This is a genomic window from Bordetella tumbae (assembly GCF_054780995.1).
The window spans coordinates 1-57,671 of sequence record NZ_BAAGVG010000019.1 but is presented as its reverse complement, the minus strand read 5'-3'; the positions used below and the strand labels follow the sequence as shown (position 1 = coordinate 57,671).

The following is a 57,671-nucleotide window of genomic DNA, read 5'->3' as shown; positions in this document are numbered from 1 at the left end:
ACCCCGGACAAGCCATACGCGAAGCAAGACGCGTATTGAAGCCCGGCGGTATCGCAGCCTTTGCAGATGTGGTTTCGCCCGGCGAAGCATTACTCGATACGTGGCTGCAAACGTTCGAAATGCTGCGTGATACTTCGCATGTGCGTAATTATTCGATCGCGGAATGGTCTGCGTTGCTGACGCAGGCGGGTTTTACGCTGCAAAGCACGACATTGCGGCGTTTGCCGCTGGAGTTCTCGTCCTGGGTGGCACGGATGCGTACACCCGAGACGCTCGTGGCCGCATTGCGGGCCCTGCATGCGATTGCGCCGGATGTGGTGCGTGAGCATTTTGAGATTCAGGGTGATGGGTCGTTTACTAGCGATACGGCGACGTTGGTGGTGCGTAAGGGGTGAATGGGCTGCTGGTGTGGTGTTTTGCGTGAGGTTGGAGTTCTTTTGGTCGTCGAGCCGAGGCAATCGGCCCGGCCGGGCTTCACAAAGTCGGTCCGGCGCGCGGGCGCCGGACACCGCGTCGCTCACCTCGTCCGCGCCTGCGCGCTCCCTTCGGTGGCTGCTCGCTCGACCTTGAGGCGCCCGGCCGGGCCGATTGCCTCGGCTCGACTAGCGACAATTAGCATTCTCTGCATCGCTGACACGACTGTCTTGCTTGGCGTTTTTTTGCAGCCGCGTTGGCAAAGAAGAAGATCTTACGGCGCTGCTTTCGGCGCGCGCCCTGCGCGCCCACCTCAAGCGATCGGTCTGGGCATGCGGGAGGGGTGGCGTGGTGCTTGTTTGGAAGATCTGCTTGGCTGCGTTTGAGGCCTGCGACGATGATGCGTAGTGCATTTCTTTGACGGTGCATCTACCGAATGCCTACGCATTCCGTGGCATGAGGCCAATGTAGCTCGAGAGATCTTTTGTCATGCAACAGTGCCACAGCCTATGCATGCAAATCCCGAATGAGGTCAGCGCCCGCTTGAACACCCTCGACAGATCCTGAATCGCATCGATTCCTGTCGAACCGGCTCAGTCCATTAGCTGGGGCTGGAGTGCGGATGTTCCCGTGGTTGATTCCGCCCCCATAACTGCCACGCGGCGGCGACGGCCAGCACGTTTGCCGCATCTTGCTCGCCATCCTGAATCAACTTATCCATGGCCGCGAAGGGATTGGCCCCATAACCGATCAATCTTTGCGCCGTTCCTCTATCACCGTGTCTACCCAGTTTCATGAGCAAGTCGATCGTTGACGCTCCGGCATTAATCAAAGATCTCACGTCCGCGTCCGAATCACCCCTGAAGACGGCTCTTTCAATCACTCCAGTAGCCGTTAGCATCGCGCCTCCCCGTATCAGTACGCGTAACGCCGCTACCTTTTCTGCCTCGGCCAGATTCTTCATTTCAAGCAAGGCCCGTACCGCCCGACATTGAAATCCCTTGACAGCACTGAGCAGGGTTTTCACTTTCTCCAGCTCACCGTGTCGGGCGCAAGTCACCCAAAGGTCAAGTACGTCTACAGCCGCCGCTGGAATTAACACTTTTGCAGCTCTCGTATTAGCCGATTGCAAGGCATTTCCCAGAGCGGTCACCACTTCGCTTTTGCTGGCCCATTGGTGAACTAACAGTAATTGCAATGGCCCTACATCATGCCGGTTAACAAGCTGTTCCAGGGCGAACGACGTGCTTGCCCCGGCGTAAAAATACAACTCTGCCGCCAATATGTTGCATCGAATGAGGGCAATGACAAACGCTTTCGATAGCTCGCCTTCAGCTTCGATCAGTATCTGTGGTGCGGCAATATCAGGATGCAGCATCGGCATGCCGAAAGATTCCCAGAGTACCTTCGCGCTGATATTCGTTTCTCCTCCCTTTTTGACCAAGGCTTGCATCAGATCTACTTTCGCCATTGCCGAAGCACGCATTAATGGCGTATACCCCTCTCGATCTAACGCATTGAGGATCAGGGGGGCATCGCCACATTTTTCCAGTAACAACTTCGCGATCCCATCTCGGCCTATCGAAATTGCCAGATGAAGAGCCGTTTCTCCGTCATCGTCGATGGCCGTCAGATCGACCTGACACTGATCAAGCAGATAAGAAAGGCCATCAACATCGCCTCTCCTTACGGCATGAAAAACCTCGTCCTTTGGAATTTTCGTTCCGGGCGGAAATCGCGGCTCGTTCGAATAGATGGCAGACGCAATCCGCGACGAGACACTATGCATAAGCTCCATGAATCGCCCCTCCTGAAGCCGACATCGAAAAGCGCATCAATACACGGTAAAAAGACTGGCAGACAAGCAGCCCGGCGTATGGCGAAGAACGGCACCCGCCATCGCTCTGAAAGGGAGAGTATTTATGACGTTTTCAGGCAGTCACGATCGCAGCAGACTTGATCAACTAAGTAAATACTATCCCAGCGAGGCTCTCATGCCGTCGCAAAAGTTCTTGTTGCCTCAATTTCGGACGCTTTCCCAGTACAGCACGTACCAACGAACTACCCAACGGAGCGCATACTCCGCTTGGCGATCCCGTTCGTAGAAATTAAGCACAGATGGAGGTCAGCGGACCTCCTGAAAGGCGTTGCGACGGGCTATAGGCTCAAAGCCTTAGCGTGCCGACAGTGTGAGCCAGCGTTCGCCGTGTAAAAGCGGCGCCGGCCCGTTGAGGCGCGATTCAGCCTCGCGTAGCGAGGCCGAGGCCCCTGCTCATGGGCCGAGTCGCGTCCGATAGGGCCGGCGCCGCTTTTACACGGCGAACGCTGGCGTCAGAAGAAAGAACGATTATGCAGGCGCCGACATCCGACCATCCGCGCCATTCGGGACAAGCAAAAACTCATCACCCCAAGCTACTAACCAGCGTCCGCCGAACATCCTCCTCAGCCCGCCCACTACGCGCGATGTAATCAGCCAGTTGATCCTCACCAATCGTCCCCACGTTGAAATACTGCGACTGCGGATGACTGAAATAGAACCCGGACACGCTGGACGCCGGATACATCGCATAGCTATCGGTCAAGGTCATCCCGATATCCGCCCCATCCAGCACACGGAACATATCGGTCTTGACCACATGCTCCGGACAAGCTGGATATCCCGGTGCCGGGCGGATGCCCACATATTTCTCGGCGATCATGTCGTCATTGGACAAGCCCTCGTCAGGCGCATAGCCCCACAGATCCTGACGCACTCGCGCATGCAGACACTCGGCAAATCCCTCGGCCAAACGATCTGCCATGGCCTTGAGCATGATGCTCGAATAGTCATCCAACGCCGCCTGGAATTCGGCCTCTTTCTTTTCGATTCCCAAGCCCGCGGTCACCGCAAACATACCGATGTAATCCGCCACGCCGCTGGACTTCGGCGCAATGAAATCCGCCAGGCATTTATTGCTGACGCCCTCACGCTTGACGCCTTGCTGACGCAGATTGCGATAAGTAAACAGCACTTCGCTGCGCGACTCATCGGTATAGATTTCGATGTCGTCGTCATTGACTGTATTGGCAGGATAAAACGCCACGACGCCATTAGCCGTCAGCCAACGGCCATCGATGATGCGCTTGAGCATGGCCTGCCCATCGGCATAAACCTTTTTCGCCTGCTCGCCGACGACCTTGTCCTCGAGAATGGCCGGAAATTGCCCAAACAGACTCCAGGTCTGAAAAAACGGCGTCCAATCCAGATATTTGGCGATCTCGCTGAGGTCGTAGCTCTTGAAGGAACGGCGGCCGATGAATTTCGGGCGCGGCGGTGTGTAGTTGGCCCAGTCGATCTGCGGACGCGCGGCACGTGCGTCGGCCAACGAGATCAGCGGCGTGGCCTTGCGATTCGCATGACGGCGACGGACCTCCTCGTATTCCTGCGCGATCTCATCGATATACGTTTGCGCCTGGTCGGAAACCAGATTGGCGGCCACCCCCACGGCACGGCTGGCATCGGGGGTATAGATCACGGGACCATCGTAATTGGGCGCAATTTTCACGGCCGTGTGGACGCGGCTGGTCGTCGCACCGCCAATCATCAACGGAATTTTGCGATCGCGGAAATACGGGTCACGCTGCATTTCCGAAGCCACATAAGCCATTTCCTCGAGGCTGGGCGTAATCAAGCCGGACAGGCCCACAATGTCGGCCTGCTCTTCTTTGGCTTTCTCGAGAATCTGCGCGCAGGGCACCATCACGCCCATGTTGACGACTTCAAAGTTATTACATTGCAGCACGACGGAAACGATGTTCTTGCCGATGTCATGCACGTCGCCTTTGACAGTGGCGATCACCATTTTCCCCTTGGCTCGGACATCACCGCCGGCCGCCGCAATCTGGCGCTTTTCTTCCTCAATAAAGGGAATCAGATGCGCCACGGCCTGCTTCATCACGCGTGCGGACTTCACCACTTGCGGCAAGAACATTTTGCCGGCACCAAACAGGTCGCCGACGATATTCATTCCATCCATCAACGGCCCTTCGATCACCTCGATGGGACGGCCGCCGCGGGCCTCGATCTGTTGCCGGACTTCTTCGGTGTCTTCGACGATAAACGTCGTGATGCCGTGCACCAACGCATGCGACAAGCGATTTTGCACAGGAGCGTCGCGCCAGGCGAGATCCTCTTCTTTCTTGGCGCCCGAGCCTTTGACGGTGTCGGCGAACTGTACCAACCGCTCAGTAGGCGTGCGTTCATCGTCGGGATCAGTTTTGCCCACGGGAGGCTCACGATCCAGGATGACGTCTTCGACCAAGTCTCGCAGGATGCCGTCCAGATCGGCGTACACGCCCAACTGACCCGCGTTGACGATACCCATCGTCAGGCCTTCGCGGATGGCGTAGTACAGGAACACCGTGTGAATGGCTTCGCGCATCGGCTCGTTGCCACGGAACGAGAAGCTCACGTTCGAGATGCCGCCCGAGATACGCGCGTGAGGCAGATTTTTCCGAATCCAGCCCGCACCCTCGATGAAATCCATCGCGTAGTGATTGTGTTCGTCGATCCCCGTCGCGACGGCAAAGACGTTCGGATCAAAGATAATGTCCTCGGGCGGAAACTGCTCTTCTTCGACCAGAATCTTGTAGGCGCGCCCGCATATCTCTTTGCGACGCTCCAGCGTATCGGCCTGCCCCTGTTCATCGAATGCCATCACCACGACAGCCGCGCCGTAGCGCCGGCACAGACGGGCATGCGCACGAAAGATATCGATGCCCTCTTTCATGGAGATCGAATTCACGACCGGCTTGCCCTGCACGCACTTCAGCCCCGTTTCGATGACTTCCCATTTGGAACTGTCGATCATGATGGGTACGCGAGAGATATCAGGTTCGGACGCGATCAGATTCAAGAAGCGATGCATACACGCTGCCGAATCCAACATGGCCTCGTCCATGTTGATATCGATGATCTGAGCGCCGTTCTCTACCTGTTGACGCGCGACGGCCAAGGCTTCGTCGTATTTTTCCTCGCGAATCAGGCGCGCAAACATCTTGCTGCCCGTGACGTTGGTGCGCTCACCCACGTTGACGAACAGGGATTCCTCGTCGATGTTCAGCGGCTCCAGGCCCGACAGGCGAGTCTTGACGGGAATATCGGGCACAACGCGCGGGGTCAGCGAGGTGACTTTATCGGCGATGGCGCGAATATGGTCAGGGGTCGTACCGCAGCAGCCGCCCGACATGTTGACCAAGCCGGCGCGCGCGAACTCCTCGAGCAATGCCGAGGTATCGGCCGGCGTTTCGTCAAAGCCCGTTTCCGCCATGGGGTTGGGCAGACCAGCGTTGGGGTACACACAGACGTAGGTATCGCAGATCTTGGACAGCTCGGCGACATAGGGGCGCATCAGCGCCGCACCCAACGCACAGTTCAATCCGATCGTGACCGGTCTCGCATGGCGCACGGAATTCCAGAATGCCTCGACGGTCTGGCCCGACAGAATGCGGCCCGACGCGTCTGTGACGGTGCCCGAGACCATGACAGGCAAGCGTACGCCGCGCTCCTCGAACACGGACTCGACGGCAAAAATGGCAGCCTTGGCATTGAGCGTGTCGAAAATGGTCTCGATCAACACAATGTCGATGCCGCCATCCAACAAGCCATTCAATTGCTCGATATAGGCGACGCGCAGCTCGTCAAACGTCACGTTGCGCGCACCGGGGTCATTCACATCCGGCGAGATCGACGCGGTCTTCGGCTGAGGTCCCAACGCACCTGCCACAAAACGCGGACGCTCGGGGGTGCTGTAGGCATCACAGGCCGCACGAGCGAGTTTTGCAGACTCGAGATTCAGCTCATACGCCAGCTCGGGCAAGTCATAGTCGCCCTGCGCAATCGACGTCGCGCCAAAGGTATTGGTCTCGATGACATCGGCGCCTGCCTCGAGATACTGGCGGTGGATCTCGTCAATGACGTCCGGCCGCACCAGCGACAGCAATTCGTTATCGCCCTTTAGATCTTTGTGGTGATCCGCGAAACGCTGACCACGGAAATCGGCTTCGCCGAGCTTGTAGCGCTGGATCATGGTGCCCATCGCACCGTCCAGGATCAGAATGCGCTCGCCGAGCAGGCGGGCAAAATCACCACCTCGGGTATAGGAGGAAGGCGGATAAGGCAGGCGGGGATACGACACGGAAATATCTCGGAAATGTGGCGAAAAGGCAAAAAATGCCCGAAAACCGACACTTGATGGTAACAAAATGGGTCGCTTTTTGCCTTGGAATGCTACAGTGCGGCCCGAACTGGTGCTTCTGGCGCGCGATGCGTGCCGAAGGTAAACGGGAAACAGGAAGGCGCGCCGCGCCCAGCCTGTGCTGCCCCCGCAACGGTCCCCATGCGTGCATCGCGCCGCATGGCAGCCCGACACCGGCCAGTTCACCCACCGGGACGCCCTGTGCGGCCCATTACCGTGAACGACGTGCGGGGTCGCGCGTCAAACCGAGGCTTGTCTGATGAAATCCCGCCCTTTCCGGCATGCAGCCGGCGTCTTGATTTGCGCTGTGCCCGCTCTGGCCGCCGCCCAACAACAAGACCAAATATCCACCGCGGCCGCAGCCCCAGAGCTCAGCACCGTCACCGTCACGGCCTCGCGGGTGCCCACCGAGGCCCGCGATCAACCCGTACAGGTTTCCGTGCTGACCCAGGAACAAATCCGTACCAGCAGCGCCATGACGGTACAAGAGCTGCTGTCCACCCAAGCCGGCGTGCACGTGATCAACAGCACAGGCGCGGCGGCACAAGCACAGGTGGACCTGCGCGGCTTTGGCATTGCCGGATTCAGCAACACCCTGATCCTGATCGACGGCGTACCGCAAAACAACAATGATCTGTCGGCACCCTCGCTGGGCACGGTGCCGCTGGACCGCATTGAGCGCATCGAGATCGTCCGCGGCAGCGGTTCAGTCCAATATGGCGGCGGCACGACCGGTGGTGTCATCAACATCCTGACCAAGCGCGGCAATCCCGACGGCCAACCCGTCTCGGCCAGCGTCACCGGCACGCTAGGCAATTATGGCCTGCACCAATTGGATGCGGCCATCAGCCTGCAAAACGAACATGTGACCGTCGACGTCTACGGGCAAACGCTGCGCACCGACAACTACCGCGACAACAACCGCGAAAGCCGCGACGGTGGCGGTATCGGCCTGGCTTTTCATCACGACGATGGCGAGATCCGTCTCTATGCCCGAACGACCACGCAGAAACTCGGCCTGCCCGGCCCGCGCCGCGTTGACCCTGCCACAGGCCTGAACGAGTACGAGGACGACCCGCGCGGCACGTCCACGCCCGACGATTACGTCAATACCCAAACAGATGCGTTCGGCCTGCAAATCGAACAGCGCCTGGGCACGGGCACCCTGTATGCCGACCTGAATCAACGCGACAAGTCACTGACCGGCTTCACGGGATCCAGCTACGGCGACACGACCCGCGAGCAAGATCTGGGCGAAACCACCGGCAGCATTCGCTATCAGTTGCCGATTGCCGGCAAACACGCGCTGATCGTGGGCGCCGACATGCTCGACAGCAGCCTGGACGCCTCCAATCTGTACTCGTACTCACCCATGCCGGACCAGTGGCGCGCCAAACAACGTCAACACGGGTTCTTTGCCGAAGCTCAAATCCAGGCCACTGACACGACCCGTATCACCCTGGGCGGCCGTCGCCAATATGCCAACGATCAGTTGGAAACCCTGTCAGGCTACAGCGGCAACTCCGACGAGACACGCCATCTGGGAGCCTGGCAACTAGCCCTGCGCCAGGAGCTCGGCGCGGGCTTTAGCGCCTACGGCAAAGTCGGCCGCAGCTTCCGTTTCGCCAATTCCGACGAACTGCTGTATGTCGCAACCCCGCTCAAGCCGCAGACCTCCGTAGACAAGGAACTGGGCATTTTGTGGAAATCGGACACGTCCAGCGCTCGCCTGACCTGGTATCGCTACGACCTGACCAACGAGATCCAATACAACCCGATCAGTTTCTCCAACGTCAATCTGGATCCGACGCGCCGCCAAGGGATCGAACTGGAAGGCCATCACGATCTGACCAAGACCTTGAGCCTGGACGCGAACGTCACCTGGATGCAGGCTAAATTCCGTTCTGGCACCGCCGCTGGCGTGGACCTGGCCGGCAACACTGTGCCGTTGGTGCCAAAATGGATGGCCAACCTGGGCGCCACCTGGCGCCCCATGGACAAGCTGTTCATCAGCCTGTCCGGCCAATACGTGGGTAAAGCACGCATGGATAACGACCAGGCCAACGAGTTCGACAAGCAGCTGGATGACTATTTCCTGGTCAACGGCAAGGTCGGCTATGCCTTTACCAAGAACATCTCGGGCACGTTGGCCGTGAACAATCTGTTTGACAAGGAATACGCGACCTATGGCATCCGCTCGGGCAGCACCGGCGCCACGGGCGCGTATAACCTCTATCCGGCTGCGGGCCGCAACGTCCAGGCGTCGTTGACGATCCGCTACTGATGCAACACGCCCTGCCCGTTCCTGATGCCGCCAAGACCCTCGGCCTGGACGGGCGGGCATTGGCCACAACGCTGCTCTGTCTCGCCGCAGTGTCCGCTGGGGCATCGGAACCATCACAGACGGCGACGGCCCCCACACACGTTGCGACGACGGCGCATCACGCAGCGATCACACTGCGTGATGATCACGGCCACACGATCACACTCACCGCACCCGCGCGGCGTGCCATCACGGCCGCGCCTCACGCAACAGAATTGGTCTACGCGGCTGGCGCAGGTGCCTATCTCGCAGGCACCGCCCAGGGCAGCAACTACCCCCCTGCAGCCCTCGCGCTGCCTTCTATCGGCACCACACTGCGACCGAACCTGGAAATCGCAGCAGCGCTGCAACCCGACCTGCTGATCGCCTGGCAGCCGGCGGTTCCTGATCCATTGGGAGATCTCATGCAACGCCAGAAAGTGCCGGTGTTCTACAGCGACCCGCGCACCTTGGCCGAGATTCCCGAGGCGGTAGAAACCATGGGGAGCCTGTTCGGCACCGAGGCGCAGGCCGTTCCTGCGGCCAAGGCTTTGCGTGCCCGGCTGGCCGCGCTATCCGCCCGTTACACACATCTCGCCCCTGTGCGCGTTTTCATTCAAGCCGGTCTGCAGCCGATTTACACCCTGAACGGTCGCAGTATCGTCAGCGATGCCCTACGCCTATGCGGCGGCATCAATGTTTTTGCAGAAACAAATACACTGGCACCGCAGATTTCGCTCGAAAGCGTGCTGGCTGCGCGGCCGGACGCGGTAGTCGCTGGGTTGGCCGGCCCCAACGACGCTCGCAGCAATCTGCAAGCCTGGCAGCGGCATGGGTTGCCGGCTGCACAGCTGGGCTATGTATTCAGTGTGGATGCCGATGCGTTATATCGGCCTGGACCGCGTTTGATCGATGTAACCGAGAAGCTATGCGAAGACCTGGATCGGGTTCGCACTCAACGGCCTCTGATCGGCTCTTCAAATACCAGCGACTCCCACTGAAGCGTCCAAAACAGGCGGGTAGCCATTCCTGACCAAGCTGGGGTGACCACACTGCAAGCGGCCGCTACCCTTTGGTCCAACCGAGCCCGGCAGACAAACGCTGTGCGGCCGCCACTACCAAATGAATGATGTGCTGCAACTCGGGCTCTCCGATTCTGAACGCGGGCGCCACCACGTGGATGGAAGCCACGATAGAGTTGTCTATAGCGAACACAGGAGCCGCACACGACACTTGATGATCGCTGACTTCGCCCCTGCTGACGCAATAACCCTGTTTACGGATTTTGGCTAACTCATCCAGGATCAAAGATCTCGACTTGGGTGTGAGATCCGTGAGCGGCGTCGGATACTGTGGTATGCATCGGTCAATAAACTCCCGAGACTTAAACGCCAGCAAGCATTTTGGCGAGCCTGCATACAAGGGACGTCTACGCCCCACATTGGCATGCACACGCAAGTCTCTCGATGGCTCGGCTTTAGCAATGCACAAAGCATCAAAGCCATCTGCCGTACGCAACTGAACCGTTTCGTTCACACGTTGGCATAGCTCTTCCAAGATGGGTGTGGCAAGCCGGATCAAATCAATCTGAGAACTGGCCGTTATACCCAGTACCAGCATAGCGTCGCCCAGCACATAACCATTGTTTTCGTCTCTCTTGACGATTTTCCGTTGTTCCATTGTATGCAACAAACGATAGGCTCTCGATTTGACCAGGTTCGTTTTCTGCGCAAGTTTTGTCACGCCAGATCGCGGCATACGTGCGACCGTCATCAATAAATCAAAGGCTTTTTCAACTGATTCAACCGTATATTTATCGTCAGCCATACGATCTTCATCTCCTATTTGGCGGCCATATTAGCTGTTTTACTAGATAAAACACATAACAAAATTGCATTGACATATAGCTAATCCTTTGTTTTCATCACCCGCTTTCAACACCCCGCAGCGACAAAAACCCAGACTGACCATTGGCCTGATGCCAGCCTTCCAAGGGAGTAAGAATTGATCAAAGCGATGACCCGCCGACTCGTATCCGGCACAGCATTTGCATTACTCGTTTCTCTGACATCCCCGTCCATGGCGCAAGACGCCACGCTGTCAATCGGTATGGCGGCGCCCGTCACCACCATGGATCCGCATGAGGACTCCAATTCGCCGAACAATGCGGCCAACCGTCACATCTTTGACAGTCTCATCAACCGTGGAAGCCGTGCGGAAAATAAGCCTCAGCTAGCGACATCGTGGGAAGTCATCGACGACACGCACTGGCGATTCAAGCTGCGCAAAGGGGTGACCTTTCATGACGGCTCGACGTTCGATGCAGAAGACGTTGTCGCATCCCTGTTGCGTGCGAGAGATAAGCCCTCGCATGCGTTTGCCGCCTACACCCGGAATATCGCCAACGTCACGCTCGAAGACCCCTATAGCGTTGTTGTAGAAACGTCTACGCCCGACCCTCTGCTCTTGAATTCGCTCAGCCGCATTCACATCATTAGCTCGCAATACGCAAAGGCCAGCGTGGCAGACTTCGAGAGCGGGAAAGCAGCTGTGGGGACCGGCCCGTTCAAATTTGTGTCGTACACACCGGGCGACCGCATCGTTCTGGCACGCAACGACAACTATTTCGAGGGCCCTGCACCATGGAGCAAAGTCACCCTGCGCATGGCGACCGACGATGGCGGCCGTCTGGCTTCGTTGCTCTCTGGTGACCTGGATCTGATCGAAAACCTGCCTGCCGAAGGTATCAGCCGCGTCGAGAGCAACAATAAGCTGCAAATCATCCGTGGCCAGTCTACGCGCTTCGTTTATTTCGGCATGGATGTCTCCAAGGACAAGACCCCGTTTGCCACCGCGAAAGACGGCTCACCATTGGAGAAAAACCCGTTCAAAGACGCACGCGTTCGTGAGGCGTTACTGCTGGCTATCAATCGTCCCGCCATCGTTGATCGCATCATGCAGAAAAACGGTACGGTTGCCGACCAATTCGTCGCCAATGGCTTCTTTGGACACTCGGAAAAAGTACAGACAGTCGGATATGATCCTCGCCGCGCCAAGGAGCTCTTGGCACAAGCCGGCTACCCCGAGGGGTTTGCATTAACCATTCATGGTCCATCGGGCCGTTATGTGAACGATAGCGAGGTTTTGCAGGCAGTAGGACAAATGCTATCGCGCATCGGCATCGCAACCAAAGTTCAAGTTGTGCCTTGGTCGGTGTATGCGGGCAAATACGCCAACGGCGACTACTCCATGTTTCTAGGGTCATGGGGTGTCAATACGGGTGAGGTATCAAACCCCGCGATAGCGCTCGTAGCGGGTCTGGACAAAGAAAAAGGCACGGGCCGCTATAACGGCGGCGGTGTCAATGTTCCGGAAATAAACAAACTGCTTGATCAGGCCACGGCCAGCCTGAAAGACGACGCGCGAGAACCGCTGTTGCAACAGGTATCGGAGCTGACGTTCAACCAACATTGGCTGCTGCCCATGCACTATGAGAACGTGGTGATGGGTGCGAGCAAAGCGATCGCTTTCACGCCTCGAAGCGACAAGTACACCATGGCCTACGAAGTACGCCCCGCAAACGCTACACAAAAATAATTCATAAGAACGAATCAGTGGGAGGCGATCCCGGCCTCCCCTGCGGCGTTGCGCGAACACCGCAATACGTCAGAATTTTCCGTTGGAGTAACTATGCAAGAGCTTGGCACAAGCGAGGCCGCCGCACGCGCGCGCGCCTTTTATGACTATGGCGAGACGGCCATTTTCGCATCGACTGCAGATCCGCGATTTCACATGCTGCTGTATGTCCCCCCTACCGTCGCGGAAGGCCGAAAAGTTGATCTGCTGGTCGCGGTCCATGGTACGGGACGCACCTCGGCGATCGAGTTTCGAGATGGATTCGCAGAGTTCGGGCTGTACAACGACTGCGCCATCTTGTGTCCCATTTTTCCGATCAATGTCCGCGGAGATGGCGCTCGATCTGGCTATAAATATATGGTCGAGGGAGACATCCGATACGATCACATCGTATTGTCCATGGTCGACGAAATGGCCACCAAATACGGGCAGGACTGGTCCACATTTGCCATGTTCGGCTTTTCAGGAGGTGGCCATTTCACGCATCGTTTTGCCCTCTTGCATCCTGAAAAACTCTGGGCCGCAAGCATAGGAGCCCCCGGCTCCGTAACGCTGCTCAATCCTGAAAAGGATTGGTGGATCGGCACCCGCGATTTCACCGAAAAATTTGGCCATCCGCTAAATATAGATGCATTGGCAAAGGTTCCCGTCCAGATGGTGGTCGGCGCCCTGGATCTGGAGACATGGGAAATCACCCACAAACCCGGGTCCATTTACTACATGGATGGCGCCAACGATCCAGGCTCGACGCGTCCTGAACGGTTGCGTTCGCTGCAGAAATCTTTCGAAGCCGCCGGCGTCAAGGTGACCTTTGATGAGGTTCCTGGCGTCTCGCATGATCGACTCAAAGTGCTGGGTCATGTCAAAAAATTTCTCGCCCGAGTACTCAAGGAGCAGCGTGCATGAATCGCAACGCAACGATTGTTGCCCCACAGCCTGAAGCAGTCGAAGCAGGCGCGGCCGTTCTTGAGCGCGGAGGCAATGCGATAGACGCCGCGCTTGCGTGCGCTTTCGTGCAAGGCGTGGTTGACCCGCAGATGACGGGCATCGGAGGCTTTGGCTCAATGCACGTCTATATGCCCAAGCGCGGTGTACATGAAATGCTCGAGTTTTACGCGCTGGCGCCCATTGCAGCGACGCCTGACATGTGGCTCGATAAACTGATTGGGCAAAGCCGCGACGGTTTCGGTTTCATCCTTAAAGACAACATCTCTGAAATCGGCTATTTGGCCTGCTGCACACCCGGTGCGCTCAAGGGTTATGAAACCGCGTTGAGAGATTACGGCACCTGGGATTGGGCCGATCTGATCCAGCCAGCGATTCGATACGCCGAAGAGGGTTTCATGATACGCCCGCACATGCATTGGTACTGGGCTAAAGACCAAAGCAGCGATGGACAAATCAACACTGTAGACAAACTACGCTATTCGGAAACGGGGCGCCGGGTTTATTTTCACGAAGACGGTTCGTTACGCCGCGTAGGGGATCGGCTGCGAAATCCGGATTTGGCGAACACGCTGCGGCGTATCGCGCAAAGCGGTTCATCGGATATTTTCTATCACGGCGAAATCGCCCAGCAGATTGCTGCGGATTTTGCACGCCACGGCGGGCTGATCGGACAAGACGATCTCGCTCAATACAACGTCAGCCGTGCTGAACCCGTATGGGGCAGTTACCGCGGAAAACGTATTGCCTCCAGCCCACCTCCTGGTTCGGGCTTTCCGATGATTGAACTGCTGCATATTCTGGAAAACTTCGACATTGCCAGCATGCGGCACGGATCGACAGAATACGTACGTACACTCTTCGAAGCCATGAAGCGCATGACCATCGACAAAGATGCTCACATGGGCGATCCGGCGTATGTCGATGTGCCCGTCGAAAGACTGCTTTCGAAAGAGCATGCGGCCGCACTCGCCGATGAAATCAAACGTGGGGAACGGGCAAATGTCGAACGGCTGGATCTATCCCAACGCGACACCACGCATATTTCTGTCATCGACAAGGAAGGCAATGCCGTCGCCATGACGCATTCACTGGGCAGCCCGTCGGGTGCCATTACGGATGGGCTGGGCTTCATGTACAACGGCCTAATGGGACGATTTGATCCTCGGCCAGGCAAGCCCGCTTCTATCGCACCTCGAAAACGCCGCGCCAGTTCTGCCGCTCCTACCATTGTGTTCGAAGACGACCGGCCGATCATCGTCATCGGCGCTCCGGGCGGCAGCTATATCGCTCCAACGGTGGCACAGGGCCTCATCAACATGATCGACTATGGCATGGGGATTCACGAAGCCGTATCAGCGCCACGTTTAGTAGGCGTCTCGAATTCGATCGACATATGCAACCGCATTCGCCGCTCCGTCGTCGACGAACTGACCCACGAAGGCTACAACGTTGTGCGTTCGCCGCAGACCTATGCCTTCGCCGCGCTGCACGGAATACGCATCGATAACGGACTCTCCGCAGGTGCCGCCGATCCGCAACGCGACGGCATGGCCATCAGCGTCGATTAACCGAACAGGATTGACAATGGTCACTACGCTCATCCGACGCGCAATCCAGGCGGGCTTCGTCATATTGGCGATGACGTTGATCGTCTTTGTTGGCATCAATGTCATTGGCAATCCCGTCGACATTCTCATCAACCCCGATCTCAACCAGGCAGAACGAGCCCAGGTCATCGCCAATCTTGGCCTGGATAAGCCGCTGTGGCAGCAGTATCTCAGTTTTCTGCATGGCCTGACGCAGGGTGATTTCGGCAATAGTTTCGTCTATCACAAACCTGCGCTCGACGTCATCATCGAACGTTTACCCGCCACGTTGGAACTTGCGCTCTGTGCCATGGTTATTGCCATTGTGGTGGGAATTCCGCTGGGACTATATGCCGGGCTTTACCCCAGAAGAATCTCGTCCAGAATCATTATGACGGGCTCCATATTCGGTTTTTCTCTGCCGACGTTCTGGGTGGGGCTGATGCTGATCCTGGTATTTGCGGTGGAACTGGGTTGGCTGCCGTCAAATGGCCGAGGCGATACCGTGATGTTCCTGGGCGTGAATTGGTCGTTTCTGACGGCCAATGGACTCTCGCACATGCTGCTGCCGGCATTGAATCTCGCATTGTTCAAAACTTCATTGATTCTTCGCTTGACCCGAGCTGGGGTGCAGGAAGTAATCGCGCAGGATTTTGTCAAGTTTGCTCATGCCAAAGGGCTGCACGAGAGCCGGGTCATTTTCGTTCACGTACTGAAGAACTTGATGATCCCAGTCGTCACCATCATCGGCTTGGAATTCGGCTCATTGATTGCTTACTCGGTCGTAACCGAAAGCATTTTCGGCTGGCCCGGAATGGGCAAACTCATTATCGATAGCATCAATCTGCTGGACCGGCCTGTCATCGTGGCCTATTTGATGATGATGGTCATTCTTTTTGTCTCGCTGAACTTCATTATCGATATTTGCTACACCCTGCTCGATCCTCGTGTCCGCCTCGAAGGCAAAGGATGACGCCATGAACACGAAACTTGCCAACACACCGGACAGCACGGATATCCCCGATAGCGTTACGGCACCGCCGCCACCTCGCATTGGCCCCGCTTTGAAGCGTTTTTTCTCATCGCCCACGGCGACGCTGGGGGCCATCGGGCTGATCGCGATTTGTTTACTCGCTATTCTGGCGCCCTGGATCTCTGCACAGAATCCGTATGACCTGACCCAGATGGACATCCTCGACGGCCGCTTGCCGCCCGGCTCGGCCAGCATGGATGGCGTGCCGTATTACTTGGGCACGGATGACCAGGGGCGGGATATTCTGTCGGGCATTCTGTATGGATTACGCACTTCGCTCGTCGTTGGCATTGCCTCGGCGTTGATCGCGGCTCTGCTCGGCACCACCATTGGACTGCTTGCCGCCTATCTGGGCGGGCGCACCGAAAGCTTCATTATGCGGCTGGTCGATCTCCAGCTTTCCTTCCCAACCATTCTGATGGCGTTAATGGTGCTGGCCATTTTGGGTAACGGGGTAGCAAATGTCGTGTTGGCCATTATCGTGGCCGAATGGGCGACCTATGCCCGCACCGCGCGGGGCACCGCACTGGTTGAGCGAGGGAAAGAATTCATCGAGGCAGCGCACTGCCTGCGTATTCCAAGCCATCGCATACTGCTTCGTCACCTGCTGCCCAATTGCATTGCTCCCATCATCGTCATCGCGACGATGCAAGTGGCCCGTGCCATTGGTTTGGAGTCCACCTTGTCATTTCTGGGGTTAGGCGCATCTGTCACACAGCCTTCCTTGGGCATGCTGATCGCCAATGGCTATCGCTATTTGCTGTCCGGCTTGTACTGGATCAGCTTCTACCCAGGCATTGCCTTGCTCATCACCATCGTTTCGATCAACTTGGTCGGTGACCGTTTACGTGACGTGCTCAACCCGAGGAAAGCCCGATGACTCCATTATTAGAAGTCCGTGATCTCGTGACCGAGTTTCCCGGAGAAGACGGCAAACCGCTGCGAGCTGTCAACGAGGTGTCCTTTCAGGTCAACCGCGGCGAGGTATTGGGGCTCGTGGGTGAAAGCGGCTCTGGCAAAAGCGTCACGGGATTTTCTATTTTAGGATTGATCGATGAACCTGGCCGCGTCGCCTCGGGGCAGGTTCTGTTCAATGGGGACGATTTGACCCGTGCCGACGCGAAAACTCGCCGCACCCTGCGCGGGCGTCGCATTGCCATGGTGTTTCAGGATCCGATGATGACGCTGAACCCGGTGCTACGCATCGGTGTCCAGCTCATGGAGACCTTGCACGCCCACGAAAAAATCAGTCGCCATGAAGCCCGTGCACGAGCGCGTGACGCGCTCGGCATGGTCGGCATTCCCAGCCCGGAGGAACGCCTGGATGCCTACCCTCACGAATTCTCTGGCGGCATGCGGCAGCGCGTGGCAATCGCTATTGCACTACTGCATCGCCCTGACCTCATCATCGCCGATGAGCCCACCACTGCCCTTGATGTCACGATCCAGGCTCAGATTATTTCCGAATTCCAGAAGCTGACTGAACTGCAAGGAACAGCGGTGATTTGGATTACTCACGACTTGGCTATTGTTTCCAGCCTGGCCGACCGTATTGCTGTCATGTATGGCGGACGTATTGTAGAAACGGGCGATGTCTTTTCCGTCCTGGAAACGCCGAGCCATCCCTATACCCGCGGTCTGATCCGTTCGGTTCCCTCCGAGAATAACCAAGGAAACCGACTCGCCCAAATCCCCGGCGTCACGCCAAGCCTGGCGAATATGCCCGAAGGATGTGCATTTCGCACCCGTTGCGAGCGTGCATCGGACGCCTGTCGCCAGCAGCCTGAGGCCTCAGGCACCGAACTTCGCTACTACCGTTGCTTCCATCCTTACGAAAAGGTGTACGCATGACCGTCTCGGCCACTCACCCCCATACTGAGCCGCTGCTGGACCTGCGCAGGATTTCGATGCGCTTTGGCGCGAAACCCGATCTGGCAGCCCGCATTGCCATCGCATTGGGTATAGCGAAACGCCCGCCTATCGTTCATGCACTCGATGAAGTCGATCTTTCCATCAAACGTGGCGAGGTTCTCGGATTAGTGGGCGAGAGCGGCTGTGGAAAATCGACGCTGGGCCGTATTGCGGCGGGCATACTGAATCCGTCCTCCGGCGAGGTGTACTGGAAAGGCTCCGACCGTCTGAAACTGAACGGCAAAGCATTGCATGATGCAGATCTGTCAGCCCAGATGATTTTCCAGAACTCCATGGCTGCGCTCAATCCCCGTATGAATATCGAAACCCTTGTTGCCGAGGCCCCCGCCATCCATGGCCTGATCAAAGGTAATCGAGGTGAATATGTGGATGACTATCTGCGCAAGGCCGGTTTCGACCCCACGATGAAGCGCCGGCTGCCGCACCAATTCTCGGGAGGTCAGCGCGCCCGGGTCAATATTGCGCGCGCGTTGGCAGTGCAGCCCGATTTCCTGGTATGTGATGAAAGCGTCGCCGCACTCGACGTATCGATTCAGGCGCAAATCCTGAATCTCTTCATGGATCTGCGCGAACAACTCGATCTGACCTATTTATTTGTCAGCCACGATCTCGGGGTGGTGAAACATATTTCCGACCGTGTAGCCATCATGTATCTCGGCCGTGTCGTCGAAGAAGCGCCCGTCAAAGAAGTGTACTCACGTCCCAATCACCCTTACACACAATCGTTGCTCGCTGAAGTGCCGCGCATCAAACCGGGCAAACGCCGCTTCGAAGCCCTGAAGGGCGAATTGCCCAGCCCGCTCAAACCACCACCCGGCTGCCATTTCCATCCTCGCTGCCCACATGCCCACGAACGTTGCCGTATCGAAGCGCCATTGCGCAAGGAAATTGCGCCCGGGCATTTCTCGGCCTGCCACCTCAATGACCAATCCATGACTTGATTGGTCCACCCAATTTCCCATCGCGCATGCCTTGCGCGGCAGGGCGCAATGCGCGACCGGCAACGCCGGAGTTCTCTGGGGTCGTATAGCGTTATTGAACATGTGGATTATCATGGAGACCTAGACGCCGGGCGCCCCACGCCCGGCCACCGGATTCTTTTTCAGCACGCTGCACAATGACGACTCCAGACACTCTGACCATCGCCGGGCGCGAATACCAGTCGCGCCTGCTGGTAGGCACCGGCAAATACAAAGACTTCGAGCAAACCCGCGCCGCGCTGGATGCCAGCGGCACCCAAATTGTGACCGTGGCCATTCGCCGCACCAATATTGGCCAAAATCCCGGCGAGCCCAGCCTGCTGGACTATGTCCCGCCCTCGCAGTTCACCCTGTTGCCCAACACTGCGGGCTGCTATACCGCCGACGACGCGGTGCGCACCCTGCGGCTGGCGCGCGAGCTGCTCGACGGCCATGACCTGGTCAAACTCGAGGTTCTGGGCGATCCGCATACCTTGTTCCCCAACATGCCTGCCACGCTGGAGGCCGCCAAAACGCTGGTCGACGATGGGTTCAAGGTCATGGTCTATTGCACCGACGACCCCATTCAATGCCGCATGCTCGAGGACATCGGCGTGGTCGCGGTCATGCCGCTGGCCTCGCTGATCGGCTCGGGGATGGGCATTCTGAACCCGTGGAACCTGCGCCTGATCATTGATCAGGCCCGTGTCCCGGTGCTGGTGGACGCAGGGGTGGGCACTGCCTCTGACGCCGCCATCGCCCTGGAACTCGGCTGCGACGGCGTCCTGATGAATACCGCGATCGCAGGCGCCAAAGACCCCGTCCTGATGGCCCGCGCCATGAAAAACGCCGTCCAGGCCGGCCGCGATGCCTTCCTGGCCGGCCGTATGCCACGCAAGCTATACAGCGGCGCGCCCAGCTCGCCCACCGAAGGGCTGATCACCGCCGCCCCGGCCAATACGCAATGAGTACGTCGCAAGCCGGCGGCCGGCCGATTCCCAACGCGCTCAGCATCGCCGGCGTAGACCCGTCCGGCGGCGCGGGCGTACTGGCCGACGTCAAAGCCATGAGCGCGCTGGGGGCCTACGGCTGCGCGGTCATCGCCGCGCTCACCGCGCAGAACACCCAAGGCGTCACTGGCATCGCCCCCGTGCCGCCCGAGTTCGTCGGCCTGCAGATCGACACGCTCTTTACCGATGTCCGCATCGACGCGGTCAAAATCGGCATGCTGGGCCAACGCCCGGTGACGCTCGTGGTAGCGGAAAAGCTCGCCAAATGGTTGCCCGCTCACATCATCCTGGATCCGGTGATGGTCGCCAAAAGCGGCGATCACCTGCTCGAGCGCGATGCCGTCGGCGCCTTGCGCGAGGCCCTGTTGCCGCAGGCCACCATGTTGACCCCCAATCTGCCTGAGGCTGGCGTACTGCTGGATGAACGCCCCGTCGAGACCGTCAAGGAAATGCGCCGTGTCGCCGAGCGGCTGCGCAATATCATGGCGTACTCCGGGCAACGCTGGGTGCTGCTAAAAGGCGGCCACCTCCCGGGCAACGACACCATCGACCTGCTGCACGACGGCGACCGGATGATCGAGCTGCCTGGCCATCGCATCGAAACACGCAACACCCACGGCACAGGCTGCACGCTTTCCGCTGCCCTGGCCGCGCTGCTGCCGCAGATCGACGATGTGCCCGAGGCTGCCCGCCGCGCCAAGGCCTACCTGGCCGAGGCTCTGCGCCATGCTGACCGCCTGCAGGTCGGCTCTGGACATGGCCCGACACACCATTTTCACGCCTGGTGGTAATCATGCTGGCAATGGTGCCTTAGCCCGCCCGTGGCTGCTGGCCTCCCTCGCCGGCCGAGCCAGCGCCATGAGGCCGGCTGGAAACGGTCCCGATGAAGGCTTCCGCCCCACTACGGGGGTCATCACCCATATTCCCACCGAATCAGTACAATGTTCGGTTGGTTCTTCTTGATTTCCTCTTCGCTGTCATGAACGCTTCGACCCTGCCTGATGTAGAACAAGCCCGCTTCAACATGGTGGAGCAGCAAATCCGCCCCTGGGACGTACTCGATCCCAAGGTCCTGGACGCTCTGTTTGTTGTGCGCCGCGAGCAATTCGTGCCGCCGGCATTGCGAGCCCTGGCGTTTTCCGACCTGGAACTTCCGCTGGAGATCAATGCGGCCAACACCCGCCAGAACATGCTGGCCCCAAAGGTTGAGGCCCGCCTGGCCCAGGAGCTGCAACTGACCGCTACCGACTGCGTGCTGGAAATCGGCACGGGCTCGGGCTATCAGGCTGCCCTGCTGGCGCGTCTGGCGCAACAAGTCACATCGGTCGAGATCGACAATCGCCTGGTGGCATTCGCACAGAACAACCTGCAGGCGAACAACGTCACCAACGTCAAGGTCGAGACCGGCGACGGCCGCAATGGCTGGGGTACGACCGAATATGACGCCATCCTGGTCACGGGCTCAGTGCCCGCCGTGCCGGATGCTCTGAAATATCAGTTGCGCGTAGGGGGCCGCCTGGTCATCATCGTGGGTCAGGCCCCGGTCATGACCGCCTGTCGCATCACGCGCACCACGGCAGCCAGCTTCGAAACCGTCAATTTGTTCGAAACCGTCGTCAAGCCGCTGCGCGGGACTACCGTTTCGCATTTCAAGTTCTGATACGGCTCCATGCGCGCCAGATCGCTTGCGGCTACGCTGGGTCTGGCGCTCAGTACCAGTTGGTGCCTCCCGGCTAACGCTGCCCAGGACCTGCTGCAGACGTGGCAGTCCGCACTGGCCAACGATCCCGTATACGGAGCGGCCCGTGCCCAGTATCGTGCGTCGATCGAGCAATTGCCCCAGGCTCGCGCTGGCCTGCTGCCGGCCATCAATGCCGAGATCGGACTGACCTACCAAGACACCCGCACTACGCGCGATCTGTCCCGCCGTGTGCAGGACAACACGCGGGCCCCCTGGGAACTCGTCCTGACACAGCCGCTCTACGACTGGTCAAGCTGGCAGCGCTACGAACAGGCCAAACTCGGCGTCGCCGACGCAGAGCTCGCTCTGCAGCAGGCGTACCAAGACCTGCTGCTGCGCGTATCGGACACCTATTTTGGCATCCTCACCGCCCAGGACGCCCTGACAGCCACCGAGGGCGAAAAGGCCTCGGTAGCCGCCCAACTCGAGTCCGCCAAGCGAAATTTCGAGCTGGGCAACGCCACGATTACCGACACGTATGAGGCTCAGGCGCGCTATGACCTGGTTGTCGCCGAGGAATTACGGCAACAACACGATCTGACGGTATTGCGCGGCCAGCTGACGCAAATCATCGGCCAGCCCCCTGAAGCCTTGGCCGAGTTGCCGCCTACGGTCCCGCTACCGGCTCCCCAGCCGGCCAGACAGGACGATTGGTCTACCCAGGCCGAATCCGCCAGTCTGGAAGTCGCACGCGCGCAATTGCAGACCCAGATTGCCCAACGTGGCATCCAGATTGCGCGCGGCGGACATTACCCGACCCTGAGTCTGCAGGCCAGCAGCGGCAGCGCCAGTACCTCAAATCGCAGCGCCGCCGGTAGCCGGGCCGCAGACAGCACTGTCGGCTTGGTGCTGTCTGTCCCCATCTATGCGGGCGGCGGCATATCCTCTCAGGTCACAGAAAAAGTCCAGCTCGAACAAAAGGCGCGCAACGACTACCAGGCCGCCCGCCGCCAGTCTGCACAATCCGCCCGTCAGTACTACACAGGTGTCATGACCGGCCTGGCCCGTATCCGCGCCCTGGAAGCCGGCGAAAAATCGAGTCGAGCCTCCGTAGAAGCCAACAAAACCGGCTACGAGATCGGCGTGCGCATCAACCTGGACGTCCTGAACGCCCAGCAACAGCTCTACGCAACCCAGCGCGACCTCGCGCAGGCGCGCTATGGCACGCTGTTGGACGGCCTGCGCCTCAAGGCGGCCGGCGGCATCCTGTCCGAAGTAGATCTCGAGACCATCAATAGATTGCTGCGTTTGCCGCCGCCATAGCGGGGCTGACGTACGGGCAGGACGAGTCGCACGGCGGTGCTGATGCCGCGCCTGCAGCGACAATCGGATTACTGCATCGCTATCGCTACATCGGTTAGCTCCGCCGCTGGGCCGCTGGAGTCGCCCAGAGCCACTGCAGTAGCTACGTAGGCGGCATTGACGCTGGCGTCGGCGTCGGCGTCGGCGCCGATTTTTCAGTCTGCGTCCGCGGCCCCGCGGGCTGTGTCGGCGTGATGCGCCAGATCGTGTTTGACAGATCGTCCGCGACAATGAGCGCTCCGCGCGGGTCTACTGTCACCCCTACCGGACGGCCGCGGGTCGTCCCGTCACTGTCCCGGAATCCGGACACAAAGTCTACCGGCGGACCAGATGGACGCCCCGCATTGAAGGGCACAAAGACCACCTTGTAGCCCGAGGGTTCGCTGCGATTCCAGCTGCCGTGCTCGCCGACGAAAACCCCGTCGGCAAACCGATCGCCCATTGCCTGGGCCGAAAAATCCACCCCCAGCGCCGCCACGTGCGCGCCCAGACTGTAATCGGGTTTTATTGCAGCTTTGACCTTTGCCGGATCCTGCGGCCGTACGCGCTCGTCTATGTTCTGCCCCCAATAGCTGTACGGCCAGCCATAGAAGGCATTCTCCTGCACCCCCGTCAGATAGTCGGGAACCAGATCAGAGCCGAGCTCGTCGCGTTCATTCACGACCGCCCATACCTGGCCCGTATCGGGCTGGATGGTCAGCGCCGTGGGATTGCGCAGGCCCGTAGCGTACGTCTTGTACTCGCCGGTGCGGGCATTCACCCTCCAGATACGCGCGCGGTCGGCTTCCGCCGTCATGCCGCGTTCGGTGATATTGCTATTGGACCCGATGCCTACATACAAATATTGCCCGTCCGCACTGGCGGTCAGAGCCTTGGTCCAGTGATGGTTGATTTCCGATGGTAACAGCGTGACCGTCTCAGGCGGGCCGCTGGCCTTGGTCTGTCCTGGCTGGTAGTCGAATCGCACCAACGCGTCCTGGTTAGCAACATAAAGATCGTTACCGACCAAGGCGAGCCCGTAGGGCGCATTCAGATTTTCCGCGAAAGTCGACGCCTCATAGGTGCCGTCTCCTTCGGCATCGCGCAGCAACGTCAGGCGGTTGCCCCCCTTGACCGGGCTCGTGCCCCTGGCCTTGATGATGCCGGCGATCACGTCTTTGGGCTTGAGCTTCGCGGCATTGCCGCCCCGGCCCTCAGCCACCAAGATGTCGCCGTTGGGCAATACCAGCGTCTGCCGCGGGATCTTCAGATCCTTCGCGATGGCGGTAATCGTATAGCCTTCTGGCACCGTTGGAGCCTTGTCTCCCCATGGTGCGGGTTTTGCAATCACCATATCAGGCAGCAGGCCTTGCTTCGGTTTGGGTAGCGCAGGCTCTGGGCCGACCAAAGATCCGGATTGACCGCTGCATACGCCCATAGCCGTGAGCAACGGAACCGCGGCGAGCAAGCTCAGCGTTTTCATACGGCGCTTCTAACACGCGAAGTGCGAAAAATATGCGGAGTGCGAAAACCCAGCCACGTGGCTATGCAGGCAAGCACCACTGTGATCAGCGACAAGATAAGGCCGGCAGGCATGCTCGCCCACGCATCGCGGGCATGAATCAATGCATTGAAAAAGCCCACGACCCACGCCGCTATCCACACCAAGGAATATGGGATCACTCCGCGCGCACGTTGCTGCGCTCGAAAAAGATCAACGATGGCAAAGATCAGCGCGACGCCGCCAAATATCAGCGCGCCGACCAGGAGCCACGAGGCAAAGTTATTCCACTGGATATCAAACGACATCGCATAGGCCACGTCGCTGACGGCCGCGCCGACAAACAGGGAAAGCGCTCCTCCCACAAATACGGCATGCAAGGGGTGCACCGTCAACGCATAGCGAGGTTCGACAATTTGGGGCACTGATAGCCTCCTTGATAGATCGCCGGGCTACAACGCCGCTAACAGCAGCAAGTAAAGTGCCTGAGCCCAAATGCCTGCTCCCCGCAATGCTCGCCATCCTGCTTGCGCGATGCCTTCCCTGACCACAGGAAAATTGTTCCTGCGCGATCGGAAAATTTCGTCTTCTTGAAAAAGGATCTACTCGATAAAACGTACCGAACAGCGTCCACAGGCGGCAAAACAAAGAGTCGCCCGTACCTTGGTAAAAAAAGGCGCCTCGCCGCTAACCGCTAGCGCTAGGCGCCAACACTTTCGACGCATGGAACGCCGGCAACCACGCTCCTGAGTCACGGAAAACGGGCCACGGCCATGTCGCAATGCATAGCTGCGTCGTGCAGTGCCCAGGTCCGTCACTTGCGGCCGTTCCAGACAGGCCTCACCCGTGAATCAAAGGAGCACAACCATGCAACAGCTCAAAGACGTAATGACCGAACGCGTCAAAATCCTGAACCCCGAGACGACCATCAAAGACGCCGCAAGCCAAATGCGCGACGGCGACTTTGGCCTCATGCCTGTAGGAGAAAACGATCGCTTGATCGGAACGCTGTCGGACCGCGACATCGTGCTGCGCGCAGTCGCAGAAGGCCGCGACTCTGGCGCTAGAGTACGAGACGTCATGTCCGAAAAAGTACTGTGGGCGTACGACAACGACTCGGTAGAAAAAGCCTGCCAGATCATGAGCAACAATCAGATCCGCCGCTTACCCATCATAAACACCGACAAGCGCTTGGTAGGCATCGTAGCGCTGGGCGACCTGGCAGTCGGCGCAAGCAGCCCCAAACCCGCCGGCCAAGCCCTATCCGGCATCTCTCAACGAGGATAAAACAACCCCGCGCGTCAACGCCGCAGCCGGCATGATGCGCTTGCCACAAGTCGCATGATGCGTTCATAACCGCCGCGAGCCGGGGTTCGTCGTGTAAAGGGCGCGCTGGCCCGTAGAGCCTGCCGAACCTGTCTTGTCAGGCGGGGGGAAGTCGGCTGGGCATGTTTGAGCGTAGCGTAGCGGAGCGAGTTTGCCCAGCCGCCCCGCCTGGCGAGACAGGTGATGGGCAGTCTGGCCGCGCAGGCGGCCAGACCAGGCGATAGGGCCAGCGCGCCCTTTACACGACGAGCCCCGGCGGCTAAAGAACCCCTCAGCCACAACGAACTCATCAGCCCCCCCAAACGGCCGAGGTCACGCGCCCCGAATCTTCCGCACCAACGACGTCGTAGACCGCTCAAACTCAAACGGAATCGCCAACGCCCTTCCACCCCAAGTCTTCACCAGAGCCGTCTCAGGCAGCGTCTCCATATCGTAATCGCCCCCTTTGACGATCAGATCCGGCCGCAATTCGCCAATGATCTCCACAGGCGTATCCTCGTGAAAAGTCGTGACGACGCTCACGCATTCCAACGCGGCCAACAGCGCAGCCCGATCCTCTTGGCGATTGAGCGGACGGTCATCGCCCTTGCCCAAGCGCCGCACCGAATCATCGGTATTGATCGCCACCACCAGCGTCGCCCCTAATTGAGCGGCCTGATCCAGATAGGTAGCATGGCCTCGATGCAGAATATCGAAGACGCCATTGGTAAAGACCAACGGCCGGGGCAATTTGCCCAACGCAATCGCCGCAGCGCAGGCGTCGCGGGACAGGATTTTGGATTCAAAACGGGCGGCAGACATACCTGAATTGTACGCCGCCGCCCAGGATGAGTGTCACGCGCCGACAGGCACAATCAATCCGGACTTCTCGTTATTTACAGAAACCAAGCTCGATACCTCCTTGCGATAACGGCTCAGGTCCTTCACCGTATCGAAAGTCCGTCCCATCAGCTTGGACAGGATGTGCAAAATGCGGGTCGCGACCTTCTGTTCCCAGACGTCGTCGAAACGAATCTGCGTATCCAGCCAGTTTTCCAGCCAACCCGGCTCGGGCAGGCGAGATTGCACGGTGTCGTTCGGGAACAGGTTCTTGTTCACGTGCAAATTGGTCGGGTGCATCGCCTGCGCGGTGCGGCTGGCCGAGGCCATGAGCACGCCGATCTTGGAAAACGACAAGCGTGCCTGGGCACTGGTCTGCTCGCCACGGTCATGCAGCGCGCGGCGCATGTACTGCAAATACGCACCCGCATGCCGGGCCTCGTCACGCGAAATCGTGCGGTAGATTTCGCGAATCACCGGCTCCGTATGCCAGTCTGCAGCGCGACGATACCAGTGATTCAACCGGATCTCACCGCAGAAATGCAGCATCAGCGTGTCGAGCTCGGGCGCCGGATCAAATTCGAAACGGATCTTGTGCAGTTCCTCCTCGGTGGGAACCAGCTCGGGGCAAAAACGCCGCAAGTATTCCATCAACACCAAGGAATGCTTCTGTTCTTCGAAAAACCACACCGACATGAACGCACAAAAATCGCTATCACCGCGATTATCGCGCAAGAACATTTCCGTCGCCGGCAGCGCTGCCCATTCGGTGATGGCGTTCATCTTGATGGTGTACGCCTGTTCATCCGAGAGCTTGCTACGATCAAATTCGTGCCAAGGAATATCGCTCGCCATGTTCCAGCGCACGGCTTCCATGGTCTTGAAGAGTTCAGGATAAAGCATGGTGTGGCCCTTAATTTTCCCGCGTGGGGCGCTATCATTTTCGGAATGCCGTGTCATCACGGCCCGGACGCTATGCGCATGTCACGCAAGCGTGTTTATCGCTGTTGCGTGCGAATCTGTCATGACAGAATTACGACAAAATCATGACAGACGCACAGTCAGCGTATCAGCGAGTCAGTGCCCACAAGGCCACCCCCACTGCGACCGCCAATACCGCCGTCAAGGCGATCAATAGGCGGTTTCCCTGTTCTTGCGCGTGGCGCAAACGGGTCATTTCACTAAGCAACTGCGGTGCCGTGTCAGGACGGCTGAGCTGCTCGTACATCAAGCGCGGCAAGGCCGGCAATGTCTGCGACCATTGCGCGGCTTCTTTGGTCAACGACTGTCGAAAGCCATCAAACCCCATACGACGCCGCATCCAGTTTTCCAGATAAGGCTTGGCTGTCTTCCAGAGATCCAGATTCGGATCGAGTTGCCGGCCGAGCCCTTCGACGTTGAGCAATGTTTTTTGCAGCAGTACCAACTGCGGTTGAATCTCGACGTTGAAACGCCGTGACGTCTGGAACAGGCGCAGCAACACCTGCCCTAACGAAATTTCGGACAATGGCCGATCGAAATAGGGCTCGCATACGGCGCGTACAGCCCCCTCGAGTTCCTCTTCGCGAGTATCGGCCGGCACCCAGCCAGACTCGATATGCAACTGCGCCACGCGGCGGTAGTCCCGATGAAAGAAAGCCAGGAAATTCTGCGCAAGATAATTCTTGTCGAACTCCGACAGCGAGCCGACGATGCCAAAATCCAGCGCGATATAACGCCCAAGCGTCTCGGGCCGATCAGAAACGTAAATGTTGCCCGGATGCATGTCCGCATGGAAAAACCCATCGGAAAACACTTGAGTAAAGAAGATATCGACGCCACTGCGCGCCAGTGTCGGAATATCAATGCCCGCAGCGCGCAAGCGATCGATCTGCCCCACGGGAATGCCGTACATCCGTTGCATGGTGAACACCGTGGCTGCGGTGTATTCCCAGATCACTTCGGGCACGATCAGCAAATCGCCTCGCCCCGATGCAGCGTCAAAATTGCGGCGCAGTTGACTGCAGTTCGAGGCCTCGCGCACCAGGTCCAGCTCGTCATGCAAGTAATTGTCGAACTCTGCGACGACCTCGCGGGGTTTCAGGCGCCGCCCATCCGCACCGGTGCGCTCGACGATGCGCGCCACGATATGCAGCAACGACAAATCCCGCTCGATCGCTTGGCGCATGCCTGGACGCAAGACCTTTACCGCGACCTCACGGCCGTCGTGGAGCACCGCAAAATGCACCTGGGCAATAGATGCCGAGGCCACAGGATCCACCTCGAACTGAGCAAACAATTTGGACGGAGGTGCCCCCAGTGCGGCCTCGATACATGCTGCAGCCTCGGCCGAGGGAAACGGCGCCACACGATCCTGCAATAGCGCCAGTTCGTCGGCAATATCCGCCGGAATCAGATCGCGCCGGGTGGAAAGCACCTGGCCAAATTTCACGAAAATGGGACCGAGCGACTCCAGTGCACGCCTGAGCCGCAGCCCTCGAGGTGCTTTCGGCCGCCGTCCCAGACGCAGCAACCATCGCAGCCCCTTTGCCAAGGGATGATTGAGGCTGGACAAGGCCAGATCGTCCAGACCGTAACGGTAGGCGACACACAGAATGCGAAGGACTCGGAAAAAGCTGAGCATGAATCAAGCGCCTCGCTTCGCAGCCAGGCGAGCCAGGCGCGCATCCAATGACGCTGCCGCCGTGGCAGCGTCCTCACGTCGCTGATTCAAGTCGGCGAGATCCAGCCTCCACTGCTCCAGCAGCGAGGTCCCGACAAGAACGCCGCGCTCTTCGGCTAAATATTCCGATACATTGCGGCTCAGACTGGACACCGCGGCCTTGGCACCCTCGCCCGCCGCACGGGCGCCAGCCATTAGACGCGTGGCGGGAATATCACCGACCAGCCGCGACAAATCGTCCTCGGGGTCCCAACGCAGGTTTTCCGCCAGATCAGCCACCACGCGAGCCAGCGCGGCATCGCCCTCGATATGCGTTGCCTCGGCAACATCGGGCCGATCCTGCCCGGGCAGCATTCCCAGAGGATTGAGCTTGCCTGGATTGACGGTCAGGGTGACGTCGGGTACCACCGCGGTATCAGCCAGATCGGCATAGCCTTCGCTATTGATCGCCAAGCCAGTCACAAAGCCGCCCAGCGCAAAACGCACGGTTTTGCCCGCGTGGCGCGACAGACGCTCGCGCGCCCAGTCTTCACGCGACAACAAGCCGTTGAGCGCGCGAACGGCTAACCGCGACGGAGTGGGCAAAAAGGAAAAAGGCAACATCGATGCAAAGCGAGCCTGCACTGGCAGACCCCGCCAAAAAAAACGGAGATACCCGGAGTTTACCGGGTCAGGGCATGCCGTCCCTGAAAACGGGCTGCAACCCGTGGAAATCGACCTTGCTTGAAGGTGCTCGGCGTTAAAAAGCCCACGCTGCGCCTTCAGCTTGCCGCCCCCAAGAGTTTTTTTACCTTGAGGCGGCTCGGTAGCAAAAAAGAGGGCACCGCACGAACGGTGCCCTCTGCAGTGGCTAAGGACCAGACCGAATCAACAGAAATGTTCCGGCCCCGATCCAGATCAGCTGGCGTATTCCACAGGAATCTGCTGAATACCGGCCAACAGCCACCCGCCTTGTTGAGGCTTGAACAGGTTCCAGACCTCTTCGAAACGGAACGCCTCGGTACCCGGGGCATCGCGCAGCATGCCGGAGAAGCGCACGCTGGCCAAATGACCGTCAGACACCGTCTCGATGCCCAACAGCTCGGCATTCAGCAAGACGACTTCGGTCTGGCTGGGCGCCGCACCGCGCTCGGTCAACTGTTGTTTGAGCTCGGCGATCAGATCGTCGGTCAAGTACTCGCGCAGGCGATCGGTATTACCGCTATCCCAAATGGCCTGGATTTCCACGAACTGCTTCTTGGCGTTTGCCAGGAAAGCCGTGCTGTCGAAATCGCCGGGAACGTACCAATTGTCGCTGTCGCCGGCCGCCGGTAACTCGGCGGCGGCAGGTGCCGCTGCTGCAGCGGCGGCGGGAGCAGCGGCCGACGGCGCGAGCGATTCGCGCCACAGAGGCTGCTGGCCTTGGCGGTCATCACCCTGACGTGCCGCGTTGTTGGCGCCATAAGCACCCTGCATCGCCGGACGACGCCCACCCGCACCGCGCAGACGGCGCACGATGAAGATCACGGCGAACACGACCAGTGCGATCAGCAACATGCTGGACATGAATTCGGCAAATGCACCGGACAGGCCCAGATGCGACAGCAAGGCCGCGATACCCAGACCGGCGGCAATACCGGCGATCGGACCTAACCAGCGCGACATACCGCTTTTCGCGGCGGTGCCTGCGGCTGCCGCGCCCGTCGCAGCGGCAGCCGGTGCCGCCGTACGGTTGGTGGTGGTTGCGCTCGCCGGCGGCGTCGTGGCCTGGCGCTGCTGAGTAATATTGGTGGACTGACGGCCTACGCTGCTGCCCCCGCCCATGCGACGGGCTTCGGCGTCGAATGACGTCGCCAACATCGCCGTGCCGGCAACAGCAATCAATGCTGCGGCGAAAAACCGGGAAATTCCGGATCGGGACATATTGTGTGACTCCTGACACGTGACCGGGGCCTGAATGACCCCTGCCCGCCAGCCCCCCGCTAGGTGGCTGGCTTTTTGTTGAACGCTTTCTGACAGAAAGCTGAATACCTCAAGAATAACGGACAAGCCGGCGAACGACAAGTTCCCGCTCGATCGCGTATTCCCTTTGAATAATCCATCCCGGCGAAACCGCATGGCGAAGCGGCTGCCGGAGGTGTAACGCCCTCAGGCCCGCGCCTCTGGAGGCAACCGCCGCACATCGCCCCTGAGGGCCTGTATCTGCCGGCGCTCAGGCCAGGCGCACCCCTTCGTGCAGAGCCGTCACGCCCGCCGTCAGGTTGAAATACTGCACGCGTTCCAGACCTGCCGTACGCATCATATCGGCCAGGGTGTCCTGGTCGGGATGCATGCGGATGGATTCCGCCAAATAGCGGTAGCTGGCCTCATCCCCCGCGACTTTCTTGCCCAGCCAGGGCAGCACGTTGAACGAATACCAGTCATACACCGGCGCCAGAGGACGCGCCACGCGCGAGAATTCCAGCACCAGCAGCTTTCCGCCGGGTTTGAGCACGCGCGTCATTTCTGCCAACGCGCGGTCTTTATGAGTCATATTACGCAGACCGAACGCCACGCTGACCCGGTCGAAATACCCGGATGGAAAGGGTAATTTCTCAGCGTCACAGACTGCAGTGGGCAACAATAGCCCGGCATCGGTCATGCGATCCCGCCCCACGCGCAGCATGGAATCGTTAATATCAGTCAGCCAAACCTCGCCCGTCGGGCCCGCACGGCGCGCAAAGGCCTTGGCCAGATCGCCCGTCCCGCCGGCGATATCCAGCACTTTCATGCCAGGACGGATGGCAGCGCGGCCGATGGTAAAGGCCTTCCAGATGCGATGCAGGCCGCCTGACATCAAATCGTTCATGACGTCATAGCGCGACGCTACCGAATGGAAGACCTCGGCGACCTTGCGCGCCTTTTGGTCTTCGGGGACGGATTGAAAACCGAAATGCGTGCTGGCCGAATCAGAAGAAGAATCAGGGTTTTGTTGCATAGTAAGAGCCCGGTATATGACGCAATGGTAGCCGATCGAGGCCCAAGTCAGCAGAAAGCAGGCAGCAAAACACCAATTCGTCACATACCTGAAATATTCCGGCCATACTATCGCAATGTTCGCGCCTGCCGGCGCTCATCGTCTGCCTCTATTGCCAATGTCCAGCACCATTCTTGTCGTCGAAGACGAACCCGCCATCCAAGAACTCATTGCCGTCAATCTCTCGTTTGCCGGCCATAAAGTCTTGCGCGCTTTCGACGCTGAACAGGCCCAGACCCTGATCCGCGCCGAGCTACCCGATCTGATATTGCTGGATTGGATGCTGCCCGGCACCTCCGGCCTGGCGCTGGCTCGCAAGCTGCGCGACAGCGAACGCACCCGCGCCGTCCCTGTCATCATGCTGACGGCCAAAGGGTCCGAGCAGGACAAGGTCGATGGCCTGGAAGCCGGTGCCGATGATTACATCACCAAGCCATTCTCGCCCAAAGAGCTGATGGCGCGCATCAAGGCGGTCCTGCGCCGCCGCGCGCCACAGTTGACGGACGACATCATCGACGTCAGCGGCCTGAAACTCGATCCCGTGACTCACCGCCTGTCAGGCAACGAACAATCGCTGTCGATCGGGCCGACCGAGTTCCGTCTGCTGCATTTCTTCATGACGCACCCGGAACGCGTGTTCTCCCGCTCGCAACTGCTGGATCAAGTGTGGGGCGATCACGTGTTCGTCGAAGAGCGCACGGTGGACGTGCACATCCGCCGCCTGCGCAAAGCGCTGGAACCGTCGGGCCATGACTCGCACGTCGAAACGGTCCGTGGCAGCGGATATCGCTTTACGGCACAGGTCCCGGCACGGTAAAAAACAGCCACGATGATCTGGCTGCGCACTTTTTTCCTGGTCGCTCTCTGGGCGATCATTTCGCTGTTCCTGCAATGGCTGATCGGCAACCCGGCGGGTTGGCTGGTATTTTGCGCAGCGCTGTTATTCATGCTGTTCTGGCGCAGCTGGCGCCTGCGTTCGGTATCGCACTGGGCGCACCACCCAGAAACCTCCCCCCCCGCCTCGGTCGGGCCCTGGGACGACATTCTGGCGCCGCTGTATCGCTATACCCGTGCTCGTGCACGAGATTTGGCCGAGGCCCGTGCGGCCATGCAAAGCATGCTGTCTGCCGCCCAGGCCTTGCCCGACGGCGTTGTGACGCTGAACGAAGATTTTCAAATTGAATGGTGCAATCGCGTCGCGCGTCACCATTTGACGCTGAACCTGCCGGCCGACCGCGGCCAGAATCTGCTGAATCTGCTGCGCGCACCGGAGTTTGTCGCCTATGCCCACCGCAGCGATTGGCCCGAGCCCATCCTGGTCCGCCTGGCTCATGGGGGGCAAGAGCGCGTCATGATGATGCACTTGGCCGCCTACGCCAGCAATCGCCGCCTGTTGATCACGCGCGACGTCACGCAAATCGAAAAGCTGGAAACGACACGGCGCGATTTCGTCGCCAACGTATCGCACGAACTGCGCACGCCGCTGACGGTATTGGCCGGGTTTCTGGAAACGTTGCGCGATATGCCTGCCGAGGCATTGGACGAAGAGCAGCGTGCCCAATACCTGTCCATGATGCACGAGCAGGCCTTGCGCATGCAGGCCATCGTAGAAGACCTGCTGACCCTGTCCACGCTCGAGTCGTCGCCCGGGTCCGACCCGCGAGCCGTAAACGTGCCCGCCCTCTTGCAGACCACCCGCCAGCAGATCGAAGCCCTCTCCGCCGGCCGGCATGTCTTTCACTGGGATATCGACGAGTCCCTGGACGTTCTGGGCGCAGAGACTGAACTGGCATCGGCCATGTCCAACCTGCTGACCAACGCCGTGCGTTATACGCCCGATGGCGGCACCATCACCGTGCGCTGGCAGGGCGCGTCCGATGGCGGAGCACGCTACAGCGTCCAAGACACGGGGATCGGCATCGCAGCGCTGCATATCCCGCGTCTCACCGAGCGTTTTTACCGGGTTGACCGAGGCCGTTCGCGCGCCGCAGGCGGCACGGGCCTGGGGTTGGCCATCACCAAACACATCGCCATCCGTCACGATGCAGAGCTGACCATTACCAGCGAACCGGGCAAAGGCAGCACGTTCGCGTTGTATTTCCCGGCGGAAAGGGTCGCGGCGGCCTGAACGGCACTATCGCCATACAGACCGAATGGACTCTCGGGTCCCGCGCGCCAAACTGCGTCACAATGATTGAAAAGAGTTTCATTTACTCTTTCCGTTCGGGCTTGCCCCTTTTTCACTGCCTTTCCCCCTGCCGCATCCATGACCAAGATTGTCCTGTTCGAGAACGTCCATCCCAGCGCCCGCGAAGTCTTCGCCGCAGCGGGCTACACCGACATCGTCACGCATGCAACGGCCCTGCCGCCGTCTGAGTTGCGCGAGGCCCTGCGCGGCGCGCACGTGGCGGGGATCCGTTCTCGCACGCAAATGGATGCGGAGGCCTTTGCCGCTGCTCCCGATCTGCGGCTGGTGGGATGCTTTTGCATCGGCACCAATCAGGTGGATCTGAATCACGCGATGCAACGTGGCATCCCGGTATTCAATGCGCCATTTTCGAACACGCGTTCGGTCGCTGAGCTGGTGCTCGGTGAAGCGATTCTGCTGTTGCGCCGTATCCCGGAGAAAAATGCCCGCGTGCATCAGGGACACTGGGATAAATCTGCCACGGGCGCATTCGAAACCCGGGGCAAAACGCTGGGCATCATCGGCTACGGCAATATCGGCTCGCAGATCAGCACACTGGCGGAAAGCCTCGGCATGCGGGTCGTATTCCATGACGTCGAGGGCAAATTGCCACTGGGCAATGCCCGGGCAGCGACCACGCTGGCGGAATTGTTGGAGCAAGCCGATGTAGTGACGTTGCACGTGCCGGGCGGCAAAAGCACAGAAAACCTGATCAATGCCGACACGCTGGCGCAGATGAAACGCGGAGCGATCTTGATCAACGCCTCACGCGGCACTGTGGTGGATATCGATGCGCTGCACGCGGCGCTGAAGTCCGGCCATTTAGCCGGCGCTGCGCTGGACGTCTTCCCCACCGAGCCCAAGGGCCCCAACGAGCCGCTGGCCAGCCCGCTGATTGGTCTGCCCAACGTGTTGTTGACGCCGCACATCGGCGGCAGCACACAAGAATCCCAAGAAAACATCGGCCGCGAGGTCGCGGAAAAACTGGTGAGATTCCTGCAGGCCGGCACGACCAAAGGTGCAGTCAATTTCCCGGAACTGCCGTATCAAGAACCGGCAGGCGAGGCGCGGATTTTGCACGTGCATCGCAACGCACCTGGGGCATTGGGTACATTGGACAATCTGCTGGCCGAACAGGGCCTGAACATTGTCAGCCAGAGCCTGCAGACACGCGGCCAGGTAGGCTACGTGATCACAGACGTCGACGGCGAGGTCAGCGACGCCGTACTGGCGACGTTGCGCAATCACCCCATTACCGTGCGCTGCGATCTGGTCTGAACGACCGTTACGGATAGGACATAGCGGCGTCCGAGTGGGCGCCGCTCGCCTCTCTGCTGTACTGTTGTTCGATCGGGAAACTCATCACCCGGATCGCGAGTGCGACACACCCTCAAACAGTCCCAATGAATCTGCCCCGATGATTCCCGACACACTCCCAATTAAATAATCGATTTTTTTGATACTCAGACCCAAAAAATATCGTTTTTCTATCAAAAAAACAGTGGCTAAACTATCTGCCATGCGATCGTTATCCATACGCTGAGTTTTTCGGTGGCTGGATCGCGACACAGGCCCACTTATTTTGATTTATTCTTATTGATTCGGAGTTTGTATGAGCCCCCCTGCCGTCCTGCCCCCTTTTCACCTCGCATTTCCTGTCCGCGACATTGCCGAGGCCCGCGCATTTTATGGCGACCTGCTAGGCTGTCCGGAGGGGCGCAGCGCGCCTGAGTGGGTGGACTTCAACTTCTATGGCCACCAGATCGTTGCCCATTTGTCGCCCGACGAATGCGGTCACAAATCGACCAGCGCCGTCGACGACCATGACGTACCGGTTCGCCACTTTGGCGCGGTCCTGCCCATGGAAGACTGGGAAACTCTGGCCAAAAAACTGACCGATGCCGGCACGAAATTCGTGATCGAGCCCTACGTCCGTTTCAAAGGCGAAGTCGGCGAACAGGCCACGATGTTCTTCCTGGATCCGTCGGGCAACGCTCTGGAATTCAAGTCGTTCAAGAACCTGGACTCTTTGTTCGCAAAATAATCCCGTCTGGAGGCGGTTGCCCTGGTGAACGAATCTTCTCTCACATCCAGTTCAACCGCCTGGCGCATTCTGCCGCAGGGCGATCGTTGCCTGATGATTTACTTCGGCGACCAGATCGACATGTCGATCGGTCGCCTTTGCCTGGCTGCAGCGAATCTGCTGCGACAGGCCGAGCTGCCCGGCGTGACGGACGTTGTTCCCTCATTCATTGCATTGGCAGTGCACTACCAGCCCAATGGCCGGCACGGGCCGCGTTACGCTGAGCTCGCCGCACAAATCGAACGGCTCCTGTCGCAGGGCATCACGCCCGATACGCAAACGGGAGGAGATGTCGAGATCCCGGTCTGTTATGGCGGGGAATATGGTCCCGATCTGGACGAGGTGGCGCGGCATGCCGGCATCTCGACCGACGAGGTCATCGCTTTGCACACGCAACCGGGCAATCTGGTGTTCATGCTGGGATTCGCCCCAGGTTTGCCGTACATCGGCGTACACGACGAACGCTTGAATATCCCTCGCCGTGCGTCACCGCGCACAGCGGTCCCTCCCGGCTCCGTCGCCGTCGCCAACCGCCAAAGCGTGCTGTATCCCAGCCGCTTGCCAGGCGGATGGAACATCATCGGTGCGACCCCGCTGTCATTATTCGATCCGGCGCGCACGCCCTCGACCCTGATGCAGCCCGGTGATCGAGTGCGCTTTGTGCCGATCGACGCCACAGAGTTTGACCGTCTGCGCGAGGCCACGCGATGAGTATCACCGTCCTCAAGCCCGGCGTGCTATCGACCTTCCAGGACCTTGGCCGCACAGGCAGCCAGCACGTGGGCGTCCCAGTCTGTGGCGCGATGGATCTGCGGGCCCATCGCCTGGCGAACTTGCTGGCGGGCAACGATGCAGATCACGCCTCGTTGGAAATCACCTTGGCGGGCCCGACGTTGCGATTCGAGGCGCCCGCCTGTTTTGCCATTACCGGCGCCAACTTGCAGCCTACGCTCAACGGCAATCCGATTACAGGCTATCGCCCCTTGATCGCGCGTGCGGGTGATGTGTTGGCGTTTGGCACTGCGCCTCCAGATACGGGCGTACGAGCCTATCTCGCTATTCATGGAGGCTATGCGCTAACGCCTGTCCTGGGCAGCACGAGCACTTATGTACGTGGCGGTTTTGGCGGCCATACAGGGCGCGCCTTGGCCAAAGGCGATGTCATCGGACTGCAGGCGTCACTGCCCACCGCGTCAGAGTCGCTATCCGAGCTGGCTCAGGCGCTATGGCAGATCCGCGTTTATGTGCCGTCGGCATTGTCTGGACGGACACGCGACTATCTGCGGCTACTCCCGGGAGTGCACTGGGACGAGTTCACTGCCGAGTCGCAACACGATCTGTTGCATGCCGAGTTCCGCATCAGTACCCAGTCCGATCGCATGGGCTATCGCCTGGAAGGCCCGCCGCTGGCCATGACCACGCCGCGCCAAATTCTGTCCGAGGCGACCGGCTACGGCACCGTTCAGGTTCCGTCCGGTGGCGAAGCCATTGTCCTCATGGCGGATCGCCAGAGTACCGGTGGCTATCCCAAGATCGCGCAGGTCATCTCGGTAGACTTGCCCGATCTCGCGCAACGCCGACCGGGGCAAAGCGTGCGCTTTGCATCGATCGATCTCGACGAAGCGCAACGGCTCGACGGCGAACGCGAAGAAGCCTTCACGCAGTTGCAAGAAGCGCTCGCATCGTTACGGGCGTTGCTGCGAGCCTGAGTCATACGGGTTAGGATTATGTTGATCCTCGGCTAGCCATCGAACACTGAATCCGACGCCCATCCTGCATCGTCACGGGCACTCACCATCATTCGTCCTATCAGGAACTTCATCATGACCGCCACCACCAATCTCGTCATCGATCTGAACTGCGACATGGGCGAAAGCTACGGCGCCTGGCACATGGGCAACGACGATGCGGTGCTGCAGTTTGTCAGCTCAGCGAACGTCGCCTGTGGATTTCATGGTGGCGATCCCTCCACCATGCGCAAGACCGTCGCCGCTGCGCTCAAACACAACGTTTCAATCGGCGCCCATCCGAGCCTGCCCGATCTGGTGGGTTTTGGCCGCCGCCCGATGCAGGTAACGCCGCAGGAAGCCTACGATATGGTGGTCTACCAGGTCGGCGCCCTGGCCGCCGTCGCTGCCACGCAAGGCACGCGTCTGCATCATGTCAAAGCTCACGGCGCGCTCTACAACATGGCCGTCAAAGACCGCCCTCTAGCCCAGGCGATTGCCCGCGCAGTGCACGATGTCGACGCAAGCCTTGTCCTGTATGGTTTGCCGGGCAGCTATCTCATCGAGGCCGCAAATGAACTCGGCTTGCGCGCGGCCAACGAGGTGTTTGCCGATCGCACCTACCAGGACGATGGATCCCTGACGCCTCGCACTCAGCCGGGTGCAATGATCGAAGACGTGGACACGGCCGTCGCTCAGGTGCTGCGCATGGTCCAGGATCGAGTTGTCCGCTCGGTCAATGGCCGTGATGTTCCCGTTCAAGCAGACACGCTTTGCATTCATGGCGATCAGCCTAATGCGGTCGTGTTTGCAGAGGGGCTTAGACAGGCGTTGCTGAAGGCAGGCGTTGAGATCCGGAAGGTTTGAACGCTGTTGCTAGACAAAATATCTCTCGAACTGCTGCATTGGCGTGAGGCCACGGGATGGCACATGCATGCAATAGATGCCTCATCAAAGAAGTGCACTACGCAACACCATCGCAAGCCGCGATCGCAGCCAAGCAGATCCTCCAACCAGGCACCACGCCACCCCTCCTGCATGCCCGGACCGATCGCTTGAGGTGGGCGCGCAGGGCGCGCGCCGAAAGCAGCACCGCAAGATCTTCTTCTTTGCCAACACGGCTGCAAAAAACGCCAAGCACACGAGTCGTGCCAGCGATGCAGAGAGCTCTAGTTGCTGCCAGTCGAGCCGAGGCAATCGGCCCGGCCGGGCGCCTCAAAGTCGAGTGGAGCGGATGTCGAAGGAAGCGCGAAGGCGCGGACGAGACGAGCGAACACGGTGTCCGGCGCCCGCGCGCCGGACCGACTTTGTGAAGCCCGGCCGGGCCGATTGCCTCGGCTCGACGACCAACAGAACTCCTACCGCCTCCGAAGCACCACACCCTACACGAGCACCCGTTCAATCCCCCCCGAGTTAGCCCGCCTAACATACTCCTCCATCCACTGCTCACCCAAAATATTCCGCGCCATCTCAACAACGATGTAATCCGCATCCATAGCCGTATCGCCCTCATAGCGCGACAAGCCTTGCAGACACGACGGACAAGATGTCAGTACTTTGATATCCCCGGTATATCCATCCTGACGCAAGGTATTCTGGTTTTTAAGCAGTTCCTCTTGCTTGCGGAAACGCACCTGAGTAGACACATCAGGACGCGTCACAGCCAAGGTCCCCGACTCGCCACAGCAACGATCCGTCTTGATCGCCCCATCGCCCACGAGCGAACGCACGGTCTTCATCGGATCCTGCAGCTTCATCGGCGTGTGGCAAGGATCGTGGTACATGTAGCGAGTACCGGTAATGCCATCGAGCTTGATGCCCTTTTCCAGCAGATATTCGTGAATATCGATCAGACGGCAGCCCGGAAAGATCTTTTCGAATTCATAGCCTGCCAGCTGGTCATAACACGTCCCGCAGCTCACCACGACCGTCTTGATGTCCAGGTAGTTCAACGTATTCGCGACCCGATGGAACAGCACCCGGTTATCCGTGATGATCTGCTCGGCCTTGTCGTTCATACCGTTGCCACGCTGCGGATAGCCGCAGCATAGGTAGCCTGGCGGCAAGACAGTCTGCACGCCTGCGTGCCAGAGCATGGCTTGCGTGGCCAGACCTACCTGCGAAAACAAACGCTCCGACCCGCAACCCGGGAAATAGAACACCGCCTCGGTATCCGCCGACGTGGTCTTGGGATCACGAATGATGGGCACGTAATTGGCGTCTTCGATGTCGAGCAGCTTGCGTGCGCTTTGCTTGGGCAATCCGCCCGGCATTTTCTTGTTGACGAAATGCACGATCTGTTCACGCAGCGGCGGCTTGCCTACCGTAGCGGGCGGATGCGCGGTCTGCTTGCGCGCAAACGACGACAACACATCATTGGCCAGGCGCTGCGCCTTGTATCCTACGCCCACCATGGCCTTGCGCGTCGCATTAATCGTGGCCGGGTCTTTCGCATTCAAGAAGAACATAGCTGCCGCCGTGCCCGGATTAAAAGACTTGCGCCCCATCCGTCGCAGCAGCGCACGCATGTTCATCGACACGTCGCCAAAATCGATATCCACCGGACAGGGGTTGTAGCACTTGTGGCATACCGTGCAGTGATCGGCGACATCCTCGAACTCTTCCCAGTGTTTGAGGCTGACGCCGCGACGAGTCTGCTCCTCGTAGAGGAACGCTTCGACCAGCAGCGACGTGGCCAGGATCTTGTTGCGAGGCGAATACAGCAGATTGGCCCGCGGCACATGCGTGGCGCAGACGGGCTTGCATTTGCCGCAGCGCAGGCAGTCTTTGACCGATGCGGAAATCGCACCGATATCGCTCTGCTGCATGATCAGCGACTCATGCCCCATCAAACTGAAACTGGGCGTCCAGGCATGGCGCAAATCTGCACCTGGCATCAGTTTGCCGGCGTTGAAATGCCCGCGCGGGTCGACACGGCGCTTGTATTCCTGGAATGGCGCCAACTCGGCCTCGGTCAGGAACTCATACTTGGTCAGCCCAATGCCGTGCTCACCCGAAATCACGCCATCCAGGTCCCTCGCGATCTGCATGATGCGATCCACTGCCTGGTGGGCCTCGGTCAGCATCTCATAGTCGTCGGAGTTGACCGGGATGTTGGTGTGCACGTTGCCATCGCCCGCATGCATATGCAGCGCAACGAACACTCGACCCTTTAGCACGCGAGCGTGTATGGCCTTGAGTTCGTCCACAATGTGCGTACCCGTAGCACCCGAAAAAACGTTCTGCAGCGGCGCCAGGACCTCGGTTTTCCAGGACACGCGTATCGTGCGATCCTGCACCACATCAAAGAGGCGCGCATCGGGCTGCGCGGCGACACGATCGGACAGCGCACCCTGCAAGGGCGTCATGCCCACACTGGCCAGATCCGGCAACGCCTGGCGCAGCGGCAAGTCGAGATTATCCAGCAGCCATTGCCAACGTCCACGCACCTCGGCCAACACTTCCATTGCATGGCTGGTGCGCTCGGCCAACGTATGCGTACGCGTGAGCTCATCATCCTCGTCCTCGGCCTTGCCCACCGGCAAGGGCTCGGACAGATAAGCATCCAACGCATTCAGCAGCTTGAGCTTGTTGCGCGTCGACAGTTCGATGTTGATGCGCTCGATGTGATCCGTATATTCGCCCATGCGCGACAACGGAATCACCACGTCTTCGTTGATCTTGAACGCATTGGTATGACGGGCAATCGCCGCCGTACGTGAACGGTCGAGCCAGAATTTCTTGCGCGCCTCGGCACTGACGGCGACAAAGCCCTCGCCGTGGCGCGTATTGGCCAGACGCACGACCTCACTGGCAGCAACCGCCACCGCGTCCTCATCGTCACCGACGATGTCGCCAATCAACACCATTTTCGGCAGCGTGCCGCGTTTGCTCTTGGTCGCGTAGCCCACCGCGCGTAGATAGCGCTCGTCCAGGTGCTCCAGACCCGCCAGGATGGCGCCGCGTGCACGACCCTCGCCGTCCAAGTAATCCTTGACCTCGACGATCGACGGAATCGCATCCCGGGCCTGTCCGAAAAACTCCATACAGACCGTGCGCGTATGACGCGGCATGCGATGCAGCACCCACCGCGCCGACGTGATCAGGCCATCGCAACCCTCTTTTTGCACGCCCGGCAGACCCGCCAAGAATTTATCGGTAACGTCTTTGCCCAGGCCTTCTTTGCGGAACACCCGGCCCGCGATTTCGAGTAATTCTGTCTTGAGCAGCTTTTCGCCAGGCTGGCCGCTGCCGTCGAACCATTTCAGCTCGAACCGCGCCGTCTCGACATCGTGGATTTTGCCCAGGTTGTGATCCAGGCGCGTGACTTCCAGCCAATTGCCGTTGGGATCGACCATGCGCCACCAGGCCAGATTGTCCAGGGCAGTGCCCCAGAGCACGGCCTTTTTGCCGCCGGCGTTCATGGCGATGTTGCCGCCCACGCAGGAGGCCTCAGCCGAGGTGGGATCTACCGCGAACACGAATCCCGCCTGCTCCGCAGCCTCGGCCACGCGCTTGGTCACAACCCCTGCCCCGGCAAACACCACGGCCGCGGGCTCGGTCAGGCCGGGCAAGATACAGGACTCGACCGCACCCAGCGTGTCGAATTTCTCGGTATTGATGACCGCCGATTTCCAGGTCAATGGAATCGCCCCACCGGTATAACCGGTGCCACCGCCGCGAGGGATGATGGTCAGGCCCAGCTCAATACAGGCGCGCACCAGGGCAGCGATCTCGGACTCGTTGTCCGGGGTCAATACGACAAAGGGATATTCGACACGCCAGTCGGTCGCGTCGGTCACGTGAGACACCCGCGACAGGCCATCGAACTTGATATTGTCTTTGGCCGTGATGCGGCCCAGCACCTTCTGGGCTTGCTTGCGCAGGTGCTGGGTTTGGTCGAACTCGCTCTCGAACGCTGCGATGGCCGAGCGCGCGCGAGCCAACAGCTCGACGACTTTGCTATCGCGCTGCGGATCGTGGCCAGCCTCGGTGGGCGAGTCCGGCTCGCGACGCTTGTCGATTTCGCTCAGACGATGATGCAGCGCGTCGATCAACAGCTTGCGCCGCTTTGGATTGTCGAGCAGGTCGTCCTGCAAATAGGGATTGCGGCGTACCACCCAGATATCGCCCAACACCTCGTACAGCATCCGTGCGGACCGGCCTGTGCGGCGTTCGCCACGTAGATCGCAGAGCCATTGCCAGGCGTCTTCGCCTAACAGACGGCCAACGATCTCGCGATCGGAGAACGACGTATAGTTGTACGGAATTTCGCGCAAACGCGCAGTAGCTGCGGGCGGAATCGCCTCGGAGAGGATTTGGCTGGCGAGGGGGGCGTTCATGAAAAGACGGGGAGTAGGCCCTTAAAGAATCATTTTATGACATTGCGCAGAAATTGCCCTGCGGCGTGCTGACGCGTCCAGAAAAACCGCAGTTCCCAACCCCTGGGCGAAACGGCGTAATGCGAGAAAAACGCATATACCCCAACGAGTTAAGACAGGCTTGAATATGTAGCTGACCACCTGACAGCACTACACCGGCTGCGGGAAAAACCATAACAGGCCTGCGGTCATCACCGTGTAGCGAGCCAATTTCCCAATGGCCATGTACAGCACGCAGGGCCAGAATGCCAGACGCAGCCACCCGGCCACCGCACATAAGGGGTCGCCGACAGCGGGCAACCAGGATAACAGCAGGGCGGGCGGTCCCATACGATGCAACCATTGCTGGGCGTACTGATGCCAGCGGCTGCGCATATTCTTGTCCATGACCGGCTCGCCAGCCTCCGGCGACGTGTGGGGATGCTTCTCGCGCCAGCGTTCCAAGGCCCGGTGCGCGCCCAGCCCCATGGCGTAGCTGATCGCGCCGCCGACGGTGTTACCCACTGTCGCCACCAAGACCGCCGGCCAAAACATATCGGGGGCCAGCTTCACAAACCCGAAAACGGCCGGCTCCGATCCCAAAGGCAACAGCGTCGCCGAGATCAGGCTGATCAAAAAGATGGCGGGCAAACCGATTTTTGGCAGTGCCAAGACCGCTAATAACCAATGCACCGCACTCAGTAGACTTTGTTCCATGACGCCACGGAATCCTTCAACCGGTACCGGATGGGCGGCAGTGTAGCCCGGACGGCAAAGTCGCGCCGGACGCTGTGGTAATCTGGCCCACGCCTTATTTCTCTCACCCGGCCTTTACGCCATCATGTCTGACGATTATCTAAAACGCATCCTGACCTCCAAGGTCTACGACGTCGCTGTCGAATCCCCCCTCGAAACCGCCACTCAGTTGTCCCAGCGAATTTCGAACACGATTCTGCTCAAGCGTGAAGATACTCAGGCAGTGTTCAGCTTCAAGCTGCGCGGGGCGTACAACAAGATGGCCAACCTGAGCCCGGCGGCCCGCAATCGCGGCGTGATCGCGGCGTCCGCGGGCAATCATGCGCAGGGCGTCGCCCTGTCGGCCCGCCGGCTCGGATGCCGTGCAGTCATCGTCATGCCGACCACCAGCCCGCAGGTCAAGATCGACGCTGTGCGCAGCCTGGGGGGCGAAGTCGTCCTGGCGGGCGAAAGCTTTTCTGATGCTTACGCCCACGCGCTGACGCTGGAAAAGAAGGAAAAACTCACCTTCGTGCACCCCTTTGACGACCCGGATGTCATCGCCGGCCAAGGCACGGTGGGCATGGAGATCTTGCGCCAGCACCCCGGCCCCATCGATGCGATTTTTGTCGCGATCGGCGGTGGCGGGCTGGTGTCGGGCATCGCCGCCTATATCAAACAGTTGCGGCCCGAGATCAAAATCATTGGCGTCCAGACCGAGGATTCGGACGCCATGCTGCGCAGCGTGCGCGCCGGGCGGCGCGTGCAGCTCAATGACGTCGGCCTGTTTTCCGATGGCACGGCAGTCAAGATGGTGGGAGCAGAGACGTTCCGCCTGACGCGCAAATACGTAGACGATTTCGTGGTGGTCGATACCGACGCGATCTGCGCAGCCATCAAAGATGTGTTTACGGATACTCGCAGCGTGCTCGAGCCCGCTGGCGCCATGGCCGTCGCGGGTGCCAAACAGTACGCGGCCGAGCACAAGCTCAAGGGCAAAACCCTCGTCGCCGTCGCGTGCGGCGCCAATATGAACTTCGACCGCCTGCGCTTTGTCGCCGAGCGTGCCGAGGTCGGCGAAATGCGCGAGGCCGTCTTTGCCGTGACCATGCCCGAACAACGCGGCAGTTTCCGCAGGTTCTGTGAGCTGGTGGGTAACCGCAGCGTCACCGAGTTCAACTACCGCATATCCGACGCCCAGCGCGCCCATGTCTTTGTCGGCGTTCAAATCAATTCGCCTGCCGAGCCCGACAAAATCGCGGCAAACTTCCGCCGCCATGGTTTTGATACCCTGGACCTGACCCATGATGAAATGGCCAAGACGCACTTGCGCCACATGGTGGGCGGGCACTCTGCCCTGGCCAGCAACGAGCTGCTGTATCGCTTTGAATTCCCGGAACGTCCGGGCGCGCTGATGCGCTTTTTGAATGCGATGAATCCAGACTGGAACATCAGCCTGTTCCATTACCGCAATCAGGGCGCCGACTACGGCCGCATCCTGATAGGCATCCAGGTCCCGCCCTCGGACAAAAAACAGTTCAAGACCTTTGTATCGGAGCTCGGCTACCCCCATTGGAACGAAACGGACAATCCCGCCTATAGGCTGTTCCTGTAACCGCCCCGACATCGTTTTCGCGAGAACGGCCCAGGGCAATGCCCTGGGCCGTTTTGCTGTAGCGTTGGCATTACGCTGGCGCCTCGACTGGCCAGCGGCCGCCGACACAATGCCACGCTCCAAAAAAGTGGGGGCCCCCGAAGAGGCCCCCTATCTAGGTACTACACACGCCCGGCGCAAACCTTCGCGGGGTCAGTTGTCACTCGATGGATAACGGAGAAGACCATACATTCGTCAACCCGCGCCGGGACGTGTGAGGTACTTAGAAGCGGTGACGCAAGCCGACTGCCACAGCGGTGCTGCGCTGGTCTTCTTGGAATGCCCAGTTGTCGCCGTACGAACCCATTGCGTACAGGTTGGTACGCTTGCTCAGATCATAGGTGTAACCGAGGCTGAACGTGTTGCTCGTGGCGTCGTCGCCAGCCAGACGGCTGTTGTTGACGTCAGCGCGCTGCCAGGAGGCCCAGATGTTGCTGGCGCCACCGATCGGAGCACTGATGCCCAGCAGGTAGGAGTTAACGCGCGAGCCGTCAGCGATTTTCCAGCTGCCGAGGCCCGTGCCGTCTACGTCGCTCAAGCCATCAATGCTCGTGCCGACGAACCAGCCGCCGAACGTTTGACCGAAAGCAGCCGAGACCTTGACCACTTCGAAGTCATAAGCAGCGCCGAGGATGTACGACTGGACCTTATCGGTGTCGTATTGACCCTTGACACGGCCGCTGTCCGGACGGAAGTTGTCATACGACAAAGCCACATCCAAGGGGCCGTTCTGGTAGCGAGCACCAACGGTCAACACACGGTTGTTTTCGTTGGTACGGAAACCGCCGCCGGTGTCAGCATTGTCGTCAGCGTTGAACGAATAGCCAACGCCGAACTTGAAGCCCGAGAACGACGGGGTTTGGTACAACACCATGTTGTCCAGACGAACGGTGTTAGCCGAGCTGAACGATGTACCCATGGTGGCTTGGTCGTAGCTGATGCCCGAGGGATCGATACCAGCGAAGTACTTGGAAGCCAAGTTGGTTTGACGGCCGAAGTCCAGTTGACCCCAGCTGTCGCTTTGCAGACCGACAGTGGCTTGACGGCCAAACAGACGGCCGCCTTGCGACGAATTACCGTTGTTGGGCGAGAAACCGCCTTCCAGAGTGAAGACCGCCTTCAGGCCATCGCCCAGGTCTTCCGAACCGCGCAGACCGAAACGCGAACCACTGTTCACGCCGTCCACAGCGCCGATACGGCTGGCTTTGTCGCCATTCGCGCCCTTGACTTGGTTGTAACCGATACCTGCGTCAATCAGGCCGTACAGCGTAACCGAGGTTTCGGCTTGAGCCACGCCTGCGAAGCCGGCGGCCAGCGCAACGGCCAGTAGCGTTTTTTTCATCATGATTTCCTAAAGCGATGTGACAGGAAAGGGCATGCGTGACCCGCTTTATGCCAGCGGCAACGTCGGACGACGCATGTACGTTTAGAAGTATCTTTCCTTGAGCAATAGGGATTAACCACAAATTTGGAGAGCTGTTTTCCATAAATGCGGGTAAACCATGACTTGCGACGCAACAATCGACGGAATCCCCAGGCAGGACGGGGATTTTGTGTCAGCTCCCCATCCTCAATTCATCACGGTGCCTGTGAGCATTTGCTAATAAGCAACGTTGCATTTGAACAACATTCGCCACAGGTGGCTCATTATGGACGGCGCCAGACTGCACGCCGCGGCTACCCAGCTCAGCCCCGCGTCGACTTGGCCGAGTGTGACACGAACTCGGCACACGCCCTATTACTAATGAGTGATGGTTAATGAAAGCCTGCCGTCTCATCCACGCCATCATCTTTCATCACCGCTATGCCGCATCCAGCGGGCACCTGCCCCCCTCACACTATTGAACACCGGACCCGTCCTAATTACAGGTCCACCAGGAACGTTTGTCCACCATCAGCGTCCTATCAAGGGCGCTTCGCCTGCATATCACGGCTTCCCCCGCGTTGCGACGAGCGTTATTCCAGCAAACGGAACAGTTTTTTCCATTTTTGCTGCATACATTATTGGTAGTGTTGGGATATTGTCTATATCCAGCACGCAACATACAGAATCACATGGATATCCAGCTAAACGACATCGCGTTGTTTGTCGAAGTCGCCAAGCGCAAAAATTTCAGCCATGCCGCCGAGGCGCTCAACATACCCGCATCGACGCTGTCGAGGCGCGTCAGCGATCTCGAGCACAATATCGGCATGAAGCTGCTCAATCGCAGCACCCGGCGCATCGATCTAACCGAAGCCGGCCTCATGTACTTTGAACGCTGCCGGCCCATTATCGAAGAGGTCCGCGTCGCTCATGATCAATTGCTGGACATGGCTGCGCAGCCCAAAGGACGTCTGCGGGTTTCGATGCCTTCGAGCCTGGCACAGCTATTCTTGCCCGCGGTGATCCAGGGCTTTCGTGCCCAGTACCCGGATATCGAGTGCGATTTTGATCTGAACATGCAGCCGATCGATCCGATCAGCAACCCCTTTGATCTCGTGCTGCGTTTTGGCCGGCAACCCGACTCCAATCTGGTCGCACGCCAGATCGTGCTGCTGGAGCACCGTTTGTATGCCTCGCCGCAGTATCTGGCTTTGCACGGCACGCCGCGCTCGCCCGCCGATCTGGGGCATCACGAATGCCTTCGTCCAGCAATGAGCGAAGCCTATTCTTATTGGGTGCTGCATTCGGGCGACAAGGTCGAACGTGTCGCCGTGTCCGGACGCCTCGCCGCCAATAACGTCAGCATGCTGTCGCGTCTGGCGGGTCAGGGGCTGGGGATTGCCCCGCTGCTATATTTCGACACCATCGGCCAGCCGATTCAAAACAAAGGGCTCGTGCCGGTATTGCCCGACTGGGCCTTGACCCCGATTCCGCTATTCGCCCTCTTGCCCTCGCGTACCATCCCCGCCAAAACGCGAGCATTCCTGGACTTTATCCAGCCGCGCCTGACCGATCCGGGCTCGTGGGCGATCCCGGACGCCGCTTGAGGCAGCGGCGTCACTCGGCGCTATCGTAACTACATACCGTAAACAAGGGCGTGCCCGTCGTGGCGATCTTCCCCGAGCCGCCCAGCTCCGGCAAATCGATAATCGCGGCAGCCTCGACGACGTTCGCGCCGAGACGCTGCAGTAACTTGACCGCGGCCAGCATCGTGCCGCCCGTAGCGATCAGGTCATCCACCAGCAGCACTCTCTGGCCGGTACGAACCGCATCCGTATGGATTTCCACCGACGAATTGCCGTATTCGAGCGAATATTCCTCGGCCACGGTGCGATACGGCAGCTTGCCGCTCTTGCGCACAGGCACAAAGCCCAGGTTCAGCTCATAGGCCAGCACACTGCCAATAATGAAGCCGCGCGCGTCGACGCCCGCAACCAAATCCAGGCGCTGCCGCATATAGCGATAGACAAACAGATCGATCAAGACACGGAAAGTGCGCGGGTCCTGTAACAACGGCGTAATGTCGCGGAACACCACGCCCGGGCGAGGCCAGTCCGGGATGCTTCGGATAGTGCGTCGAATGAGCTCGACGGTGTCAGTCTGCATGGGCCTACCCCGGGGGAAATTGAAGCAAGGCGAACTATAACCGCGCCGATGCGGTTAAGCCAGAACAGAAACGTTCAGACAACCATCACGCAAAATCAGACGTCGGTCAACCGCGCCCTGCGGCAGTGCGGCATGCGTCACCAGCACCACCGTACGTCCCGCGGTGGCGTGAGCCAGATCGTTAAAGAATGCCGCCTGGGCGGCTTCGTCCAGGCCCGCCGTCGGCTCGTCCAAGGCGAGGACAGGACAAGACGTCAACAACGCCCGAGCCAGACACAGCCGCCGCGCCTGCCCCACCGATAAACTCGCGCCCGTTTCCCCCACCCAGGTGTCCAAGCCGTCGGGCAGACTGCGCACGAAATTCCCCAGCCGAGCGGCATCCAAGGCTGCCCATAGCATGGGATCGTCTGCCTGCGAATCACCAATCAATAAATTGGTCCGCAGTGTGCCCAGAAAAACAGGCGCATCCTGGGCAAGCCAGGCGATGCGGCGATGCACGTCAGCCAACGAGGCGTTGCGCAGATCGATCCCTCCGAAACGAACACAACCGGATAAGGGGTCCTCCAGTCGCAGCAATAGTTGCAACAGCGTGGATTTACCCGAGCCGCTCGGCCCGGTAATCGCCACACGTTCACCAGGCTCGATGCGCAGACTGACGGCATTCAACACCAACGGTCCCAACGTGCCAACGGCCGCGGAATAGGCAAAGGACACCTGGTCAAACTCGATCGCGCCCCGCTGGGGCAATGGCATAGGCCGGCCTGGATCAGCTTGGTCCGGCGCTTGTTCGACCACCGCCTGAATACGCTGTGCCGCCGCTACCGCTCCACCCAGCCGCGCAGCCCCTCGCATCAACGGCCCAGCCACTTCAAAAATGCCAATCACCGCCAACAGCAATCCTGCCAATAACGGTCCGCTCAGACGCTGCCGGCTGAGCTCGTCCAGGCCAAACCACAAGATCGCCAATACACAAAGCCCTGCCAAAACCTGCAAGGCCCATGCTCCATTGGCGGCAATACGCACCTGCGCCTTGCGCGCGCGCGTCATATCCGCACACTGCGACATGAAGCCGGTCCGTACTTGATCGACAGCCGACAGCGCCACGACATCAGCGTGGCTTTCCACAGTCTCTAACGCCATTGCACGCAACGCCGCCTGACTTTCCTGGATCGCTAAACCTGGCAAGCGTGCAGCACGGGCCTGCCACACAGGCAGCGCCACACATGCCATCAACATCGCGCCGGCCAATACCCACCCGGCCGCCGGCACCCAGACGCCCACCACCACCGCCAACACAGCGGCAGCGATCGCAGAGGTGAGCATCGGTGTCAGCACATGCAAGAACACCGTATCCAGCGCGTCCACGTCTCCTGTCAGGCGAGTCACCAGATCGCCATCGCGATAGCGTCCCAGCTGACGCGGCGTCAAACGCACCAGCGCCTCGAACACGCGGCTGCGCAAATCCGTCAATAAACGCAGCGTGGCAGCATGCCCGACCAATCGCTCTGCGTAACGCGCCGCGATACGCACGAACGACAGCAAGCGCACCAACGCAGACGGGACAAAAAGATTAAAAACAGAGCCTGCGCCGGCCAAGGCCGCAGCGCTGAGAAACCAACCGGACACCCCGAGCAAACCGACACCGGCTGCAATGGTGAGCAACGCCAGAAACAGCGTTCCCAGCAGCGCTCCCAAACGACGGCGATATAAGGGCGGCAGCAAACGCAGCAATGCTGTCATGCCGGCTCCAATTTGCCGTTGACCAGCCGGATCGTGCGCGGCAAACGCTGCGCCACGGCGCAAGCATGCGTTGCCAGCAACAATGTTCGTCCGCGTGCAAATGCCAGGATCTCGTCCAGGACCTGAGACTGCGTTGCCTCATCGAGAGAGGCCGTGGGCTCGTCCAGCAAGATCAGCCCGGGATCTCGCAGAAACAAGCGCGCCAGCGCCACGCGCTGCGCCTGCCCGCCCGACAAGCCGCGGCCGCGAGGCCCCAGCATCGTATCCAACCCCTCACGCAACGGCTCGGCGAACGTCATGACGCAGGCGCGCCGGGCGGCCTCAAGAACTTGTTCGTCGGTTGCCTGCGGCCGCCCCAAACGGATGTTGTCTGCAATACTGGCCGCAAACAAAAAGGGCCGCTGACCGATCAAGGCCACACGCTCACGCAGTACGATTTCATCCCACTCGGCCAGCGGCACGTCATCCAGCATGATGTGCTCTGCACAGGGACGCAACCGAGCGAGGACCTCCAGCAAGGTCGTCTTGCCGCTGCCGCTCGGCCCCATCAGAGCGATATGCTCGCCCGCAGACAAGGCCATGGACGCATCGTCCAACACTGGCGAAGTACGCCCCAGTGCTTGAATACTCAAGCCGCGTACCGACACCGCAATACCCGCAGCACATGTGTCGGCCGAAGCACCCGCGACATGAGTGGCGGCCAATAGCGCCACTGCCCGGGCATCGGCGGAAACGGTCACGCCAGAGCCGCCACTCAGCGAACGCGTGGCGCCGTCCTCATCGGAGGCAACGGCAGCATGCACCTCGGCCGGCTCGACGGCGGCAACCTCCGAATCGCCGAACGGCGCCGACGTGTCTGGCAAGCCCTCGAACGATGCGGCAATCTGCGCAGCCGCGGCTCGCGCCGCCGCACGATCATGATAGTGCGCCGCAAATTGACGCAAGGGCGCATAAGTCTCCGGCGCCATCAACAAACAGAAGAAACCGACTTGCAGCGTCAGCGGCGTCGCCCGCACATCGAGAAACCCGAGGTACGACAAACCAAAATACACCGCCATCCCGGCGACGCCCAACGCCGCAAAAAACTCCAGCACCGCCGACGACAGAAAAGCAATGCGCAATACCGATAACGTGCGCTTGCGCACGGCCTCGCTGGCCATGGCGACCGACGAAGCCTCGGCTTGCGCACGACCGTAGAGTTTCAGGGTGGACAGGCCGCGCAGACGATCGGCGAAAAATCCGGATAGCCTGGCAAACGCACGCACATGCCGCCGGCTCGCTGCCTCGGCGCCCCATCCCACCAGAGCCATGAACAACGGAATCAATGGCGCCGTCACGAGCAACAACAACCCCGCAATCCAATCGAACGGCAACAGCACCACCGCAAATGCCAGCGGCAATATCGCCGCCGATACCGCTGCAGGCAGATACCGCGAGAAAAACCCATCCAGCGCCTCGACTTGATCGACGATAGCGCTAGCCAATTCCCCCGACACCCGTGTCCGCGACCACATGGGGCCGCGGCCCACCAGGCGATCGAACAAGGCCAGGCGAATGCGTTGCTTAATGCTTTCGGCTGCGTGGGCTCCCGCCCGTTCACTGGCCCAGGCCAGGCCCGCTCGGCCCAACATCAGGACAACGATCACCGCGATCTCACCCAGCAATGCACTGCGAGGCGCCTGGCTGACAATCGCCGCATCCAGTACCCGGGCCAACAGCCAAGCCTGCACCAAGAGCAACGCCCCACCCAACAGAGGCGCCCCCACGGCCACGATGAGCGGCAGCCGCGGCACACGCGCCTGCGCACTCAACCAACGCGAGTGCTCACGCGCGAGCTTGTCTGTCTCAGGCCCCGAACCGGATGCCGTCTCAACAGCATCAAACTGCGTGCTGGTCACGTGCGCTCAGATGCCTTGGCCAATCTGGCAGGATCGTGTTCCTCGCCTTCACGCAGTTCAAACCACATGGCGTTCAAAATGCCAAACGCACAGGCTAAGCTCAAGCCCAGAATCCACGAGAAATACCACATACTTTTACGCTCCAGACAATGGGATGGACTAATAAGAATTAGGCGTACCCGAGATCGATTCGGTCGTGACCTTGCCACGCATGACGCGATAGACCCACGCGGTGTAGATCGTGATGATGGGCAGAAAGAACGCCACGGCCAACAGCATGATCCACAAGGTCAGATGACTCGACGACGCATCCCATATCGTCAGCCCGAAACGCGGCGCGGTCGACGACGGCATCAAGAACGGGAACAGCGCGAGTCCCACCGTCAGAATGACGCCGGCTACCGCTAATGCCGACACAATAAAGGTCAGCCAATTCACCCGCACGCTCAACAGCAGCGCTACGATCAATGCGCCCCCCACACCCAATGCCGGTGCGATCCAGGCGAGGGGCCATTTTTCAAAGTTGGCCATCCACGCGCCGGCCTGAACCGACACCTCTTTGAGCGCAGGATCCGATGCTGCCAGCGTATTCGTCGCACTGACGACGACATGTCCGTCCAGGCCACTCGCGACCCAGAAGCCGCCCGCCGCAAACAACGCCGCGGTCAGCACCGCTGCAATACGGCCTGCCTGGCGCGCACGCGCTGCCACGGCACCCTCAGTACGCCACGCCAACACAACAGCACCGTGCATGATCAACATGACCACGCTCAACACCCCAGCCAACAATGCAAACGGACTGAACAGCTGATAAAAATGCCCGTGATATTCCGGTCGCAGCGTATTGCTGTCAAAACCAAACGGGACACCCACAATCAGGTTACCCATGGCCACCCCAAACACCAGAGCGGCCACGACTCCCGACGCACAAAGCACGAGGTCCCAGGTATTGCGCCAGCGCGTGCCTTCCATCTTGCTGCGATACTTAAAACCTACCGGCCGCACAATCAATGCGATCAGCACCAGCATCATCGCCAGATAAAAGCCCGAAAACGACGCTGCGTACAACAGCGGCCACGCCGCGAATACGCCAGCACCCGCGGTAATCAACCAGACTTGGTTGCCCTCCCAGACAGGCCCCACCACATTGATCACCACGCGGCGTTCGGCATCAGTGCGAGCCACCACCGGCAACAACGCCGCAATACCCAGGTCAAAGCCGTCCATCACGGCAAAAGCAATCAGCAAGAGGCCCAACAGCCCCCACCACACCACGCGCAATGTCGCGTAGTCGAAAGGAATCAGCGTTTCCATGTGCGATCTCCGTGCTTAGTAGGCATCAACGGCAGCCGCCACGGGGTCGGCCTTGGTGGGGTGCGAGGCGGGCACCTCGGTCTTAGGTCCTGCTTTAATCGCGTGCAACATGACTTTCACGCCCACGATCAACAGCACGGTGTACAGCACCAGGAATATGCCCAAGCTGATCGCCAGATCGGTAAACGTCAGCCCGGAGGCGGCATAGTAGGTGGGCAGGACACCTTCGATCACCCAGGGTTGACGGCCATACTCGGCGACAAACCAGCCGGCTTCGATCGCCACCCACGGCAGCGGCAAGCTCCACAGTGCGATTTTCAGCAATGCCGGGCGGCTATCCAGACGTCCGCGTGATGCCAACCAGAATGCAACCGCAAAAAAGGCGATCAGATACATCCCCACCGCAACCATGATGCGGAAAGCCCAGAACAGCGGCGCCACATTCGGAATGGTGTCCAGCGCTGCCTGTTTGATATCGGCGTCGGTGACCTTGCTCAGGTCAGACTGATAACGCTTGACCAACAAGGCGTATCCCAAATCAGGCCATCCTTTGTCCAACACCATACGTGCTTCGGAATCGCCGGGATTTTTCCGGATACGCTCCATCGCCTCGTATGCCACGATGCCCTCACGAATGCGGAATTCGGCCCGGCGAACCAGATCGTCAATACCAAGCAACGGCGTGGTCAGCGAACGAGTACCGATGATGCCCATCACATAGGGAATCTCGATAGCGAAATCGTTTTTGCGCTCGGCCTGATTGGGGATCGCAAACAGATTGAAACTGGCCGGCGCCGGCTCGGTATGCCACATCGCCTCTATCGCTGCGATCTTCATTTTCTGATGCTCGGTGGTCAGATAACCGCTTTCGTCTCCCAGCACCACCACGGACAACGATGCGGCCAGACCAAAGCTGGCAGCCACGGCCATGGAACGCTTGGCCAGATCCACGTGACGGCGGCGCAACAGATACCAGGCGCTGATCGACATGACGAACATCGCCCCTGCGACATACCCTGCGCTCACGGTATGAACGAATTTGGCTTGAGCGACCGGATTGAAAATGACCGCGGCAAAATCGGTCATTTCCATCCGCATGGTGTCGGGGTTGAACACCGCGCCGACCGGGTTCTGCATCCACCCATTGGCAATCAGAATCCACAGTGCCGAGAAATTAGTACCAAACGCCACCAGCCAGGTCACGACCAAATGGCCGACCTTGGACAGACGATTCCAGCCAAAGAAAAACAGACCGACAAACGTGGCCTCGAGGAAGAAAGCCATCAGGCCTTCAAGTGCTAACGGCGCTCCGAACACATCGCCTACGTAATGGCTGTAATAGGACCAGTTCATGCCGAACTGGAACTCCATCACGACGCCCGTCGCCACACCCAAAGCAAAGTTGATGCCGAACAACGTGCCCCAGAACATCGTCATGCGGCGCCAGATATCCCGGCCCGTCATGACGTACACGCTTTCCATGATGGCCAGGATGAACGACAGCCCTAGCGTCAGCGGCACAAAGATGAAGTGGTACATCGCAGTCGCGGCGAATTGAAACCGCGACAGGTTCACAACGTCTAGATCAACCATGGATTGCTCTCCCCGGACAGACGACGAACCGCGACGGCATGCGCAGACCACAGCCGACGCAATGAATGTTGCATACGATACTCTCAACGGCGCGCATGAACCCAGCGGGTGTGCCGCGGGAATCAAGGAAATCGGAGGCAACCCCACGCTTTCTTGATAAGAACCTACAAAGCAGCTTCATAACTTTCTCTATTTACGCCACGACGTCAATCCCGGCCCCGCAGCTTGCCGGCAAAATCCAATGCTTTCTGTACCTTTTTCCCTAACTGCATCAGACGTTGCAGCGTTTCGGGAGGCAGGCCATGCACCTCGTCGAACCACCCCGTCGTCAGCTCGATGAGTTCGAGCATTTCCTGCATGCGTTGCTGGGCATAGACCTCTGACTCGCCTTTCGGCGGTTCAAGCAAGGTATCGCGCAGCAAGGTCAACGTCGGATCGATTTCGCGCTTGCGCTTTTCTTCCATCAGGATGCGAAAGATCTCCCAGACGTCTTTAGGAGTTTCAAAATAGTCGCGCCGGTCACCGACTCGATGGACCAGCTTCACGAGCCGCCAGGACTGCAGCTCCTTGAGCCCCATGCTGACATTCGAGCGCGAAAAACTCAGCGCCTCGGCGATGTCGTCTGCATGTAAGGGCTGCGGAGACAGGAACAGCAGGGCGTACATCTGGCCGACGGTGCGATTTACGCCCCAGCGGCTGCCCATTTCTCCGAAATGCAGCACGAATCGTTCTGTTTGAGGGCTAAGCGGCATAATTTTGTTACTTTAACTTCAGAAATTTCTGAAATTATCGAACAAATAGAATATGAAGACAACTGGCCCCTGCGCGACCATGCGCACACGTCGACCCGTTGCCGTCAAGAAACATGAAAATACAATCGTGGCATCATACGGCCGCAACATGCATCAGTCGTGACGATTCCGCCCGTAAATCGTCATGCCATGACAAAAATCAATCTTGCGGCATTTTTGTTGCCGGGCCGCCCCAAGGCAAAAGCGCCCCCCCCTTTTGGGCAATGCCAGTCAGTTAAGCCCTGAGTGGCATTTTTTATGGCTGCTGGTGTTTGTGGGCGTTTGCTGGTCGTGATTGTCTCTCTGAAGGCGTCCCTGTCGCGTGCCTGGGCGTGGCGCCGGGCCTATCGCACGGACTCGGCCCATGACCAGGGGCCTCGGTCCGCTGCGCGGACTAAATCCGTGCTCAACGGCCCGGCGCCACGCCCAGGCACGCGACAGGGACTCATGATGAGGGAATGCAACGAGGGCTGATTGCCATCAGCTGTTTTTTGAAGCTGTCTTTGCCAATGCGATGGGCAGGTTCATGTCATGTGGCCAAACTGGACGCATATCAACGGAGTCTGCTCAACAACGAGAAGCGTACAAACATCCGTCAATGGCAGCCATTGCGAGCAGGAGGTCGGCGTGTAAAAGCCCCGCCGGGCCGTTGAGCCGCGATTTAGCCCGCGAAGC

45 protein-coding genes and 1 riboswitch (1 of these 46 running past the window's edge) are annotated in these 57,671 nt (G+C 59.4%); of the genes, 24 read left to right on the top strand and 21 right to left on the bottom strand.

What is annotated here, in order from left to right; all coding sequences use genetic code 11:
- Positions 1-395, top strand: the 3' portion of a protein-coding gene (locus ACYVI2_RS20385; RefSeq protein ID WP_415821842.1) for a class I SAM-dependent methyltransferase. It extends 376 nt beyond the left edge of the window; the window shows 395 of its 771 coding nt (coding positions 377-771); the start codon falls outside the window, past its left edge; its stop codon occupies positions 393-395.
- Positions 396-1,015: 620 nt separating this feature from the next.
- Here ACYVI2_RS20385 and ACYVI2_RS20380 read toward each other — a convergent pair.
- On the bottom strand, positions 1,016-2,212 hold the full coding sequence (locus ACYVI2_RS20380; protein WP_415821474.1) for an ankyrin repeat domain-containing protein: 1,197 nt from the start codon (positions 2,210-2,212) through the stop codon (positions 1,016-1,018).
- 604 nt (positions 2,213-2,816) lie between these two features.
- On the bottom strand, positions 2,817-6,590 hold the full coding sequence (gene metH / locus ACYVI2_RS20375; RefSeq protein WP_460490343.1) for a methionine synthase: 3,774 nt from the start codon (positions 6,588-6,590) through the stop codon (positions 2,817-2,819).
- Between the two features lie 93 nt (positions 6,591-6,683).
- Positions 6,684-6,846, top strand: a riboswitch (cobalamin riboswitch).
- 63 nt (positions 6,847-6,909) lie between these two features.
- On the opposite strand from metH, the gene ACYVI2_RS20370 reads away from it, so the two are divergent.
- On the top strand, positions 6,910-8,934 hold the full coding sequence (locus tag ACYVI2_RS20370) for a TonB-dependent receptor (RefSeq protein ID WP_415821475.1): 2,025 nt from the start codon (positions 6,910-6,912) through the stop codon (positions 8,932-8,934).
- Positions 8,934-9,953: an ABC transporter substrate-binding protein gene (locus ACYVI2_RS20365; protein ID WP_415821476.1), complete on the top strand. Its 1,020-nt coding sequence runs from the start codon at positions 8,934-8,936 to the stop codon at positions 9,951-9,953. The genes ACYVI2_RS20370 and ACYVI2_RS20365 overlap by 1 nt, the downstream gene beginning before the upstream one ends.
- Before the next feature lie 64 nt (positions 9,954-10,017).
- On the opposite strand, the gene ACYVI2_RS20360 is transcribed toward ACYVI2_RS20365, so the two are convergent.
- The gene (locus ACYVI2_RS20360; protein WP_415821477.1) at positions 10,018-10,779 is read right to left on the bottom strand and encodes an IclR family transcriptional regulator; all 762 of its coding nucleotides are present in this window, start codon (positions 10,777-10,779) and stop codon (positions 10,018-10,020) included.
- 189 nt (positions 10,780-10,968) lie between these two features.
- On the opposite strand from ACYVI2_RS20360, the gene ACYVI2_RS20355 reads away from it, so the two are divergent.
- The 11 genes from ACYVI2_RS20355 (at position 10,969) to ACYVI2_RS20305 (ending at position 23,060) form a co-directional block, all read left to right on the top strand.
- Positions 10,969-12,549: an ABC transporter substrate-binding protein gene (locus ACYVI2_RS20355; protein WP_415821478.1), complete on the top strand. Its 1,581-nt coding sequence runs from the start codon at positions 10,969-10,971 to the stop codon at positions 12,547-12,549.
- Positions 12,550-12,642: 93 nt separating this feature from the next.
- Entirely contained in the window at positions 12,643-13,494 is an 852-nt protein-coding gene (locus ACYVI2_RS20350) for an alpha/beta hydrolase (RefSeq protein WP_415821479.1), read from the top strand.
- A complete protein-coding gene (ggt, locus tag ACYVI2_RS20345) occupies positions 13,491-15,104 on the top strand; it encodes a gamma-glutamyltransferase (RefSeq protein WP_415821480.1) in 1,614 nt (537 codons plus the stop codon). The genes ACYVI2_RS20350 and ggt overlap by 4 nt, the downstream gene beginning before the upstream one ends.
- A gap of 16 nt (positions 15,105-15,120) precedes the next feature.
- Positions 15,121-16,095 carry an ABC transporter permease gene (locus ACYVI2_RS20340; RefSeq protein ID WP_415821481.1) on the top strand — a complete coding sequence of 325 codons (975 nt, stop codon included), beginning with the start codon at positions 15,121-15,123 and terminating at the stop codon, positions 16,093-16,095.
- 4 nt (positions 16,096-16,099) lie between these two features.
- The gene (locus ACYVI2_RS20335) at positions 16,100-17,035 is read left to right on the top strand and encodes an ABC transporter permease (protein ID WP_415821482.1); all 936 of its coding nucleotides are present in this window, start codon (positions 16,100-16,102) and stop codon (positions 17,033-17,035) included.
- Positions 17,032-18,006 carry an ABC transporter ATP-binding protein gene (locus tag ACYVI2_RS20330; RefSeq protein ID WP_415821483.1) on the top strand — a complete coding sequence of 325 codons (975 nt, stop codon included), beginning with the start codon at positions 17,032-17,034 and terminating at the stop codon, positions 18,004-18,006. The genes ACYVI2_RS20335 and ACYVI2_RS20330 overlap by 4 nt, the downstream gene beginning before the upstream one ends.
- Positions 18,003-19,028: an ABC transporter ATP-binding protein gene (locus ACYVI2_RS20325; protein WP_415821484.1), complete on the top strand. Its 1,026-nt coding sequence runs from the start codon at positions 18,003-18,005 to the stop codon at positions 19,026-19,028. The genes ACYVI2_RS20330 and ACYVI2_RS20325 overlap by 4 nt, the downstream gene beginning before the upstream one ends.
- A 176-nt stretch (positions 19,029-19,204) precedes the next feature.
- Positions 19,205-20,014, top strand: a complete 810-nt coding sequence (locus tag ACYVI2_RS20320; RefSeq protein WP_415808901.1) for a thiazole synthase — start codon at positions 19,205-19,207, stop codon at positions 20,012-20,014.
- Complete coding sequence (thiD, locus tag ACYVI2_RS20315) at positions 20,011-20,847, top strand: bifunctional hydroxymethylpyrimidine kinase/phosphomethylpyrimidine kinase (RefSeq protein ID WP_415821485.1); 837 nt, start codon at positions 20,011-20,013, stop codon at positions 20,845-20,847. Before ACYVI2_RS20320 ends, thiD begins: the two co-directional genes overlap by 4 nt.
- A gap of 188 nt (positions 20,848-21,035) precedes the next feature.
- Complete coding sequence (locus ACYVI2_RS20310) at positions 21,036-21,716, top strand: protein-L-isoaspartate O-methyltransferase family protein (protein ID WP_415821486.1); 681 nt, start codon at positions 21,036-21,038, stop codon at positions 21,714-21,716.
- Positions 21,717-21,725: 9 nt separating this feature from the next.
- A complete protein-coding gene (locus ACYVI2_RS20305; RefSeq protein WP_415821487.1) occupies positions 21,726-23,060 on the top strand; it encodes a TolC family outer membrane protein in 1,335 nt (444 codons plus the stop codon).
- A 142-nt stretch (positions 23,061-23,202) separates the two neighbouring features.
- Here the strand turns inward: ACYVI2_RS20305 and ACYVI2_RS20300 are convergent, their stop codons facing one another.
- Both ACYVI2_RS20300 and ACYVI2_RS20295 read right to left on the bottom strand, forming a co-directional pair.
- A complete protein-coding gene (locus ACYVI2_RS20300) occupies positions 23,203-24,561 on the bottom strand; it encodes a PQQ-dependent sugar dehydrogenase (RefSeq protein ID WP_415821488.1) in 1,359 nt (452 codons plus the stop codon).
- Entirely contained in the window at positions 24,558-25,004 is a 447-nt protein-coding gene (locus ACYVI2_RS20295) for a DUF2231 domain-containing protein (RefSeq protein WP_415821489.1), read from the bottom strand. Before ACYVI2_RS20295 ends, ACYVI2_RS20300 begins: the two co-directional genes overlap by 4 nt.
- Before the next feature lie 442 nt (positions 25,005-25,446).
- Between ACYVI2_RS20295 and ACYVI2_RS20290 the strand changes: the two genes are divergently transcribed.
- The gene (locus ACYVI2_RS20290) at positions 25,447-25,866 is read left to right on the top strand and encodes a CBS domain-containing protein (RefSeq protein WP_415821490.1); all 420 of its coding nucleotides are present in this window, start codon (positions 25,447-25,449) and stop codon (positions 25,864-25,866) included.
- A gap of 351 nt (positions 25,867-26,217) precedes the next feature.
- Here ACYVI2_RS20290 and rfaE2 read toward each other — a convergent pair whose 3' ends face one another.
- From rfaE2 to ubiE, 6 genes are all read right to left on the bottom strand, one after another.
- On the bottom strand, positions 26,218-26,706 hold the full coding sequence (gene rfaE2 / locus ACYVI2_RS20285; protein WP_415821491.1) for a D-glycero-beta-D-manno-heptose 1-phosphate adenylyltransferase: 489 nt from the start codon (positions 26,704-26,706) through the stop codon (positions 26,218-26,220).
- A 33-nt stretch (positions 26,707-26,739) separates the two neighbouring features.
- On the bottom strand, positions 26,740-27,627 hold the full coding sequence (locus tag ACYVI2_RS20280) for a ferritin-like domain-containing protein (RefSeq protein ID WP_415821492.1): 888 nt from the start codon (positions 27,625-27,627) through the stop codon (positions 26,740-26,742).
- 166 nt (positions 27,628-27,793) lie between these two features.
- Entirely contained in the window at positions 27,794-29,347 is a 1,554-nt protein-coding gene (gene ubiB, locus ACYVI2_RS20275; RefSeq protein WP_415821493.1) for a ubiquinone biosynthesis regulatory protein kinase UbiB, read from the bottom strand.
- Between the two features lie 3 nt (positions 29,348-29,350).
- The gene (locus ACYVI2_RS20270; RefSeq protein ID WP_415821516.1) at positions 29,351-29,989 is read right to left on the bottom strand and encodes a ubiquinone biosynthesis accessory factor UbiJ; all 639 of its coding nucleotides are present in this window, start codon (positions 29,987-29,989) and stop codon (positions 29,351-29,353) included.
- A 294-nt stretch (positions 29,990-30,283) separates the two neighbouring features.
- Complete coding sequence (locus tag ACYVI2_RS20265; RefSeq protein ID WP_415821494.1) at positions 30,284-31,288, bottom strand: Tim44 domain-containing protein; 1,005 nt, start codon at positions 31,286-31,288, stop codon at positions 30,284-30,286.
- A gap of 289 nt (positions 31,289-31,577) precedes the next feature.
- A complete protein-coding gene (gene ubiE, locus ACYVI2_RS20260) occupies positions 31,578-32,342 on the bottom strand; it encodes a bifunctional demethylmenaquinone methyltransferase/2-methoxy-6-polyprenyl-1,4-benzoquinol methylase UbiE (protein ID WP_415821495.1) in 765 nt (254 codons plus the stop codon).
- A gap of 157 nt (positions 32,343-32,499) precedes the next feature.
- Here ubiE and phoB point away from each other — a divergent pair, with 157 nt between their 5' ends.
- From phoB to ACYVI2_RS20225, 7 genes are all read left to right on the top strand, one after another.
- The gene (gene phoB / locus ACYVI2_RS20255; RefSeq protein WP_094819892.1) at positions 32,500-33,198 is read left to right on the top strand and encodes a phosphate regulon transcriptional regulator PhoB; all 699 of its coding nucleotides are present in this window, start codon (positions 32,500-32,502) and stop codon (positions 33,196-33,198) included.
- Between the two features lie 12 nt (positions 33,199-33,210).
- Entirely contained in the window at positions 33,211-34,509 is a 1,299-nt protein-coding gene (gene phoR / locus ACYVI2_RS20250; RefSeq protein WP_415821496.1) for a phosphate regulon sensor histidine kinase PhoR, read from the top strand.
- A gap of 138 nt (positions 34,510-34,647) precedes the next feature.
- A complete protein-coding gene (gene serA / locus ACYVI2_RS20245; protein WP_415821498.1) occupies positions 34,648-35,847 on the top strand; it encodes a phosphoglycerate dehydrogenase in 1,200 nt (399 codons plus the stop codon).
- 388 nt (positions 35,848-36,235) lie between these two features.
- Positions 36,236-36,613: a VOC family protein gene (locus ACYVI2_RS20240; protein WP_415821518.1), complete on the top strand. Its 378-nt coding sequence runs from the start codon at positions 36,236-36,238 to the stop codon at positions 36,611-36,613.
- A gap of 24 nt (positions 36,614-36,637) precedes the next feature.
- Positions 36,638-37,363: a 5-oxoprolinase subunit PxpB gene (pxpB, locus tag ACYVI2_RS20235; RefSeq protein ID WP_415821499.1), complete on the top strand. Its 726-nt coding sequence runs from the start codon at positions 36,638-36,640 to the stop codon at positions 37,361-37,363.
- A complete protein-coding gene (locus ACYVI2_RS20230; protein ID WP_415821500.1) occupies positions 37,360-38,361 on the top strand; it encodes a 5-oxoprolinase subunit C family protein in 1,002 nt (333 codons plus the stop codon). The genes pxpB and ACYVI2_RS20230 overlap by 4 nt, the downstream gene beginning before the upstream one ends.
- 114 nt (positions 38,362-38,475) lie before the next feature.
- On the top strand, positions 38,476-39,246 hold the full coding sequence (locus tag ACYVI2_RS20225; protein WP_415821501.1) for a LamB/YcsF family protein: 771 nt from the start codon (positions 38,476-38,478) through the stop codon (positions 39,244-39,246).
- Between the two features lie 515 nt (positions 39,247-39,761).
- Here ACYVI2_RS20225 and ACYVI2_RS20220 read toward each other — a convergent pair.
- Positions 39,762-43,721: a DUF3683 domain-containing protein gene (locus ACYVI2_RS20220; protein ID WP_415821502.1), complete on the bottom strand. Its 3,960-nt coding sequence runs from the start codon at positions 43,719-43,721 to the stop codon at positions 39,762-39,764.
- A 189-nt stretch (positions 43,722-43,910) separates the two neighbouring features.
- Entirely contained in the window at positions 43,911-44,456 is a 546-nt protein-coding gene (locus tag ACYVI2_RS20215; RefSeq protein WP_415821503.1) for a YqaA family protein, read from the bottom strand.
- 124 nt (positions 44,457-44,580) lie between these two features.
- Between ACYVI2_RS20215 and ilvA the strand changes: the two genes are divergently transcribed.
- Complete coding sequence (ilvA, locus tag ACYVI2_RS20210) at positions 44,581-46,089, top strand: threonine ammonia-lyase, biosynthetic (RefSeq protein WP_415821504.1); 1,509 nt, start codon at positions 44,581-44,583, stop codon at positions 46,087-46,089.
- Positions 46,090-46,351: 262 nt separating this feature from the next.
- On the opposite strand, the gene ACYVI2_RS20205 is transcribed toward ilvA, so the two are convergent.
- Positions 46,352-47,470 (bottom strand): porin, encoded by a 1,119-nt coding sequence (locus ACYVI2_RS20205; RefSeq protein WP_415821505.1) that lies wholly within the window; start codon positions 47,468-47,470, stop codon positions 46,352-46,354.
- 713 nt (positions 47,471-48,183) lie between these two features.
- Between ACYVI2_RS20205 and ACYVI2_RS20200 the strand changes: the two genes are divergently transcribed.
- Positions 48,184-49,101 carry a LysR family transcriptional regulator gene (locus tag ACYVI2_RS20200; protein ID WP_415821506.1) on the top strand — a complete coding sequence of 306 codons (918 nt, stop codon included), beginning with the start codon at positions 48,184-48,186 and terminating at the stop codon, positions 49,099-49,101.
- Positions 49,102-49,111: 10 nt separating this feature from the next.
- Here the strand turns inward: ACYVI2_RS20200 and ACYVI2_RS20195 are convergent, their stop codons facing one another.
- The 7 genes from ACYVI2_RS20195 to ACYVI2_RS20165 all read right to left on the bottom strand — a co-directional run bounded on the left by ACYVI2_RS20195 (position 49,112) and on the right by ACYVI2_RS20165 (position 56,957).
- A complete protein-coding gene (locus tag ACYVI2_RS20195) occupies positions 49,112-49,660 on the bottom strand; it encodes an adenine phosphoribosyltransferase (protein WP_415821507.1) in 549 nt (182 codons plus the stop codon).
- A 54-nt stretch (positions 49,661-49,714) separates the two neighbouring features.
- Positions 49,715-51,400 carry a thiol reductant ABC exporter subunit CydC gene (cydC, locus tag ACYVI2_RS20190; RefSeq protein WP_415821508.1) on the bottom strand — a complete coding sequence of 562 codons (1,686 nt, stop codon included), beginning with the start codon at positions 51,398-51,400 and terminating at the stop codon, positions 49,715-49,717.
- Positions 51,397-53,298 carry a thiol reductant ABC exporter subunit CydD gene (gene cydD / locus ACYVI2_RS20185; RefSeq protein ID WP_415821509.1) on the bottom strand — a complete coding sequence of 634 codons (1,902 nt, stop codon included), beginning with the start codon at positions 53,296-53,298 and terminating at the stop codon, positions 51,397-51,399. The genes cydC and cydD overlap by 4 nt, the downstream gene beginning before the upstream one ends.
- Positions 53,295-53,429, bottom strand: coding sequence for a cytochrome bd-I oxidase subunit CydX (cydX, locus tag ACYVI2_RS20180; RefSeq protein WP_415821510.1), 135 nt, complete (start codon positions 53,427-53,429; stop codon positions 53,295-53,297). The genes cydD and cydX overlap by 4 nt, the downstream gene beginning before the upstream one ends.
- Before the next feature lie 28 nt (positions 53,430-53,457).
- Entirely contained in the window at positions 53,458-54,612 is a 1,155-nt protein-coding gene (cydB, locus tag ACYVI2_RS20175; RefSeq protein ID WP_415821511.1) for a cytochrome d ubiquinol oxidase subunit II, read from the bottom strand.
- A 15-nt stretch (positions 54,613-54,627) separates the two neighbouring features.
- Positions 54,628-56,205, bottom strand: a complete 1,578-nt coding sequence (locus ACYVI2_RS20170; protein WP_415821512.1) for a cytochrome ubiquinol oxidase subunit I — start codon at positions 56,203-56,205, stop codon at positions 54,628-54,630.
- A 206-nt stretch (positions 56,206-56,411) separates the two neighbouring features.
- The gene (locus ACYVI2_RS20165; RefSeq protein ID WP_415821514.1) at positions 56,412-56,957 is read right to left on the bottom strand and encodes a GbsR/MarR family transcriptional regulator; all 546 of its coding nucleotides are present in this window, start codon (positions 56,955-56,957) and stop codon (positions 56,412-56,414) included.
- Positions 56,958-57,671: the final 714 nt, after the last annotated feature.

Bases quoted from the DNA above. Each gene is read 5' to 3' on its own strand.
- ACYVI2_RS20380 (WP_415821474.1), bottom strand. From the start codon at position 2,212: ATGGAGCTTATGCATAGTGTCTCGTCGCGGATTGCGTCTGCCATCTAT.
- ACYVI2_RS20370 (WP_415821475.1), top strand. From the start codon at position 6,910: ATGAAATCCCGCCCTTTCCGGCATGCAGCCGGCGTCTTGATTTGCGCT.
- ACYVI2_RS20365 (WP_415821476.1), top strand. From the start codon at position 8,934: ATGCAACACGCCCTGCCCGTTCCTGATGCCGCCAAGACCCTCGGCCTG.
- ACYVI2_RS20360 (WP_415821477.1), bottom strand. From the start codon at position 10,779: ATGGCTGACGATAAATATACGGTTGAATCAGTTGAAAAAGCCTTTGAT.
- ACYVI2_RS20355 (WP_415821478.1), top strand. From the start codon at position 10,969: ATGACCCGCCGACTCGTATCCGGCACAGCATTTGCATTACTCGTTTCT.
- ACYVI2_RS20350 (WP_415821479.1), top strand. From the start codon at position 12,643: ATGCAAGAGCTTGGCACAAGCGAGGCCGCCGCACGCGCGCGCGCCTTT.
- ggt (WP_415821480.1), top strand. From the start codon at position 13,491: ATGAATCGCAACGCAACGATTGTTGCCCCACAGCCTGAAGCAGTCGAA.
- ACYVI2_RS20340 (WP_415821481.1), top strand. From the start codon at position 15,121: ATGGTCACTACGCTCATCCGACGCGCAATCCAGGCGGGCTTCGTCATA.
- ACYVI2_RS20335 (WP_415821482.1), top strand. From the start codon at position 16,100: ATGAACACGAAACTTGCCAACACACCGGACAGCACGGATATCCCCGAT.
- ACYVI2_RS20330 (WP_415821483.1), top strand. From the start codon at position 17,032: ATGACTCCATTATTAGAAGTCCGTGATCTCGTGACCGAGTTTCCCGGA.
- ACYVI2_RS20325 (WP_415821484.1), top strand. From the start codon at position 18,003: ATGACCGTCTCGGCCACTCACCCCCATACTGAGCCGCTGCTGGACCTG.
- ACYVI2_RS20320 (WP_415808901.1), top strand. From the start codon at position 19,205: ATGACGACTCCAGACACTCTGACCATCGCCGGGCGCGAATACCAGTCG.
- thiD (WP_415821485.1), top strand. From the start codon at position 20,011: ATGAGTACGTCGCAAGCCGGCGGCCGGCCGATTCCCAACGCGCTCAGC.
- ACYVI2_RS20310 (WP_415821486.1), top strand. From the start codon at position 21,036: ATGAACGCTTCGACCCTGCCTGATGTAGAACAAGCCCGCTTCAACATG.
- ACYVI2_RS20305 (WP_415821487.1), top strand. From the start codon at position 21,726: ATGCGCGCCAGATCGCTTGCGGCTACGCTGGGTCTGGCGCTCAGTACC.
- ACYVI2_RS20300 (WP_415821488.1), bottom strand. From the start codon at position 24,561: ATGAAAACGCTGAGCTTGCTCGCCGCGGTTCCGTTGCTCACGGCTATG.
- ACYVI2_RS20290 (WP_415821490.1), top strand. From the start codon at position 25,447: ATGCAACAGCTCAAAGACGTAATGACCGAACGCGTCAAAATCCTGAAC.
- rfaE2 (WP_415821491.1), bottom strand. From the start codon at position 26,706: ATGTCTGCCGCCCGTTTTGAATCCAAAATCCTGTCCCGCGACGCCTGC.
- ACYVI2_RS20280 (WP_415821492.1), bottom strand. From the start codon at position 27,627: ATGCTTTATCCTGAACTCTTCAAGACCATGGAAGCCGTGCGCTGGAAC.
- ubiB (WP_415821493.1), bottom strand. From the start codon at position 29,347: ATGCTCAGCTTTTTCCGAGTCCTTCGCATTCTGTGTGTCGCCTACCGT.
- ACYVI2_RS20270 (WP_415821516.1), bottom strand. From the start codon at position 29,989: ATGTTGCCTTTTTCCTTTTTGCCCACTCCGTCGCGGTTAGCCGTTCGC.
- ACYVI2_RS20265 (WP_415821494.1), bottom strand. From the start codon at position 31,288: ATGTCCCGATCCGGAATTTCCCGGTTTTTCGCCGCAGCATTGATTGCT.
- ubiE (WP_415821495.1), bottom strand. From the start codon at position 32,342: ATGCAACAAAACCCTGATTCTTCTTCTGATTCGGCCAGCACGCATTTC.
- phoB (WP_094819892.1), top strand. From the start codon at position 32,500: ATGTCCAGCACCATTCTTGTCGTCGAAGACGAACCCGCCATCCAAGAA.
- phoR (WP_415821496.1), top strand. From the start codon at position 33,211: ATGATCTGGCTGCGCACTTTTTTCCTGGTCGCTCTCTGGGCGATCATT.
- serA (WP_415821498.1), top strand. From the start codon at position 34,648: ATGACCAAGATTGTCCTGTTCGAGAACGTCCATCCCAGCGCCCGCGAA.
- ACYVI2_RS20230 (WP_415821500.1), top strand. From the start codon at position 37,360: ATGAGTATCACCGTCCTCAAGCCCGGCGTGCTATCGACCTTCCAGGAC.
- ACYVI2_RS20225 (WP_415821501.1), top strand. From the start codon at position 38,476: ATGACCGCCACCACCAATCTCGTCATCGATCTGAACTGCGACATGGGC.
- ACYVI2_RS20220 (WP_415821502.1), bottom strand. From the start codon at position 43,721: ATGAACGCCCCCCTCGCCAGCCAAATCCTCTCCGAGGCGATTCCGCCC.
- ACYVI2_RS20215 (WP_415821503.1), bottom strand. From the start codon at position 44,456: ATGGAACAAAGTCTACTGAGTGCGGTGCATTGGTTATTAGCGGTCTTG.
- ilvA (WP_415821504.1), top strand. From the start codon at position 44,581: ATGTCTGACGATTATCTAAAACGCATCCTGACCTCCAAGGTCTACGAC.
- ACYVI2_RS20205 (WP_415821505.1), bottom strand. From the start codon at position 47,470: ATGAAAAAAACGCTACTGGCCGTTGCGCTGGCCGCCGGCTTCGCAGGC.
- ACYVI2_RS20200 (WP_415821506.1), top strand. From the start codon at position 48,184: ATGGATATCCAGCTAAACGACATCGCGTTGTTTGTCGAAGTCGCCAAG.
- ACYVI2_RS20195 (WP_415821507.1), bottom strand. From the start codon at position 49,660: ATGCAGACTGACACCGTCGAGCTCATTCGACGCACTATCCGAAGCATC.
- cydC (WP_415821508.1), bottom strand. From the start codon at position 51,400: ATGACAGCATTGCTGCGTTTGCTGCCGCCCTTATATCGCCGTCGTTTG.
- cydX (WP_415821510.1), bottom strand. From the start codon at position 53,429: ATGTGGTATTTCTCGTGGATTCTGGGCTTGAGCTTAGCCTGTGCGTTT.
- cydB (WP_415821511.1), bottom strand. From the start codon at position 54,612: ATGGAAACGCTGATTCCTTTCGACTACGCGACATTGCGCGTGGTGTGG.
- ACYVI2_RS20170 (WP_415821512.1), bottom strand. From the start codon at position 56,205: ATGGTTGATCTAGACGTTGTGAACCTGTCGCGGTTTCAATTCGCCGCG.
- ACYVI2_RS20165 (WP_415821514.1), bottom strand. From the start codon at position 56,957: ATGCCGCTTAGCCCTCAAACAGAACGATTCGTGCTGCATTTCGGAGAA.